This is a genomic window from Pseudofrankia coriaricola (genome assembly GCF_001854805.1).
Taxonomy (GTDB): Bacteria; Actinomycetota; Actinomycetes; order Frankiales; family Frankiaceae; genus Pseudofrankia.
The window spans coordinates 1-57,671 of the sequence record NZ_MBLO01000022.1 but is presented as its reverse complement, the minus strand read 5'-3'; the positions used below and the strand labels follow the sequence as shown (position 1 = coordinate 57,671).

Here is a 57,671-nt window from a genome sequence, read left to right as displayed (position 1 = left end):
CGCGCGATCAGGCGCGGCCGCGCTGGCCCGGTTCGTGCTCGCGCCGATGGGTCGGTATGCCGGTCCGGCGGTGAAGCGCAGGGCCGCGAGTTCGGCGAGGCTGTGGCGGAGGCGGAGTTGGTGGACGGCAGCTGCGTCGGGGTCGCGGTCGGTGGCGAGGCGTTCGGTCCGGGTACGGGCGAGCTGGTCGGCGAGTCGATCGAGCGGTCCGCCGGCCTCGGCGTCGGCGATCTGAGGTAGCCAGTTCTCGTCGTCGTCACGGTGGCGGAGCTCGTCGCGGCGTAGGACGTAGGCGTGTAGGTCGGTGCGGGCGCGCGAGAGCATGACGTAGAGCGCCGGGCGGGTGGTGTCGTCGGGGACGATGGCCCGGGCGGTCTCCAGGGTGGCGCCTTGGGCCTTGGCGGCGGTGATGGCGTAGGCGTGGCCGAGGCCGCCGTCGCGGCCGTCCTCGAACCGGTGCGTCAGGTACTCCCAGGGCACGCGCACGGTGCCTTTGCTCGGGAAGTACACCTCGAGTGTCTGCTCGTGGGCGGTGTCGGCGGGGTGGACGGCGGTGATGATGCCGACGGTGCCGGTGCGGATGTAGGCCGACGTTGGCCGGCCAGTGGGGATGAGGGTGTGGCCGGCCTGGGTGAGGGTGATGACCTCGTCGCCGGCTTGGAACTCCCGTCCCGCAGCGGTCAGAACTGGGCCGGTCAGGGTGCCGTCGGCGGCGAGGAGGACGCGGGCGTTGGTGTTGAGGGTGTCGACGTCGCGTTGCCGCTCGGCCATCATGCGCACCGTTGCCGGCCGGGCCGGCGCGGTTCTCGGACTCCGCCGGATGCGGCGGGCTCCCGTCGGCACGGGCCCCGTGTTCGAGGCGGCGGCGGTCGGCGCGGCTGGGCCGGGAGAGGCGGCGCGGATCGGTGCGCGTACCGGCGCGCTCATCTGGTTCGCGCCGCCTGCGCGGCGCGTGTCCGCGCCGTTCGCGCCGTTCGCGCCGTTCGCGCTGTCGGGTTCGGCGCGTTCCGGCGCGCCGCTCGCCGCGGCGTCGCCAGCCGCGGCAGCCAGGGTTTGGCGGCGTTCGGTGTACCAGTCGGTGACGGCGCGCTCGAGGAGGGCGTCGGCGGTGTCGGCGAGGGCGATGTGGCCGGTGTCGGCGAGTCGGGTCAGGGCGGCGCGGGTCGCCGGGGCGGTGTCGGCGCGCAGGGCGGCGAGCGCGGCGCGGATCGGTGTCATCTCGGCGCCAACCTGGCGGTGCACCGTCGTGAGTGTGGGGATGTCGGCGGTGTGGGTGGCCAGGTGGGTGAACCAGCCGCCGGCGTCGACGGAGCCGAGCTGGGCGGGATCGCCGAGCAGGATCACCACGGTGCCGGTGCGGGTGGCGTGGCGCAGGAGGCGTTCGGCGTGCCGGGTGGAGACCTGGGTCGCCTCATCGACGATCAGCACCGACCCCGGCAGCCACACGGCGGCCGGGTCGTCGACGTTGTCGAGCAGCGTCAGCCAGCTGGTGACAACCCGAGCGGGGACGCCGATCCTCTCGGCGAGCTCCTCGGCCTGCCGGCCACCATGCGCCGTGGCGAACACTCCGCGCCCGGCGGCGGTGACAAGGACGGTCAGGGCGCGCATGGCCTCGGTCTTGCCTGTCCCAGCCGGGCCGACGATGGGGCGGACCAGGTCGCCGCTGGCCAGCAGTCGGCGGATCAGCTCGATCTGCTCGGCGGACAGCGCCGGCCGTTCCTCAGGGGCGAGTGCCGTCGGGGCCGGGGCGACGAGGGCGGCCAGAGAGGAGTCGAGCCTCGCCGGGTCGACGAGCAGCCGGGGTGGGGCGCCGGCGGCGACCTGGCCCTGGCGGATCAGCGCGAACACGGTGTCCTCGGCGGCGAGCAGGCTTTCGACGGAGTAGAGGCACTCGGGTTGATGCCGGCGCCGGGTGCGCCCGGTGTCGTGCAGGACGACGACCCGCTGGTCGGCGAGGAACCGGTCGGCGAGCTGCTCGATGCCGTCCGCGCTGAGCCGGTCTCCGGCGAACGTGGCGACATGCTGGACGACGTCGCGGCGGGTGAACGTCGTGGCATGTTCGGTCAGCCCGACCGGCCCGGCCAGCCGGGTGAACAGCCCGCCGACCGTTTCCTCGTCGAAGACAGCGGGACGGGCCGGGGCAGGCCGTGCGGGGGCGAGGCCGCGGATCTGCTCGACCGTGAAGCCCGCAGCCGCCAGCCGTTCGGTCTGAAGCGCCTGGACCTGGGCGTCGGCGAGCACCCGCTTGGCGGGGCGGGAGCCGCGCTGCGCCGCGGCCTCGGTCGCGGCGGACGGTTCGAAACCGGCCGCGACCAGCTGGGCGAACTCCTCGACGACCTCGCCATGCCGCGTCGAGAACGCCGCCAACAGATCGGGCGGAAACGACGCGATCTCGGCAACCCCGTTACGCGCCGACTCCCACACGACCCCACGGCGCGCGGACAGCTCGTGGCGCAGCACCGCCGCGCCGACGTGGCCGGCGGTCTTGACCTCAGCGAGGAACAGCTCCCCGTCGAGCGCCCGCCACTCCCAGCACCCCTCCCCCGCCTGCGGCTCGCCGTCGGGCTCGGCGGGGACGACGACCGCGTTGATCACAATGTTGTGGACGTGCAGGTGCGCCTCGACGCTGCGCGAGACGTCGTGCAAATAGGACGCCACCGCCAGGCCCAACGCGTGACGGCTCTCGCCACACACGACCCCGAACGCGCCATGGCGTTCCAGATAGCCGATCGTCGCGTCCACCGCCGCGTCCAGCGCGGCGGCGACATCGGCGCGAAGCGCGTCGTCGCCGAACGCCCACAGCAGACTCACCGACTTCGGCGCCGCGCACACCACGTCGTAGCCGATCACGGTCGCCGGCGCGGTCCGCGCCGCGCACCACCGGTCCAACTCGCCCCGCCGGACCAGCCACCGCCCGTCCGGCCCTCGCACCCCGGCCAGCTGGTTCGCCGGTTGCTGGACGGTCCCCTCGCCGACCAGTGGCGCCGCCGGGCTGGCACGGTCATCAGCAGGCACGCCGACCGCGGCAGAGATATCGATCGTCGGTGGTGCGGTTGCTGCGGGAGTGGGACTGGTACGGCTGACCAGGCGGCGTAGATAGGTAGCGCCGACCCCGGCCAGCGCCGCCGCCTGCGCCAGCGTCAACAGATCATCAGGTCTGGGGTCGGTCGTCTGGGCCCCGCTGTCCGCAGGGGGGAGGCGGATCACCCGGCCCGCGGAACCCGTCGCCGCGAGCAACGGCCGGCCGGTGACCGCGTGCTCGCCGCGCAGCAGTCGTTCCAACGCCAGCCCGGACACTTCGCCCCGCAGCCCGACCAGCCCGGCCGCCGACCCGCGCGCCCGCCCCTGCGCGTGGCCCCGGCCGTAATACCGCGCCAACGGATCGGCCGCCTGCGGCTGCCCACCCTGGACGTAGTTCACGACCGCCCGCGCCGCCCTCGCGATTTGCCCGGTATCCCGGGCCCGGACCCGCAGCACTTTTGCCGTCGCGATCACCGACGACCTGCCCCACCAGGCCGGACCGGGTCAGCACCCTCCGGACGGCTGTCGACTTCCGCTGCCAGCTGTGGCCCGGTTCGCTGGACCGGGCCTGGATCGGGCCGCGCCATGTCGCCTCCCGCTCGCCAGGACGGCACCCGCGCGGCCCAGACCCGGGCGGCGCGGGATACCCGAAAGCCCCGACGCTGCCGCCCGCTGTCACCGCGAACGACATCGCAAGAGACACCGCGAACGGCATCGCGACGTAATCGCGCGGATGCACGCATCGCGCAGGACATCCCTGGAGACATCGCAGGCCCCAAGACGGCACAGGTAGGTCCCCATTGCGCCGGCAGCAATCAGCGAGCGGCCGGCCCAAGGCGGCGCGTCAGCCGGCGCGCGCCACGACCAGTTCGGTGGCGGTCTCGGCCGCATCGTCCTGCCCGTTGCTGACGGCGCCGTCGACGGCCGCGTCGGCGGTCGTGTCGAACGCCAACGGGCTGACCAGGCTGTGCGCCAAGCCTTGGCGACGCGCGTACGCACGAGCAGCGCTCGGCGACTCGAACGGCAGACACACCGCCAACGCCCGCGTGTGGCCGGGATCGGCGAAGCTCACCACCCCGAACAAGCATCCCTCGCTCCCGACGTCGGACACCGCGTCCTCCCCCGCTGCGGATCCGCATCCCTGCCTAACCGCAGGGAGGTCAGCCAACCGGTCGAGCAGGTCGGCAAGCAGCTCGACGACCACGCTCAAGTCCTCGGCAACCGCGGCCAGCGACCGCCATTCACCGTCACCGCCGGCCACCCGCCGCCCGGCCCGGGTACCGCCCGCGGCATCAGTGGCGCGTCCGTTCTCCCGGCGGTTCTCGGCCTGGCCGGACCGCCGCTTCCCGACGCCGATAGCACCTGGCCGACTGCCGGCGACGTCGGCGGGCTGCTCGCCGAGGAGAACCCTGAGCAGGTGGTCGCCCGGCCAGTCCAGTGCCCGGGACAGGGCGGCCAGGGTGTCGTCGCGGGCCCGACGACCACCGGCGCCCCGCTGAAGCATGCGGATCGTCGCTACCGAGATCCCCGACACCTCGGCCAGCCGATGTTGACTCATCCGGCAAGCCGCCATCCGCCTGTTGAGCGCCTCGGCAATCGAGGCCCAGCCCTCCCCGCCGGGCTCAGGATGCGCCTCGCCATCAGGCACGTCAGGGCCCAGATCTCGAACGGCCACGCCGGCCGGGGCCGGTGTCACGCGGCCACCGCCGCTGGCAGCGCATCGGCCGGGACAGCGCTGGACAGCAAGCTCGCGACCCGGAAGCGGTCTGTCAGCTCCCACACGACCCGCAGCTGAGCCGCCTGCGGGGTCACGACCGTCACCAGGTGCGGCAGCACGATCTCGCCGGACTGCCACGCACACCGCGGCCGAACCGCGCAGACCACGACCGGCACCGGGCCTGGCCAGCCCGCCTCCCGTACGTCGGCGAGCAGCCGGCCCACCGCCAGTGCCAACCTCGTCAACCCCGGCGAGACTAGCGGTGGGCACGCCACCAGCACCCGCTCGCCGCTCATCCCCGCCAACGACCGCGCCGCTGACTCGGCTGGGAACGGATGCGATGCCACGAACACCGGCTCCATCCTCGGAAGCCGGTCGCAGACCACCCCCGGTCGCGCCGGCAACGGGAACGGCTTCAGGTCCACCGTGGCCAGGCCACCGGGCCCGCCATCCACATCGATCATCACCTGCATCGGGGACCTCCCGTTCCCGTGCCAGCGAGCCTGGACGGGCCCGCCGCCGGGGTTCGATGCCGGCCGACGGCAGGCCCGCGCCGTCACCGTCGCCGCACCCGGTCCGCCGTTCCCAGTGACTCCTGCCCGCCAGCTGTCCGACGCCAGGTCGACCCCGGCGTCGTCGGGCGGACGGCGGCCCTCGGAGTGCCGTTTGAGGACGTCCGTATGCCGTCTCAGGGACGTCCGTACGCCGGCTTGGGGATGTTTCGACACGCCGCGCAGCGGCGCCGTGACAGGACGTCCGAACATCCCGATCCTGAAGATGTCCGATCCGCCCCATCCCGAGGAGGCGCGGCATGACCCAGCCGCCCGCCCCCAGAACCCGTCTCGCCCAGCTCCTGCGCGAACGGCACTGGACCGTCGACGACTTCGTCCGCGAGTTCAACCGCGCCGGCCGTCGCGCCGGCCCCGACCGCCGCGACCATGCGATCAGCCACCGCCAGGCCACCCGCTGGCTGTCCGGCCGTCTCCCTTCCCTGCCGCACCCCGCGTCATGCCGCGTCCTGGAGGCGATGTTCGGACTCGACGCCGCGAGCCTGTTGGGTTCACCTACCGCTACGCCGGACCGTGACCTATCGGGTAACCCAGGTGACGATGAGAACGTCCCGCCGGCACTGCTTGAAGAGGTGAGTCCGACGCGTCGCCGTGATGTGCTGTCCGCCGGCGTACTACTGACAAGCACCGCCGCCGTCGCCAGCCCAACTGAGCAGGCCGCGCGGATCTCCCGCGCGATCGCCGCCGCCACACCCGACCCGCTGACCCTGGTGCAGCTGCAGCACGGAATCCACGAGCTGACCACGCGCTACGCGCTTACCCCACACGCCGACCTCGTCGCTCCGATCGAACGCGCCTGGACCGACGCCGAAGCCCTTCTGGACACCCGTGTCACCGGCCCGACCCGCACCGACCTCGAGCTCGTCGCCGGCCAGTACGCCTACTACAGAGGTCAACTCGCCTTTGACATGGGCGACAACAAGACGGCACTCACTTTCCTCGTCCTCGCCGCCCAACACGCCCACGCCGTCGGCGACACTCTGCTCGCCGGCTCGGTCGCGGTGATGCGTTCCGCAGTGGCGTTCTTCGCTGGCGACTTCGCCGCCGCCGCGGCCCTCGCCCGCCGATCCCTGCCCGGCGCCCACCCTTACGTGGTGCCCACACTCGCCAGTTCCCTGGCCCGCGCGCTCGCCCAGACCGGTAACGCCGAGGGAGCCCTCAAAGCGCTGCGAACCATGCACGACAACATCTGGACAGGCCCGCTCCTCCCCGGCCCCGAACCCGGTGACGAGGAGACCTATGAGGCCTTCAGCGCCGTTACCCTTGGCTACGTCGGCAGGGGCGAAGACGCCGAGCATCACGGACTTCGCTCGCTCGCGCTGCTCGCCGGTACAGGCCGGTTCGTCCAGCAGGCCGGCACACAACTCGCACTCGCCCGCGCCTTCCTCCGCCGCCAGACACCCGACCCCGAGCAAACCGCCACAGCAGTCCGGGACGCCCTGCGCGCGGCAGCCGGCAACAATCACCCACGCACCGTGGATCGCGCCTCAGCGATCTACCGCCAACTGACCGCCAACCCGGATTGGTCTCGCCTCCCCGCCATCTGCGACCTCGCAGCCCAACTGCCTGCCAGCCCGCGCGCGTTGCCTCCGGCTTCGGTGCTCTGAGCCCATCGTTGGCGACAACGATCCGCTTCTCCGACAGAGCTACACCGACACGCTGATAGATGGAGCATCGCGCCACGCACCCGGAGGCCATCGGCGTGAGATCCGCAGGGCCGATGCATCGCGGACGGCATCGTGAGAAGCGGCGGCGACCCCGACACCAAGATCAGATGGAAGTCCGGACCAGCCATCGTCCGCGAGCATCGAGGATTTGCGTCACCCCGGTCGGCCAGAGGGTGCCGTTTGCCGGGTTCGTCCCTATCCGCCGACAGTTTGCCGGGTCGGTACATCGTCGGTGCAGGGAGGCACCATGTCAAAAACTTGGAAACCAGCGCACAGGCCGGCTAACATCACAGAGATTGGCTGAAGTATTTCAGTAGGTCGGGAAGACCGTACAGACGATCGCATCTGCCATCAGCCGCACTCGTCCAGCAATCTTGATGAGAGCGGGCGAACCTCGGTCGAATAATCCAGCGGGGAGGGAAATGGCCGCCGGACATACCGTAACACTCGCACTCAGATTTCCCGGGCTTGCAGATCTCCCTCCCAACCTCGGAGTTACCTCCGAGGAACTCGGAGTCACGCATTATTATTCAGCAGGAGAATTAGCCGATCCAACCCTCGGCATTGAGCGGATAATGCTGCTACGAATTCCAGAAGTCCTGGAGATTCTAGCTTTTATTGTATTCTCGGATAACGCCTTCCCTCAAGACGACCGGGTCGAACCAATCTATAATGCTCGCGCAGCAGTGCAAAAATTGATTGCCGACGGAACCCTGCCTTCCGTCACTAAGATTATCGACATCCCCTCGGTCCGATGGAAGGGTGACAGCGATCCAGACGTAGGTGGAGACAATCTATTCTGGACAAGGAAAGGCAAGTTTCCGCCAGTTCTTTGGTGGGACGCCTTTCGATACATGATCGGGCGACCTCCGTCCGGAGCGACGGAGTGGACCGGAATTACCAAGATCCTCACTCTTCCGCGGAACCGCATCTTATGGAGGCAGGCGACCGAGGTACATGGTCTTAGGCTTGAATATTCTGACGCACACGTAATTCTGCGCGCGAATAACGGGGACAAGGTATTTTCACACACAGATCCCCCCTCCGAATGGGTGCGAGACTTAAGGCGGCATTCGGAGTGCCTGGTCGTCACAGGCCGCAGCACCCGCCCCCGAGAGCCGGTGTCGCAGTGGCTTCGAAAAGGTGCCCAAGAGGAACGCGTTGTCGGAGGTCTAGTTCGTGCGGTTCCGTACGCAGTCCCGCCCGATGTCGGCGACATTGAGGGCTGCACATTCATACCATCAAAGAACTACCGGCCGTCGCTCCGACGCCAAATATACCTGGATAGCAATGTACTGATAGACGGCGAGAACTGGTTCTACCAAGATAATCTTCCCCTCAAGTCAAGTGTCAGACTCAAGAATACACTCTTGTCGATTGCGGGAGACGACATAATCCCTGGCGTCGCGATCGAAGAGACCTGCAGATCAAGACTTGCAGAATCACCTGATACCGAAAGGGTTCATCGGGCTGGTCATGCGTGGCGAGTTATCTCTTACTGGCCGCCAGAGCAAATTGAGGCAGAGTTCGCCGAGCATCAACCCGCCGCGACCAGGTACCCGCTCGGCGCCTACGAATCGCCGCGCGACTGGTCTGGAGGCACCCGGTCGGACCTCAGCCTGTTCACTCTTATGCAAGCTCCAGGCTATGCCATACTATTGAAACTCCGAATCCTTTTGGCGTCGAAGTTCTCGGGCCCACAGGACCGCCTTGCAAGATTCCGGAAGCTAGTTAGATGGATCGACACAGATCTTATGGTCGGAAGCCCCTTGGAATTCAAGGTCGCACTCAACGCTTTCTTTGGCTGTTCAGGCGAGCATGATTACGTCCAGCGTTTGCTGAAAATTGGCACATCGGATGCCGTCCACGCGACCTGGACCGCAATGTGGGACCTTACTTTTCTCCGATTCCTTGATTACGGCGCCAGCATCGATGAATTGAATTTCAATCCCTGCTTAATCACTAGAGATCGCGCCCTACTCCCACTCCGACAGACCTGCGAACCCGTCACTCGGCCAGATTCGGTCAGTGGTCCCATTGCACCGTATATGTTGAAGTTGGACATCAGTCCAAGATGGAAATCCATCGAGCCGCAGATCATGGAGATTCTTGAGGAACACGCCAGCAACCAGCGGGATCGCGTCACCTCGCGAAGGCAGAGTGTTGGTGACCATGATCCGACAATCAGAGGGCGAAGATTAGCACTTCAGCTGGAGAGTGAACTAGAAGGCCTGTGAACCTAATGTCCGATACTCGTCCCGGATCACGGCCGGCCACCACAGGATCGTCTCGAGCGTAGAGCTGGTGGAGAGTATACCCGCATAGATAGTCTATTGTTCAATATACGGATCAGTGTCGAGTCATCGGGCGATGTCAACGCGACCTCGACGGATTTGTTTGGCGGCGGCCGAGTGTCAACTGGCTCGGCGGTCGGCGAGCCGACGGGCGGCGGAGGCCATGTTCTGCTTCCAGGGTCGGGGATCCGTTTCGGCGATCTCCGTCCACATCTGGGCAAGTGCTCCGGTGAAGGCGGTGACGGCTCCTGAAGGCGCATCGTTCCAGCTGGGGAACTGGTGACGGCCCCAGGCGTCCGCAGCAGCGGCGGGATGGCCGGCGTCGATCAGTCGAACGAGAAGCACGGCGGGGTCGGCCCAGGCAGGGCCGATGGTGGGCCAAGCCCAGTCGAGGAGCAGGGTCCGGTCAGCGCTGATCAGGATGTTGTCGGGGGCGAAGTCGGTGTGGAGCAGGTGGGTGCCGTGCAGGTGGTGGCGCTGCGCCGGCCGCACGTAGGCGGACCAGCGTTGCTCGACGCTCTTCATCGTTGAAAGCTGTGGGCACGGGATGGCGGCAAGGTCGTTCAGGATCGCCGCAACCCGAGGTAAGTCCGCCGATCCCGGTGTGTAGTCGGCGTGGCGTCCGGGGGCGTGTTCGAAGCAGAGCAGGCTCCAGCCCGCGGTTTCGAGGTCCCACAGCAGCCGTGGGGCGAGGGTGCGCACGGACGGGTTGATGTCGCGTTCCCGCCGCTGGGCACCGATCTGCGGATGGTCCAGCGGGATGCCCTTGACGAAGACCCGGCCAGCGGCGGTGTGCAGTGTCGCGGCGATCGCGGAGTTCACTCCGCCGTCCGCGGAGGTGTGGCCGAGTACAGGCCCGATCTTGTCCTCGACCGCGGCCTGCATCTCGTCGGGCAGGTCGGCCCAGCCGATTCGCGTCATCGACACCGTTACTCGATCCCTCTCCGTTCGCATGGTTCGGCCCGCCCGGGCGGCGCGGGTGGGCGCCCGGGCGGGCCGGTTGATCGTCTAGTAGGGGTTGTTGTCGCCCGCGCTGCAGCTGCACATGTCCGACGCGGACAGTACGTCCAGGTCCTCGACGAGCTGCAGCTCGGTGCTGTCGTCGTCGACGGTGGCGGGACGTGGTCCGAGTTCGACCATCACGGCCGTCATGGTGTCACCTCCCTTCGGTGTGCTGGCAGTAGGCGGACGGGGATGCCGCCGCCTTGCGGTAGAGCGTCACGAGCGGCATGCAGGTACCGCAGGTGCCGCTGAGCGTGCAGCCCGAACATCCGCCCTGACGGGCCAGCAGGCCGTCGGCGATGCCGCCGAGACGAACCAGCCCGTCGACGCCTTCGGCCAGCAGGTCGACGTGCGGGTCCCGGCCGACCTTGCAGATCGACGCCTTGCCGTGCGGGTCGACGTGGAAGAACGTGTGGCCCGCGTTGCAGCCGGTGAAGGGCTTGCGTGTCCGCAGGTGGGCGCTGGACTGCGCGGGCAGTGTCTCGGCGCCGCCGTAGATCGTCGGGGAGATGTTCGTGTACTCATCGAACGGCAGTTGGTAGCCCTCCGCCAGAGCGCGCATCTCGTCGACCTCGTCGGCGTTGTGCCGGGCAACGATCAGGTTGAGGTGCAGAGGCAGACCGGCTTCGTGCGCGGCGGCGAGGCCTTGGCGGAACTTGCGGAAGGAGCCCGGGCGGCGGGTCAGGCCGTCGTAGCTCGCCTCGGTCGCACCGTAGACGCTGACCACGATCTCGTAGGGCCGCGCCGAGGTGAGCAGGTCGAGGATGGCGGGGTTCGCGAGCCTGGATCCGTTGGTGGAGATCGTGAGCATCATGCCCAGCTCGCTCGCGAGTCGGTAGACGTCCGGGAACAGCTTGTCGATCAGCGGTTCGCCGCCGGTCAGCTGCAGCCAGAGCACCCCCGCGTCCCGGAGCATGTGGAGCGCCCGTTCCCGGTCCGGCCAGGACAGGCCCTCGAACCTTTTCAGGCCGAGGTAGCAGTGCTCGCAGTCGTAGTTGCAGCCAAGGTTCAGCTCGTAGGACGCCCGGCCGAAACCGTATGCGGTCTCCCTGCGCACGAGCACCACGTCGCGGACGCGGCGGCCATCCAGGTCGACTTGCCAGGTCTGGCGCACGGTGGCCGCCAGCCAGTCCGGGCAGACCAGGCCGCCGGCGGACGCCTCCGCGAGTTCGGTGTACCGCTGCCGCGGAGCTTTGACGCCGCGCCGGGAAGCGGGGCGGACCAGAAGGTAGTTGCCCAGGAAGGGGCTCGCGATGACCTCGTGCATCCGGCTTCCTCCGTCTACGGCCACAACAGCACGATCCGACTGTGCCGCCTGTCGATCACGCGGCCGCCAGGTAGCTCGCTGTCCGGCGTGTTTCTCGGGTGCAGGGTGACGCGAGGACCGGGCCCGTCGCGGTGGACGTGATTCCAGTGGCGGACCTGCGCGGCGAACGCCTCCGCGAGCGTGGCGGCCTCCGGGCCGAAGCCATGGACTCCGAAACGGAACCAGTCGTCGTCGATCTTGTCTCCGCCGAGGTAGGCGAGGCTGGCGCCGTCGACCGCGGCGTGGCCCATGCCGACCGGTGGGGGAATCAGGCCGGGCGTCTTCTCTTTGTCGACGGCGAGGTGGCAGTAGCCATCGAACGCGGTCGCCAGCCACAACTGCAACGTCTCGAACGACACCCGATTCGGAAAGATCACCCCCGTGTCGACATCAACCCGGGGCGTGCCCAGAACACCTGCCAGCTGGTCGGGGCTGTCGGGCAGGTCGTCGTCGAAGACGAGCGTGATCCGTTCTCCGTCGAGCGCCAAGGTGGGTTTGTCGTGCGCGCCGATTCCACGCATCGACACGAACCCGGAGTACAGCACCGACGTGCTCTCCAACCAGTCGCCGCGGGACTCGAACGTGACGGTGCGGTTCAGCCCGCGCAGTCGCAGCGGCACGACCAGCCGCCCGCCCTCGACCAGCTGGTCGGTCCACGCTGGCGGTACATCCCAAGCCTGGGCGGTGACGAGGATGACGTCGTAGCGGGCCGACGTGGGCAGGCCGTCCTCGGCGTCGGCGAGCACGACCCGCACCTGGTCGTAGCCCGCAGCGGCCAGGCAGCGGCGGGCACGGTCGGTCACGTCGGGGTCGATGTCGACGGTCGTCACGTCGCCGGCCGGGCCGACGAGCTCGGCCATCAGAGCCGCGTTGTATCCGCCAGAGCCAATTTCCAGGCAGCGCATTCCCGGGCCGACGCGGGCTGACTCGAGCATCCGGGCCTGCAGCCAGGGCGCGGACACCGAACTGAGCGTCACCCCCTGCTTGTCCTGCTTCGTTCGCACGATGTGATCGGCGTACGCGGCCTCCAGCGAGACCTCCGGGGCGAACAGATGCCGCGGCACCGCTCGGAAAGCCGCCTCCACCACCGGCGTTGTGATCATCCCGTCCGCGATCAGTTTGTCAACCAACGCGGCGCGGGCCTCCGCCGCGCCTTGCTCGTCATCCAGAACACCGACGCTCTCAGCCATTCCAGCCATGCACGTCCTCCCTTCCAACGGCATCGTTCCGCCGGACATTGCCGAGAGGAAGGACTTCGCTGTCCGCCGCTGTCCGCGGACACCAACGGACACACGTCGCGATGGCTGGCCTGGGGCATCGCCGGGATGATGGCGGAGTGGAAACCTTCGGCGAGGCCCTGCGACGCTGGCGAGGCGAACTGCCAATCCGTGAACTGGCCCGCCGGGCACACTGCGGAAAATCCCACATCTGGGCCCTCGAAAGCGGCCGCAGCTCCCCCAGCCTGCGCATCGCCGCAGCGCTCGACAAAACGCTGAACGCCGGCGGCGAACTCGTCGAACTCGCGGGCAGACCCCCAGCCACCGACGCCACGGGCATCAGCACCTCGGTCGCCGGCCCCGCCCTGGCGACAGGGCCGGTCACCGCCCGATCCGTCGACCCGGCGGTGACCGACTACTTCGAAACGCAGCTCGAAGGGCATTACCGGGCCGACATGTTGCTCGGCCCGCGCGACCTCATCCGCATCGTCGCGACCCAGTTCGAACTCATCGACCGGCTGGCCCGCGCCACCACCGCGGACACCCACCGAGACCTCCTACGTATCGGCACCGCCTACGCCGCTCTCGTGGGCTGGCTCTACCAGGACGCCGGCGACCTCGCCGCGTCAGCCTTCTGGCGTGGCATCGCCCAGGAGTTCGCCCTGCGCTCCGGCGACTCGCACCTCACCGCCTACGCGCTCATCAACCACGCCTCGGTCCGCACCGACCTCGGCGACGGCGCCGGCGTACTCGACCTGTGCGACGCCGCCCTCGCCACAAGCGACGCCCTCGCGCCCAAGGTCCGACTCATGACCTTGCAGCAGCGGGCACACGGCGCCTCCCTACTCGGCGACCGCGCCACCGTCGACACCTCGCTCGACACCGCCGACACCCTCACCGACCGCCTCGACGACGACCTGCCCTGGGGCAACGCCTGCCACCGCACCCCCGGATACCTACAGATCCAACGTGCCACCTGCTACGGCCGCCTCGGCCTCGCCCACGAAGCCGTAGCCCTCTGGGACCACCTCCTCACCGACATCCCACCCACCGCCCGACGCGACCACGGCGTCTACCTCACCCGCCACGCCACCGCCTGCGCCCAGGCAGGCCAACCCGACAAGGCCCTGCACCTCGCCCGTCAGGTCGTCCCCATCGCCACCGAAACCGGATCCGCCCGGCTACGAAGGGAACTCGCCGCCCTCCGTCATGGCATGCGGCCATGGAAGGATGCCCGTGTCGCCACCGACCTCGCCGAGGTCCTCGCCGCAACGGAGGCGTGACCATTTCCGACGTGCCTACCCCGCTCACCGACGACGAGATCGCCATCCAGCTCGCCGACCACCCCGGCTGGACCCGGACCGGCGACGAGATCACCCGCACCTTCCGGCTCCGTTACCACGGCTCCGTCGCACTGATCGTCCACGTCGCCGACGTCGAACGCCTCATCGGCCACCACGCCGACATCGACCTACGCTGGGACACCATCCGCTTCGCCATCACCACCCACGACGCCGGCCACCGCCTCACCGCCGCCGACTTCGACCTCGCCACCCGCATCGACGCCATCGCCGCCGCCCACGACGCCACACCCGTCTAACACCCAGGGTGCGGTAGAGCTCGCCCACGGCCGCACCGCCAACCGAGCAGCCGGCATCCACCGCTATCTCAGCGCCGACCCAGACAGGGCACGACTGCCAGCCGTCCGCGACCTCGGCGAACAGCTCCGCCCCGCCCGCGGGGCACTCGACACCGGAGCCGTCTTTTAGGACGTGTGAGCCGGGCGCCGATGACCTCGGCGCCGATGGATCGTCTGGTTCGCCGTTTTACTGCGGCGCGTGGACAACGAAGTAGCCGTTGCAGACCTGGTCGGGGTCATCCGCCGACCTCCGCGCCCTCACGCTCTGATCTGACTCAGCGTCTCCTGCCCGGCGACTAACGCCTCGGGCTTGTCCGGGAACTTGACGGACGATTCAAGCCCATCCCAGGCCAGCACCCCCGGCCGAACCTCCCCAGGCGTCCGGGAGTCGCCGAGCACGTTGTGCTACCTGCGTTGCGTCGCGCAGGACCGGGCCTCGCCCTGGCCTCAGCCGGTGAGGAGGGTGATGGTGCGGCCCGCGGGGCTGTTGATGGTGGACAGGCCGGTGCGGGTGTCGATCGAGGGGGCGCCGCTGCGCTGGTCGAAGATCGCGAGGACGCCGGTGTCGAGCCGGAGGCGGTCCAGGTAACGGTCGAGCTGGCGCAGCGCGGCTGGCTGGGGGTTGGCGCGGTTGGTACGCCACACCTTGATCTCAAAGCCCTCGCGCTGGACGTGGCAGACGCCGTCGGGGGTGGTGTAGGGCCAGCGCAGGTGCAGATCGACCCGGCCGGTGCCGATCGCGTACTCACGATCGATCGTGCCGGTCCCGTTGACCGCCCGCTGCAGATAGCCCTGCAGGACGAGCTGCGCGGCGGCCTCCGCGTAGTGGCCGGTGCTGGTGAGCTGCTCGCCGTTCTGGATCCACCAGTCGGTGAACTTCCAGCACGACGGGCAGGTCGAAGCTCCCGCCGGGCCGCACGAAGGTACGTGGGTCGGTGGCGACGCTGTCCTGATAGTTACTCGACAGCACCCGGACAATGACCTCTCGATAGATCGGGTTAGCCGGCCGGACCGGGACGTCCGGGGCGATCAGTCCCAGGTCACGGACATAGGCCGTGTCGTCGTCATACGGGTCCAGAACGAGTGGCTCACCCGAGCCGTGCGCACGTTGACACCGACACGCCGAGCAGCCCCCGCACGCGGCACGCCCGCAGCCCGCAGCCGGTCGTACTCCGCCCTGCCGGGATGGCCCGCCTGACGGGGCGAGACCGAACGCACGCCCGCCCTCCGCGCCCAGCCCAACGCGGTATTCCGGTTCACACCGATCCGGTCAGCCGCCACCGTGACACTGCCGACCTCCTCAAGCAACTCCAGGAACCACTCCCGAAGCACCCCCCACTCCGAACCCGAAAACGCCACGGTCCTCGCAACCCCCAGAAGCCCGAGCGTTGCGAGGACCACTAGAAGGCACCCCGCCACGCCCCGGGGCCCAGCCTCGCTTCGCTCGGCACCCCGGGCGCGTCGGGACCGCCACCCACCCGTGGGCGTCGGCGCGTCGGCGATTGTGAGGCCGGACCTCAGCCCGATCCGGTTGACCTCGCCAGTTCTACCTCTGACCGAGCCGTATCCAGCTGACCTAACACCAGCGGGCTGTACGGGGAGCCCTGGATGGACGAGGCACAGTGCGTACGTCCTAGACGTCTGCGGTCTCTTGCGCCATGATCGTGGCAGCCGGCTTCCGCCGGCCACGACCTCTTGCTGGACGATTGATCGTGACGGCCTCGCAGCGCCTGGCACTTTCGACCGAAAGGAAATTTCCGAGAAATCGTCTAGCTGCGAAGAATGATCATGTGACGGGGGCTCATGAGTTGAACGTAGAATTCATAATGGGCGGCCTTTCTGGCGTCGCCCTGGCCATTTCTTTGCGTGATGTTCTGTCGATTTGGCTGCGGATTGCGAGGTCATCTGATGACCGTGTCGACGCTGGGTCTCCGGGCCAGGAAGAAAGGCTTGATCTAGAGAACCCGGCCCAGGCGGAACGCTTCATCATGGACTTCGTTCGCAGGCGCTCGGCAGCCATGAAGCGGGGCGCGGAGTGACCGAAGCAAACGCCTCGGAGACTCGCCGGCCTCGGAAGCGCACGGAAAATCATCCCCCAGTTCAGGCCTCACTCAATGCGGGTCTTGGGGGCGTCGGTGGTGGAACGGGTATGGTAGCGATTGCTCAGACGGTAGGCACCCACACGGTCCTTGGTCAAGTCTTGATGTACGTCGCTCCAACGGTATCGGTAGTTGCAGGCACCATGCTCTTCCAGCTAAAGACGCAGGCCGAATGGTATTCGGAGAGATGGCAAGTCAAGCGGGCACGGAAGACGCTAGAAAAGCAGCTAGGTTACCCCCACACGTCTGACGACCATAAACTGAAGATCCGGAAAATGCTTGAAGATCTGGATCACGCAGCTGCGACCGCCGAACTTTCACGTGTAAAGCTGGCGGGGCAGGCTGTCTCAAGATGAAAACGCCGATCAAGTGAACTGTGAACGCCTTGCCAAGATAGCGCAGGGGAAAGGTGGGATAGAATCTCGTTGCCGGACGCCCGCAGCGACATTATTCTGGGTGTTCTACGGAAACCTGGCGTTCCTGGATTAAGTCGGTGGGCGATTGACGCGCCGGGTCTCTGCCCCGGACCCCGGCCCTTCCACCAGAGGAGGGGGAGGGACGGTGTGAGTCCGCGTGTCTCCTCCGTCGCGCAGCCCCCCGGAGGGTTGCCCCAGGAACCCCGGCCGTGCAAGACCCGCACCCGAACGATTGGCACAGTCATCGACGGCGGGTCTTGCACAGCCGAGAACCCTGGGGCAAAGCAGAGCTTGCCTGCCCGCCGGAGGAGCCCCGCTCAGCCCGGGGTATGGGGGTAGGCCCCGCAGGGCTTGGAACACAGGAGCGGCCGATAATCCGGGAGGATTGCCGGGCCGCCGCAGGTCTTGGACGTGCTATCCGTGGTTGGTGCAGGAGCAGCGCCGGGGGCGCCGTTCGCGGAGCAGGTCCGCCAAGTGCATCACTTCCTCCGGAGCCATCCGCCCGGCAGCCGTGATTGCTGTGCGACCCGGGTCACCATCCGCATTGTAGTTCGCCATTTTACTGCGGCGCATGTACGACGAAGTAGGCGTTGAGGTCCACCAGCCCCGGCGCCTCCGGCAGCCGCGACAACGCCGGAACCATATAATGGCGATCCGGCAAACACGGTCCCGCCGTATTAAAGCGACGCGCCAGCGATCCCCCTCCACGGCCAGTACCCAGTCCTGCTCACATCACCCTACGCGTGATCGACGATCTAGCTGGCTAGCCAGGAGACGTCAGCCAGTCACGCACTCGGCACGCTCACAGCCGCCGACGGCGGTGCCGGTGCCGTGCGACGGCGTGGCCCAGCCAGCCAGGTACACCCCTGGCGAATCCGCCTTGATCACCGCAGCTTCATGAGCGGGCACGCGCCGACCGCTTTCGGAAGGCCTACGCGTTCTTGGTGGCCGTGTAGATGTTGTACCGCCACGCGTCCTGGTGTTTCCACATCTCCACGCCGCTCATCGCGTTGACGGCCTTCTCCGTCTTGCCCAGTCGCCGCGCGGTGGCGTAGGGAACGCGGCCGAGGACCGCGAACGCGCGCAGCATCGGCAGCATGCGGGCGGTCACGTCCTCCACCGGCTCGACCTTGAACGAGGCCGAGGCGAGCAGGTTTTCGAGGTCGCCGTGGTTGAGACGGTGCCAGGCTGGCATCGCGCCGAGCTCGCACACGGCATCGAACGCCGCCCGCGCGGCCGGCGCCAACCGCTCCGCCGGCGTCCGCGAGTACTCGAACATCACGAGCCGCCCACCTGGGCGCAGAACCCGATGGAACTCGGCCAGCACCCACTCGGGATCGGCGGCATGCACGAACGTCTCCATCGTGTAGACCCCGTCGAACACCCCGTCCTCGAACTGGGAGAGATCGTGGTAGTCGCCCTCGACGAACCGGGTGCTACCGGTAAGTCCAGCTCGCTCACTTCGGCGCCAGGCCTCATCGAGGTTGAAAACGAGAATGTCTATCCCGGTGACATCCAGGCCGAAATCGGCCGCCAGCGTGCGCGCGACCTCGCCCATGCCGCAGCCCGCGTCGAGCACCCGAGAGCCAGCGTCGAGACCGAGACGACGTCCGAGCTGATGCTCCATCCGGCGCATCGCCGGCGAGAACCGCCACCCGGAGTCCCCGGCCTCGTACCAGCCGAAGTGCTTCGTCCCCCGCAGCAGATACAGGTAACCCAGCCGTGACTCCGTGCGGTCGTAGTACCGGCAAACCGCCCCGATGTTCATGTCACCCGCCGGGATTCCGCGTTCCACACCAGGCAGACTACCGGGTTAGACAGTCTGCCGGCTAAGACAGCCTGATGGCTCCGACATCCAAGTGTGCGAGAGGGCACCTCGCTGACAGGCTGCGCGCCACGGTCACCGAGGCGCCGCTCCAACCGCAGGACGAACCTGTCCGGCCTGGCCCGGCCGCCCACACCGCCGACCGCGCTCTCACCAGCAGCAGTCGCCTGCTCCGCGTCCGGGCCCGCGCGGCCCGACCCGCCGCTGGCGTCCCTCCCGACCACCAAACGAGTCCGGCCGGATCGGCGATGCCCGTGCGGATTGCCTCGGCGATGACCCAGTTCAGCACGATGTGGCCGACGATGACGTCCACGGTGGCATCCGCGAAGACAGTTTTTCGCAGCCGTTCTGACCACCGGGCAGCGACACAGTCACCCTCCCAGCCGTCGTCCGCTCGCACGGGTCGGGGCGGGGAAACGGGGAACTCCGGATCCGCGTGGGACGCGGCGCTGGAGCCGATCCCGCCAGCGGTGCTTACCCGAGCCCTGCACCCCGTGGCGCAGGGCCGACTCGCGTGGCATCGCGATCCTGTGGCGGACCCGCGTGTGGAGTGCGGCCGTAGCAGCGGTCGAGGGGAAAATGTCCACCATGGCCGAAGATTTGGCGGTGGAGGAGCGTGCTCGCCGGCGAGCCGAGGCCGCGCACTGGCGTGCGAAGGCCGCAGCGGCGCGGGCGCGTGCCCGCGCGCTCTCGTGGGAGTCCGACCCTGAGCTGCGTACTCAGGTGAAGGCGATCCTGGCGCTCTCGCCCCTCGAGCGGGTGCTGGGTCTGCAGGCCGAGGCAGAGGTGTTCGCCAGGGCGATCCTGATCCGGGACCGCCCCGGTGACCCAGCCGGGCCTCGCGGAGGTACGGGTTCGCGGGCTACGACCTGACGATCCGCCTCAGGGTAGGAGGCTCAGTGTCCGGTTTGCCTTGACGATGGCGAAGTGGCGTCGGTCGACGGTGGCGACCTCGTCGATGCCGAGGCGTTCGGCGCAGGCGATGACGGAGGCGTCGACGGTGCCGAGTGGGAGGTTCTGGTACCGGCTGACAAGGTCTGCGATACGGAGCCAGTCGGTGGAGTGGACGGGCTCGATGTCGAAGGCGCCGGACGCGAGGTCGCCGAGGAATCGCAGTTCGGCGCGGGTGCCGAGACGGGAACTGAGCAGGTAGACGACCTCAGTGAGGACGAGGGTCGGGACGATCAGCGGGCCGGGATGTGTCTCCAGCAGGTCGGCGCACGCCTCGTGATGCTGGTCGTCGGCGTCGACGTAGGCATAGAGCGGGCCAGCGTCGACGACGAGGGCTACGACGTCACCTCGTTGGCGAGGATCTCCTCGATCCGCTCAGAGATGTCGTGCTGCCCGCTGCGCCCCGCGCCGCGGGCGCCCAGGACCCGCCGGCCGCCGCGCGCTTCGCCGCGCTCGATAAGTTCCGCCAGACCTGCCGGCACGATCGCCGCCAGCCGCCGGCCATGATCGGTCAGGTAGACGACCTGGCCCGACTCGGCGGCCTCGCGGGCCACGAGGGTCAGTTGCTCGCCCTCGGGCAGCGGCATCTCGGTCATGACAACATCGTAACGCCGTCAGCCCACCACGCCCGAGCGGCGACCGCGGCGCGGAGCGGGCAGGAGGTCAGTCGTAGTGAGCCAGTGATCAGACGGCGTGGCAGAGCTCGGCGAACGCTGCGGCAACTCGGCGCCTGAGCTTGACCACTCAACTGCCTTGGCCCCCACCAACCAGGGCCATGGATTGCATGCCGCTCATAGCGCCAGCTGGCCGGGCAACGTCGCGCTGGTGGCTTCGGCATAGTCGGCGTCGGCGTCGGCGTCGGCGTCGGCGAAATGTTCCGCGCGGCTCCGGTCGAGCCTGGCCGCGAGCTGATCGAGCTGATCGAGCGGGTCGTCGGGTCCGGGGCCGGGGGTCGCGGACAGCCAGGTCTCGTCGTCGTCGGCCTGGTCGATCTCGTCGCGGCGGAGCAGGTAGGCGGCCAGATCCCTGCAGGCGCGCGACAGCATGACGTACAGCCCAGCCCTGCTGGTTGGGAAGGCTGGCGCACAGTAAGGGCCGGCCGAGAGCGTCGCTGTGTACGGTCAGCTGTCGGTGGACTCGAAGGTTCCGGCGAGGGCGGCCAACTCGTCAACGGTGAGGCGCTGGGATGCGGCGGCACGGCCGTGGGCGTCGATGAGGACGCCTTCGGCGCGCAGGACGTCGAGGGGGTCGTCGGTCTTGCCGGGATCCGGCCAGCGGAAGCTGGGAGCGACCGTTCCCTCGGCCTGTAGGACGCCGTGGGCGTTCGGTGCCGAGTAGCTGGCGAGCCTGTTGCCGACAGGGACGGGATGGCTGCCGATGAGCGCGGCGACGTCACCGTAGGTTGTCCACCGGCCGGCGGGTATGGCAGCGAGCGCCTGGTTCATAACCTCCCGGAGCGCGTTCACCGGTTCGGTCGCACCGGCTGATTGGGCCGGGCCACAGCTCGCAGGACCGCGGGGCCAGCGTTGTAGCCCGTTCCTGAATCCGGCTGCCCCCTCAGCTGGATTGTGCGGCGATCTCTTTGCTCATCGCCACGCCACTGTCCGTGAGCATGTCCCGCTCGGCCGAGTCAACGGGACGTAAAGTCGCAGCCCCCACGAGACACTAGGTCAGGCGGTCTCGGAGGAGGTCGGCCAGGCGGTCACATTCGGCTTCGGGCAGCTCGGCGCCCCTCATCGGTGACGCCGCCGGCGCCTACAGATTGATTTTCTTCAGCATGGCGAGGAGTTCATGAACGCGTTGGGACTCGGCGGGGGTAAGCGGTCTGGCGCGGAAGTGCGCGACGGCGTTGCGCACGTTGCGGACCTCGTCGACGATCTTGACGAACAGTGCGCGGTTAATGTGGTCCCAGCCCAGCTTCTGCCAGTTGTCCTCGTCGGAGAGCAGTTTCACGTACTCCCCGAACATCAGCTGGGACACGGACTCCTTGTTCTTGCCGCAGGATTTCTTCAGCATGGGCGTGCCATCGAACACGGGGGCTAGGAACGCGCGCAGGCGGCGTTCGATTTCGCCGATAACGAAGAACGGTTCCGCAACCACGCCGAACCTGGTGGCCACGTCGGCCGTGGTGACGATCCCCACGACCTTCAGCTGCCGGTTTCGGACGATGGCGTAGTCGTCCATGGCGATCTTCGGTAGCACCGCGAGCAGGTTGTCGTGGTCTCGGATCTCCGCACAGCTTCGCTCCATCGCGTTCGCGACAGTCCGCTCCTTCGAGCTCTGGTACAGCCGGAAGAGCGACTCCCAGGTCACCACCCCGTGCAGATAGGAGTCGCCCTCCAGCACTGGGATCTGCGAGAACTGGTGCTGCCACATGAGCGTGGTGACCTCGTTGATCTGGGCGCTGGGCGGCACTGAGGTCACCCCGCCGCGCGCGGACGGCAGGTCATCGACGCGCATGGCTGCCGCGGGCAGTTGCTGATCCGCCTGGTCGCCGCTGTCAGGCTGCTGGTCGTTCGCCGCGCTCCCGGCCGGCGGCGCCGTGCCGCCGTTCGCCGCCCGGCCCGCCGATGCCTGCTGCCTTCCGGGCTGCCCCTGGCCATTCGCCGCGCCGGTGCCAGAACCGGTCGGCCCCTTCTTCTGCCCCGCCCCGGGCGGCGACGGAGCCGTCGTGCCGTTCGCCGGCGCGGCGGCGCCGGACGCACCCGGGCCGGCCAGTGGCGGCTGCTGGATGGAGACGATCTTCACTATCGTGCTTGACGGCTCGGTGTCGAACGCCGGCCTGGTCGTCAGGCCCGCGCGCGCCAGGTCCGCGCGGATCCGGGCAACCAGGTCGGGGCTGCGAGCGCCCTGGCCCCACCTGCCGACCAGTTGCCTGATGGTCAGCTCGGTGCCGGCGAGCGCGGCCAGGTCGTTGTCGTCCATGCCCTTGCCCGCCTTCAGCCAGCCGCGCCCGGCGAGGACCCGGCCGGCGGCTCCGCCGTCGCGGTCGCCGGCCCTGCAACATCCTGAGCGGCCAGCTTGCCCATCGCCTCCTCGATCAGCCCGAGCAACTGCTCGGAGCGGTCTTGGTAGAAGGCCTCGAAGTCGGCGGCCCGCAGGGTTTTCGGGTCGATCAGGTGCGACTCGACCCGGTCGTCGACCCACACCCCACGCATCTCGGGGTCACGGTCAAGAACCTCTAGATAGGCGGCCGGGGAGCGCGTGACGACTGTGCGGTAGGTGTGCGCGGATAGAGGGGTCTTGTTCACCACGCTGGTCATACGCTCGTCCTTGATCGACGAGCGCTCGAACCAGCCCTTCGGGAACACCTGCCGGAAGTCGACCGCATCCTCGACCAGGGTCTCCGCCGTGATCAGCTCGCCGGACCGCCAGTCATAGCAGGACCGCGCGAGCAGCCGCGCGAACACGCCCTTGTACGCGGCGCTGAGCCGGGAGGTCATCGTGCGCAGCCGCTGCGCCGAGAAGCTTGCCTCCAGGACCGTGTCCGGCTCGCCGCCACCATCGACCCACGCGGTCACCTGCTCGACGTCCTTGGCGATCCTGCTCTCCGTCGTGCCGCCGTAAAGTTCGCCGAACACGCCGCACCAGTACCACTGAACGATCTTGCGCTGTGCCTCCGGAGTGTCGGCGCGTTCGCCGAGGATGGCCCGGATGGCGGCCAGCGGCGCGAGCTGGGTCCGGTAGGGAAGGTCCTCGGGGCGGAAGACGTGCTGCGTGCGCAGGAACTCGCCGGCCCAGGCGAGCGCACCGGTCACGGTTTGCGCGTGCTCGCGGTAGGCGTTGAGCGGGAGCGCGAGCAGGTCCTTGCGCTTGCAGCCAACGGCGGGCGGGGCCTGCCTGCTGTGCGGGTTGCGCGCGAGGAAATCCTGGCGCCGCCGGTAGCTGACGATGAGCGCCAGCGCCTGGAGGAAGTCCAGGCTCTCGAGCGCTTTCAGGACCGGGCAGGCATCCCCCAGCTCGCCGGAGATCCGCGCCCAGTCGGCCCGCAGGCTGAACTCGGCGCCGGACTCCTCCTTGTACGCTCGGTTGCCCGCGTAGGTGGCGGTCAGCAGCTCGAAGACGTTGAGGACGACGCCGCCCGTGTTGACCTTCTCGAAGACCGCGCAGACGGCCTCGTTGCGGGTCTGCTTGGGCAGCTTGACCAGCGGCACGCTAAACCGGTTCACGGGTTGTAGGACCTGCTCTTGGAAGGCCGGCCAGAGGTCCAGGCCGTCCGGCGTCGACTGGACGAACATCGTCTGCCAGGCGAAGGTTTCCTTTACGTTGAAGACCAGGTTGAGCGGGAAGAACCCGCGCTCGCACTCCTTCTCCCGGCTGCTGAGGTCAAGCGTGATCCCGCGGTTGAAGTCGGTGCGCAGCACGCGGTCCGGCGGCACGGACAGGATGGCCTCGTCGCGTTCCCCCGCCGGGTCGACCGCCCCGCGGATGTCGATGTAGTAGAAGCGCGAGATCTCCTTGCCGCGGACGTCCGAGGTGCGGACCGGCTGGCGCGACAGCAGCGCCTGGTAGAGCGACGTCAGACGCTGCTGGCCGTCGAGCAGTAGCTGGGCCGGGTCGGCGTCGGCGGGCACGGCGGTCCCGGCCAGCGGCCGGGCCTTGAACTGCGCCTCGCCGCCGGTCTCGAGCGTCATCACGACGCCGAGCGGGTACTCGAGCGTGACAGTGGCGAGCAGCGAGCGGATCCGCTCGTCGTCCCACTTCCACTCGCGCTGGAAGTCTGGCAGCTGGATCTCGCCCGACTCCACCGTTCTGAGCAGCTTCCCCAGAGGGGCCCCGTCCAGCTGCATCGCAAGCCTCCTGTCCGAACAGCCGCGGACCGGCTAGGACTGCCCACACTCCGCGACAGTGCACGAACTGTACCCAGTGGCCGCGAACACGGACAGGTGCCGTCCACAGCATGCCGATTTCGTGGCGCGCCAATGGCGCGCGCCGTCGGGCGACCGCCGTGGCGGCAATCCACGCCGCTGGCGGCAGGCACGTCCGGGTGATGGCCCCATGAACGCTCCGTGCCGCTGTCCACGAACCCGGCGCCGACCTGAGTACCGGGGACCAATCCACGCGGTGAACCACGGCTCTGGGCGACGCAGCATGGCGTCCCGGCAGGCCGGACTGACGAGCCGCTCCGTGGCGCATCGACTCCGCGAGCACGAGACGTTGCAACCTTGCCGTCACGTTGTGCTGCACACATGCACTCATGTCGCACCATCGGCGCCCATCAGCCCCACCTAGGCATGTATCCGGGCCATATGGAAGACTCCATTCCTCCAGCTAGGTGAGTGGTTGCTACGCGACGTAGCCAAGGGGGGCGCGGGTGGAGTCGCTGCTGCCCGCGGACCCGAGCATGATCGGCGGGTACCGGCTCGTGGCACGGCTGGGCGCTGGCGGGATGGGGCGGGTATACCTCGCCCGGTCGGCGACTGGGGAAGACGTGGCACTCAAGGTGATCAAGCCTGAGTTGCTCGGAGGGGACGATATCCGGCGGCGGTTCGCCGAGGAGATCCAGACGCTGCGGCTGGTCTACGGGGCGCGCAATGCGCGGTTCGAGGCCGACGGGATGAACGACGATCCGCCGTGGCTGGCCTTCGAGTACGTGCCTGGTCGGACTCTGCGCGAGCACGTCGAGCAGGACGGCCCACTGGCGGGTGCGCTGGTCGCGGTCCTTGGGATGACGTTGACCGATGCGCTCGACAAGCTTCACCGCGTTGGGCTGCTGCACCGTGACCTCAAACCGCAGAATGTCATGCTGGGCCCGGACGGTCCGAAGGTGATCGACTTCGGGCTCGCGGTCCTTGAGGGCCAGGCGGGGCAGAACACGGCGTCCGGGGCCATCGTCGGTACCCCGGCCTACCTGCCGCCAGAGCAGGCAACAGGTGGCAGTGCCATCGCGGCGGCGGCCGATGTATACGCGCTCGGCGCGACGCTGGTCTACGCGGCGACCGCGCACACCCTCTACCAGCCCCGTGGCATTCCCGCTCTTATCAGGGCGATCACCGACCCTGTCGTCGAGCCGGATCTCTCGGGTGTGCCAGGAGAGCTGACCGGTCTGCTCGCCGGCATGGTCGCCTACGACCCGGCGCGACGCCCCACCGTCCGGGACGCGCAGCGCAGCCTGCTCGCCGTCGTCGAGGCAGCCGGATCGATCAGCGAGATGCGTCGACAACTCGTCGCCGCGACGTACGTCGCGCCGATACCAGCGACGCCGGATGTCTCGGCCGCGGACGGCGTGACCGCCGGACCGGGCGAGGACGACGACGTGCCCGGCCCGGTACGCGGCGTCGCCATCGATGCGGCGCCCGAACCGACCGGTTCCGACGCCTCGCTATCGCTTGGCATCCCGGCCCAGGGCCGCGGGCCGGACACCGCCGGGGACGGCTCGCCACCGCGGCCAGCGGTGGAGGCGGAGGCGGCGGAGGCGGAGGCGGAGGCGGAGGCGGCGCTGTTCGACCCGGAGACGACCACGGTCATCGGCCCGCCTCTCCTCCCGCCAGGCCCGCTGCCCGCGCTGGCGGAGCGGTCGAGGACCACGGCGCCTTCGCCGGCCCGGACGTCGCGCCCCTTGCAGATCGGCTGGCTTGTGGACGAGCTGCGCGTCGCCTATGCGCGGGACGCGCCCTTGTGACGGGCGCTCCCGCGCGCAGCGAGGTGACGCCTCGCGTGAACAGTTCGACGGCTCGGTCCGGACGGCTCGCCGCCGCGGCAGAACCGCAGCTTTCCCGAGAGAGGTAGTTCGTGGTCACAGCACCTCCGTCGTCGTTGGCGCCGCCCGCCCCGGGGGCGCGGGTACTCATCCGGGACGAGGAATGGCTCGTCCGTGGGGTGACACGAACCCAGCACGATGGCTACCTGGTGCGCGTCGTCGGCGCCTCCGAGTTCGTCCGTGGGCTGGAGGCGTCCTTCTTCGACGGCCCGGGCCTGGACACGATCGTGACGCTGCGGCCGGAGGACACCCAGCTCGTCCGGGACGGCTCGACGAAGTTCCGCCGCAGCCGGCTGTACCTGGAGGCGGTGCTGCGGCGTACCCCGCTGCCGCGCGCGGAGCGGCGCCTCACGCTCACCGAAGGGTTCCTGCTGGACAAGCTCGAATACCAGTGGCGGCCCGCCCAGCTGGCCCTGGCGGGCTTGCAGCCGCGGATCCTGATCGCCGATGTCGTCGGCCTCGGGAAGACGCTGGAGATCGGGCTGCTGCTCGGCGAGCTGATCCGCCGTGGCCGGGGCGAGCGGCTGCTGGTGGTCACTCCGCAACATGTTCTCGAGCAGTTCCAGCACGAGCTGTGGACGCGGTTCTCGATCCCGCTGGTGCGGCTCGACTCGGTCGGCATCGAACGAATCCAGCGGGAGATCCCGGCGGGCCGCAACCCGTTCACCTACTTCAAGCGGGTCATCGTCTCGATCGACACGTTGAAGAATGTCGGCATGTACGGCCACCACCTGGAGGAGACCCGGTGGGACGCGGTCGTCATCGACGAGTCGCACAACCTGATCGGCGCGAACAGCCTGCGTAACCGGCTCGCGCGGACGCTCGCCGCGCAGACCGAGGCCCTGATCCTCGCGAGCGCGACCCCGCACAACGGCAACAAGCGGTCGTTCGGCGAGCTGCTCCGGATGCTCGACCCGGCGGCGATCGCGAACCTCAACACCTACCAGGCCGAGGACATCGAGCACCTCTACATCCGGCGGACGAAGCGCTCGTCGGAGGTCCGGGACAAGGTCCTCGACCGGTGGGCCGACCGCGGCGACTCCCTGCGCCTGGAACGTCCGGCCAGCGCGGAGGAGGAGCGGGTCTTCGCGGAGCTGACGGCGCAATGGGTCCAGGCGCCCGAGCCCACGGCCACGGCCACGGCGGCGCCGAAGGCGAAAGGCGGCGGCGGGCGGCAGCTTTTCGCGTACACGCTCGCCAAGGCGTTTCTCTCGTCGCACCACGCACTGCTGGAGACGATCGACAGCCGACTGAAGTCCCCCACGCACAGGCAGGCCGAGAACCGGGCCGACGAGCAGGCCAGGCTTCAGGAGCTGCATCGGCTGGCGGCCGCGATATCCGATGACGACTCGACGAAGCTCGCCGAGCTGCTCGAACAGTTGCGCAAGGCCGGGGTCGGCCCACGCTCCGATGCCCGCGTCGTCATCTTCTCGGAACGGCTGGCGACCCTGCGCTGGCTCGCCAGGGTCGTGCCCGCGCGGCTCGGCCTGCCGCTGGCGCAGCTGCCGACGAACCGCCGGCTCAGCGACGCGGCGTTCGACCTGGAGTTCAACCGGCGGGAGAACGGCGGCGCCGCCCGGCTCCTGCACGGCAAGCTGACGGACGCCGACCAGCAGCGCGTCGTCGAGGAGTTCTCCCTCGACGGCAGCCCGGTGCGGCTGCTTTTCACCGGTGACGTCGCCTCCGAGGGCGTGAACCTGCACCGGGCCTGCCACCGGCTGATCCATTTCGACGTGCCGTGGAGCCTCATCCGCATCGAGCAGCGCAACGGCCGGATCGACCGCTACGGCCAGCGCCACGCCCCCGAGTTCGCCGCCCTGCTGCTGCGGTCGGCGACGCCGCGTGCCCTGGACGACCGGGCCGTCGCGGCGAAGCTGCTCGCCGCCGAGGAGGAGGCCTACGTCGCCCTCGGGACCGCCGAGGAGGTCACCGGCCTGCACCTGGCGGAGCGTGAGGAGCGCCGCCTGATGCAGGATCTCCTCGCCGGGCGCACGGTCGAGGAGTCCCTCGCCGCCGGCTCCGCGCGCCGCGCCGTGCCGACCGGCTCCGCGACCGGCCCGGCGACCGGCGGCAACGACCCGCTCGGCCTCCAGGCTGACGACGACCAGTCCGAGGATCAGCCCGACGAGGTGGACGAGGCCGCCCAGGAGGCGACCTATGACCTTCTCGGTGCCCATCTGAACCCGGACGCCGAGGCGCACGCCAGCGACCCGGAGCCGGAGACGGTCAAGCCTCCTCAGCTCTTCACCACGCTCGCGGCGTTCGTCGACGAGGCATTCAACGAGGTCTACGACGAGCAGGCCGAACAGGCCGTCGGCCTGAGGCGCGACGGCGCCTTCAGGTCGTTCGACGCGCCGGAGGACCTGGAGGCGCGGCTCTCCGACCTGCCCCGGAGCTATCTGGCCCGGCTGCGCGATCAGCACGGGAACCTGAAGCTACGCCTGACGTTCGACAAGACCGAGGCGGGCGAGGCACTGGCCGCGTCCCGCCGCGGTCGCGAGACGCTCTGGCCCGATAAGGGCTTCATCACCGATATCCACCCGGTCGTCGACTGGCTGGTCGACAAGGTGCTGGTCCGGCTCGACCGGCAGCAGGCCCCGGTGCTGACCGTGCCTGTCGACGAGCCGGAGTTCCTCGTCCAGGGCGTGTACTGCAACGAATTCGGCCAGCCGACGGTGGTCGAGTGGATGGCGGTCCGTGGCCGGCCCGGCCCGGACCGCATCCGCCCGATGGAGACGGCACTGGCCGCGGCCAAGGTCGGCCCGGACATGACCAACACCCAGGCCGCCGTCGACCTCGCCCCGCTCGAGGCCCTGGTCCCGGACGTGGTCGCCGCCGCGAGGGCACACCTCGAGGCCCGGCGGGCCGACTGGAACGCGCAGGTCGCCGAGCCGCTCAACGGGTACCTGTCCCGCCTGGACCGGTGGGTGCAGACCAGCCTGCCCCTCGACCTCGAACAGCAGGGAGCCGAGCGGCGGGACGACGGGCCGGCCGCCCGCCAGCTGACGAAACGCGAACAGCGGGTGCGCGACACCGAGAAGCGGCAGCGCGACCTGGTCGAACGCCTGCGCACCACCGGCGAGCCGCTGCTGCGGGTCCTCGCTGTCCTTGCCCCGGCCGTCCCCGCCCAGATCCCGACGGGAGCGTCCCGATGAGCTTCGACGCGCTGACGAACCGCGGCGAGTACCTCTCGCCGTACTTCCTCGACGAGGTCCTCCCCGGCGAGATCCGCAAGTCGGTCGCCGCGCGCTGGGCCGAGCGGGAGAAGGCCGCCGTGGTTCCGGCCGTCACGGCCACGCTCGTCGAACCCGAGGCCGACCCCGGCTATGGCACCACGACCACCGACGGTGACGCGGCCGCCGGCTCGACCCCCAGTAGTGAAGGCAAGGTCGTCGTCGCGGAGGCCGCCGCTATCGACCATCGGTTCGTCCTTGCCGGCGACGGCGGCCAGGCCGCCGAGGAGACGACCGTCGCGGTCGAGGTCGCGGTCACGCCGCGAGCCGGGCTGCGCGGCCTGCGGCAGACCTACTACGACCGCAAGAGCGGCCTGGTCGGGCTCAACGGCAACAGCGACAACGCCGAACGTGCCCAGCAGTTGCACCGGCTGCACGACCACATCCTCGGCGCGCTCTGCTTCCAGCCTGACCGGCACACCCGCACCGTCGTACTCGCCGGCGTCGAAGTCGCCGTGCCGCTCGCCGCCGCGGTCGACGGGGTGTGGGCGGTCGAGTGCGGCTGGGCCACCGAGATCGACGCCGCGGTCGATCCGGCCGGGGCCGGTCGCCTGCTGGACCCCGTCGACCTGGGCCCACGTGAGCGGGTCACCCACGGGATGCGCCTCGTCTCGCACCTGTTCGCCACCGACGAGCCGCCCCGCTTCGTGCTGCTGCTCGCCGGCGCGGTCGTCATCCTCGCCGACCGGCGGACCTGGGGCGAGGCGCGCTTCCTCGCCGCGAACCTCGACGTGGCGTTCGGTCGCAACGACACGAAGCCCGGCGGCGAACTGGACGTGATCGCGGCGCTGTTCGGCGCCGACGCGCTGTGCCCGCCGGAGGCCGGCGGTGCCGAGCCGCTCGCCGACCTGATCGCGGGCTCGCAGAAGCAGGCCGTCGGCGTGACCGCCGAACTGCGCAATGGGCTGCGAGAGTCCGTCGAGCTGATCGCGAACGAGGTCCTCGCCCGGCTCGCCGAGGCCGGCATCCGCCCCGAGCAGATCGACGACCTGGAGTCCCTCGGCACCCGGCTGACAAGGGAAGCGCTGCGCTACCTCTACCGGATCCTTGTCCTCCTCTACGCCGAGGCCCGCCCCGAGCTACACGTCCTCCCGGTCGACCATCCCGAGTACGTCGACGGGTACAGCCTGGCCCGACTCGGCGACCTGGTCTCCCGCCGGCTGCCCCCCGGCCCAGCCTCGCGTCATGGCACTCACCTGTTCGACTCGCTGGACCTGCTGTTCCGCGTCGTCAACGACGGCTACCGCGCACACGGCGCGACGCCCCCAGACGGTCACACGCACGCCGATACCGACACCGATGCCGCAGCCACCGAAGGAGGACCCACGTCCGACAGGGCGGCGGCCGAGGAGGCAAAGGCCGACGCCGAGGCGCGGCGGCGCGCCGGCCGGGCGGCGCCGAAAGTCAGCGAGGGGGAGGGCATCCGGTTCGAGCCGCTGCGCTCCGACCTGTTCGCCCCCGACGCCATCACGCTGATCGGCCAGTCGCTGCCCTGGCCCGACGACGAGGACGAGGACACTGCTGGCGGGCCGCGGCCGCCGATCGACACCCGGCTGCGCAACGCCGTCCTCTACCGGGTCCTGCGCCGCCTCATGATCACCAAGGGTGGCCGGAAGATCAAGGGGGGTGGGCGCAAGCGGGCAGGGTTCATCTCCTACGCCCAACTCGGGATCAACCAGCTGGGCGCGGTCTACGAGGGGCTGATGTCCTACTCCGGCTTCATCGCCGGCGAGGACCTCTACGAGGTCGCGAAGGGCGGCGACCCGAAGGACGGCTCCTGGACGGTGCCCGCCTCCAAGGCCCACGACTACCCGGCCGAGGTGTTCGTCCACACAGTCGACGACGACGGTCACCGCACTGACGAACGCCGGCGGTACCCGGCCGGCTCGTTCGTCTACCGGCTCTCCGGGCGCGACCGGCAGACGTCGGCCTCCTACTACACCCCGCAGTCGCTCACCGAGGTCACCGTCCAGCTCGCACTGAAATACCGGATCGAGGAAGCCGGCCCGGATTTCAAGGCCCGCGACATGCTCGACTGGACGATCTGCGAGCCGGCCCTCGGCTCCGGCGCGTTCCTCAACGAGGCCATCAACCAGGTCGCCGCCGAGTACCTGCGCCGGCGCCAGGAGGAGAAGAAGGAAACACTCGACCCGGAGAGCTACACCGTCGAGCTGCAGAAGGCCAAGGCCTACATCGCCCTGCACAACAGCTACGGCGTCGACCTGAACGCCACCGCCATCGAGCTCGCCGACGTCTCCCTCTGGCTGAACGTTATGCACGCCGGCCTGCAGGCACCGTGGTTCGGCCTGCACCTACGCCGCGGCAACTCCCTCGTCGGCGCCGGCCGCCGCTACTACCTGCCCGCCACGCTGGCCGACCGCTCGTGGCTAAACACCGCGCCCGTCGACCACCCGTTCCGCGACGGCGAGCTGCCCGCCGGGGCCATCCACCACTTCCTGCTGCCCGCCACCGGCTGGGGCGCGGTCGCCGCCGAGAAGGAAGCCAAGGAACTCGCGCCCGTAGACGCGAAGAAACTCGCCGCATGGCGCCGCGCCATCACAAAGGCGCCAACAACGAAGGGCAAGAAGAGCGCACCCAGCCAGGCGGACCAGCTGGCCGCGCTCGCCCGGCGCGTCGAGTACCTGTGGAGCCTCGTCCAGCAGCGCCTGGAGATCTCCGAACGCGAGATCCGCCGCCAGATCAACGTCTGGGGCGCCGACGACCTCCCCGAGGTCCGCGAGCTGGTCTCCCGCCAGAAGATCAAGGACGACCTGGAGGCGCCCGGCACGCCGTACTGGCGGCTGAAGAAGCTGATGGACGCCTGGTGCGCCCTCTGGTTCTGGCCCGTCGACGGGGCCGCGCTGCTGGACGGCACCGCTCCCGACTACGGCCGCGCCCCGCTCACCGTCACCAGCGCCGCCCCCGAGCCGGCGGCTGAGCGCCGCCCCGCGGCCGACGACGACGCGACCAGGGTCGTGACGTGGGAAGAGCTGTCGATCTTCGGCGAGGAGGCCGGCCTGACGCTCGCCCCGCCCGCCGCCGCGAACGGCCGGTCCGCGTCGTCCGGCGGGAAGGCGACGAAGCGCCCGGAACGGTTCCGCGGCGCCGTCCCGTTGGCGAGCCTCGACGACTGGATCCGCTTCGCCACCGCCCTGGTCGGCCGGGGCGACGTCGCCCAGGATTCCCTGGTCAGCCAGTTCACGTCCCTCGACGCCCTCGAGGACTACGAGGACGGCCTGGCCGCGTGGATGGGCCAGGAGGACTGGACCCGCCTCCCGGAACTCTTCCCCTGGCTGGAAACCGTCGACCAGATCGCCAAACGCCAGGGCTTCTTCCACTGGGAAGTCGAGTTCGCCCAGGTCTTCAAGCACGGTGGCTTCGACCTCCAGGTAGGAAATCCTCCCTGGGTCCGTCCACGCTGGGAGGAAGGCGCGGTCCTCGCCGAGCATGACCCGTGGTTCATGCTGGACGACCAGCCGCCCGTCGAGATTTGGAAGTCACGAAAGTCGACACGGCTTTCGGTGTCCTCCACGCGGGCGTACCTGCTGGACGAGTTGGCTTCCAACACGGGTCTGGTCGCCTTGCTCAGCTCCCCGATCACCTACGACCTCCTGGTGGGCTCGCAGCCGAACCTTTACCGCGCCTTCATGATCCAGGTTTTCCGGCACTCTGGAATCAACGGAACCAGTGGAATGATCCACCCGGACACACATTTGACCGGAACACAGGAACGTCGACTGCGCGCGGCGACCTACCGGCGCCTCCGGCTGCATTCTCACTTCCATAACCGCCGACTCATCTTCAGCGATATCGACTGGAATAAGCAATTCGGCGTTCACATCTACGGCCAGCCCAGGGACGTTTCATTCACCCATCTTAGCTGGCTATACGATCCTTCGGTACTGACGGGATCGCTAAGTCATGAAGGCGCAGGAGAGGCGCCCGGAATGAAGCATCACGGGCATTGGGATGTTCGCCCACACAAGAAGCGCGTAGTACTCGTCGATAGAGAAGTGTTGGCGAACTGGAGCCGACTGGGGGAAGAGCCGGATGCAGACCCTCTCGGCAGTCGCCTCCTCTTCCCGCTAAATACGGATGAGCAGAGAGCAATCGAGGCGCTAGCACGCTGGCCGCGCCGAGTTGGAACAGGAAATCCGTGGATAAGTCGAGGCTACGACGAGTCCGGCGCGAAGAATGATGGAATCATACGAGCCAATTTCCAGGCCCCCCGCAGCTGGGGCGAGGTAATCATTCGCGGGCCCCAGATCAACGTCTCTACGCCAATCGCGAAGCAGCCGCCAAAGACCGGCGCTGGTGACTATCCGGTTCCGATAACGGCGCTCTCGGCGGACTCCATACCGACAACGGACTACATTCGTGGCTGCCCCCGAGAAAAGTTCCTGTCGGCTCAAGATACGTGGGCCGGGCATCCGTATACGGACTACTACAGAGTTTTCTGGCGCCGCCGCATCGCCGCGAATACCGAGCGATCGCTCTACGCGGCGCTACTTCCGCCCGGCCCCGCGCACATTGACGCGGTCCATTCGCTTGGGTACGCCTCCGCCCGTGACACCGCGCTGGCCGTAGGCTTTTGGAGCAGTCTCCCACTCGACTACGTTATCCGTATTTCCGGACGTGGCGACCTTAGGCAATCCGACGCGCGCTCACTGCCAGCCGGATCATCCGGTCACCCGCTAGCCTCATCGCTCCTACTGCGGACCCTCCGCCTCAACTGTCTGACTGATGCGTACTCATCGCTCTGGGCAGAGCTATACGACGATCTATGGAGATCGTCAGAGGAATGGGCCGTCCCGTGGCCACGAATCTCGGCGCTCGGCAGCGTTACTTCGGCATGGGCCGAGGAAGCGCCATTGAGAACAGAATACTCCCGGCGAGCCGCCCTTGTCGAGATCGACGCCATCGTGGCCACGTGGCTTGGGATAACCGCCGATGCGCTTGTAGCTCTCTATCGCTCACGCTTCCCACAGCTTGTCGACTACGAGGCTGAAACCTGGTTCGACTCGAACGGACGCAAAATCGGATCATATTACAACAACTTTGGACACGGTCAGAAAAAAGCGGACTGGATTGAGCTGCAGGCGCACTTGGAGGACCCGAAACGCAGGCTCCCGCCCGCCGGCTACGTCGCCCCCTTCTACAAGGCCGACCGGGAGGTCGAGATGCGGGCCGCGCACGCTGTCTTCTCGGCTCGGCTGCAGGCCGCCCGGGACGCTGGCTGGCGGGAGTCCGAGGAACCTGTAGCCACGGAGGCCGTCGGATGAGGCCGACGATCGCGGCCGAGGGACTGCGGCGGTCGTTGACGCAGTACCTGACGACAACGTTCGCGCTCACCGACTCGGGGGAGCAGGCGGCGCTGGCGGCGTTTCTCGACGATCCGGAGTACGGGATCTACCGCGGCCCCTACATCCGGGTCCGGATGCCGTTCCGCGATGCCGAGGACGGCTGGCGGGAGCATGTCGACTGGGCTCCGGGCAAGGGGTGGACGCCGCGGGCGCACCAGGCGGCGGCGTTCGCCCGGCTGTCGACGAAGCACGGCCCGGCCGAGCCGACCGTACTCACGACGGGCACCGGCTCGGGCAAGACCGAGGCGTTCCTGGTGCCGATACTCGATCACTGCCGTCGCGAGGCCGCTGCGAGCCGTCGGGGTGTGAAGGCGCTGCTGCTCTACCCGATGAATGCGCTGGCCTCCGACCAGACGGCCCGTCTGAACGCCTACCTGGAGCACGAAGACCTGGCCGCCGTCACGGCCGGCCTCTACATCGGGGACACTCCTGCAGAGGGCTACCGCCGGGTGCTAACCGACCGTGCAGCGATCCGCCGCGCCCCGCCCGACATTCTGATCACGAACTACAAGATGCTCGACCAGCTGCTGCACCGCCCGCAGGATGTGCCGCTCTGGCAGGACAGCGGCCTGGCATACGTCGTGCTCGACGAGTTCCACACCTATGACGGCGCGCAGGGCACCGACGTCGCGATGCTGCTGCGCCGCCTCGGCGCGGTCACCGGCGTGGCCCGGCCCGGCCGGCCGCTCGGCCCGGTCTGCCCGGTGGCGACTTCGGCGACACTCGGCTCGGGCGCGATCGCGGACGACACGGCGCTGGCGATCCGTGCCGTCGCCGAGGAGATCTTCGGAACGCCGTTCGACGAGACCTCGGTGATCGGTGAGGACCGGCTCTCCCCGGCCGAGGTGCTCCAGGAACCAGACCTGTCGCTCCCCGACCCGGATCCGGCCGCTCTCGCCGCGTTGCCTTTGGACGGTCCCGCGCTCGGCCTCGCCGGCCCCACCGAGGACGAGGTCGTTCGCGCCCGCCAGTTGCAGGCGATGCGCCCGCTGGCCGTCGCCGTGCTCGGCCCGGCGGCGGCCGAGGGGCCGCTGACGCCGACGCTGCTGGGCGCGCTGCTGCGCCGGCACAAGCTGACCCGCGCCGTGCTGCGCCTGCTCGGCGACCTGCCGCGGACCGCCGGCGAGGCGTTGGAAGGTTTCCCCCGCGAGGACCTGCGTGCCTGGGGTGTGGCCCTGACCAGCCAGCCGGAGGTCGCGGCGGCGGCGCTGGCCCGGTTCGTCGCGCTGCTGTCGGCGGCCCGCGACCCGGATAACCCAGACCGGCCGCTCGTCGCGGTGGAGACCCACCTGTGGGTGCGGGCCGTCTCCCGGCTGCTGCGCGCGGTCGCTGCGGGGCCTGCGTTCGCGTGGGACGGCGAGCAGCGTCCAGCGCCGACGCCGGCGTTGGATCTCGCGACGACGGCTGCGATGGACGACGGCGACGCCCCGACGGTCCCGGCCGCATCCGGCGACGCGGCGGCGTCGGCCGTACCGGTGGTCGCGGACAGTGGGCAGCCGCTGCTGCCGGCGGTGTACTGCCGGCACTGTGGCCGGTCCGGCTGGGCGGCACTGTCGCCGGAGCGCAACCCGTACGAGCTCGTCGCCGACCCGACCAAGATCTACCGGGCTGGGGTGGGCCGGGAGAAGAAGCGGGTCCGGGCGCTGATCCAGGCGACCGGGCAGGAGCGCGCCGCGCCGGCCGAGAACCCGGTGATGATCCTCGACGCCTCGGGCACCGCGCTACATGTCTACGACCCCTCGGCCGCGCAGGCGGGGGTTGCGGTGCTGTGCGCGTTCGCCGATGAGGCCGGCGCGGAGGCGGACCGCTGCCCGGCCTGTGGCCTGGAGCAGGGCATCCGCTACCTGGGCGCCGGGCTCGCGTCCCTGGCATCCGTCTCGATCAGCCAGCTGTTCACCGGCGGTGAGCTGCCGACGCGGAAGTCCCGGCACACACTGCTGTTCAACGACTCGGTGCAGGACGCGGCCCACCGGGCCGGGTTCGTCGCGGCCCGGGCGTTCACGTTCTCGCTGCGGGCGTTGCTCGCCGCCCAGCTGACGGACGGGCAGCCGGTCGCGCTCAACGACCTGATCGCGGACCTGATCGCCGATGCCGCCGACCCGGAGACGCTGGCAGCCCTGGTCCCGCCCGAACTGCACGACGTCGAAGGCGTTGACGCGCTGCTGTCGGGCCGGGAACGGGGCCGGCGCGCCACCTGGCGGCTGCTGGCCGACCGGCTCGGTTTCGCCACCGTTCTCGAGTTCGGCCTACGGTCCCGCAATGGCCGCACGCTGGAACTGACCCGCTCGGTCGCGGCCGAGGTCGACCTGCGCGATGCGGCGCGGATCCGCGGCCTGGCCCGTGACACCCTGCTGCGCTCCCAGGTCCAGCCGCTGTTGCCCGATGAGCTGACGGACGCGCGTTACGACGCTTATCTGCGGGGCCTGCTGGAGCGGCTGCGGATCCGCGGCGCCGTCTATCACCACTGGTTGGACAAGTACCTGGCCGAGGGGGGCCGGCGATTCCGGATCTGGGGTGGCCGGCCGAACGGCATGCCCGCGTTCCCCCGCGGCCTGGGGGCGCCGGCGTTCCTCATGACGGCGCCCCGGCCACGCACCCAATTTGACGTGCTGGCCAGCACCGGCAACTGGTACCAGGACTGGACGGCCCGTACGCTCGGGCTGAGCCGCGACCACGCGTCGGACTATCTGCGCGCACTGCTCCCCCTCCTCGCTGAGGAGGGCACGGTCGCCCAGCGGGTCATCGTCCGTCCGCTCGGCAACTCCCGCCAGCCCCGCCGGGGCGCCACGCCGACATCGGGGATCACGGTCTACGGCCTGCAGCCGGGCCACCTCAGCGTCGTCAGCCTCGACGACGAGCAGGCGCGGGCGGCGGGGGTCCGCTGCGATGCCTGCGCGTGGACGCAGACCGTTCCACCAGTGCGGCTTCATACATGGGTCGGCCAGCCGTGTCACCGCTACCGCTGCTCCGGGACGCTGCGGCACGCCGTGCTGCCGCGGACCGCCGATGACTACTACCGGCGGCTCTACCGGGAGAGCGGCGCGTTCCGGGTCGTCACCGACGAGCACACCGGCCTGCTCACCCGGGAGCAGCGCGAGACCGTGGAGCGGAAGTTCCGCGACGGCACCCACTACACCGACCCGAACGTGCTCTCCTGCACGCCGACGCTCGAACTGGGCATCGACATCGGCGAGCTGGAGGCCGTGCTGCTCGCGTCGCTGCCCGCCGGGCCGGCGAACTACGTCCAACGCGCCGGCCGCGCGGGCCGGGCAAGCGGCAACGCGTTCGTGCTGACGCTGCTGGGCCGGGGTGAGCGGGAGCAGTACTACCTGACGGAGCCCCGCGACATGATCGCCGGGGAGATCGCGCCACCAGGCACGTACCTGTCGGCCATCGAGATCCTGCGCCGCCAGTACTTCGCCCACCTGGTCGACCTCGCCGCCCGCGACCGGCTGCCCGGGGCTCGCTCGCTGCCGCGCCGGGCGGGGGCGCTGTTCGGGCTCGACGGCTGGCTCGCGGACTTCACCCTCGCCGCGCTGAAAATCGGCGCGGCTGAGGTCGAGAACTTCCTCGGCCTGTTCGGCGTCACCGACGACAGTCCCGCCGAGAACGCGCCTGCCGACAGCGCCGACAACAGTGCCGCCACCGGCGACGAAACCACCTGGGCTGAGAACACAGCCGGTGGGGGCGGCGCGCGGCTAAGCGCGACGGCCGCCGCCGAGCTGCGCGAGTTCGCCGTCGGCGGCCTGCGGGACACGATCGATGCGGCCGTGGCGGCGTGGGAGCAGCGGATCGCGAGCCTGCGCGGCCGGCTCGACGTCATCGACCAGGCCCGCGCCGGTCTGCTGCAGTCCGACGACGACCAGCGCCGCGACTACCGGGCCCTGTCCGCGCAGCGGGGCGCGCTCGCCCGCCTCGCCGGCGAGATCACCGGGCGATCGGCGCACGGCACCCTCGTCGACCTGGGTCTGCTGCCGAACTACGCACTGTTCGACGGCGCGACGACGCTGGAGGCCACCCTCACCTGGGAGGAGCAGAGCGCCGACGGCGAGCGCCGGTACGTCAGCGAGGTCCGCGAGTACGACCGCCCTGTCCGCCAGGCACTGACCGAGATCGCTCCTGGTAACACGTACTACGTCCGCGGCTACGCCCACCGCGTCACCGGCCTCGACATCGGCCCGCGGACGAAGCCCGCCTGGGAGACGTGGCGCATCTGCCCCGCCTGCGGCTTCGTGCGCACCCCCCAGCCAGACCTGGCCGTCGGCTCGTCGGGCGGGTCGCAGGACTCCTATGGCCACCTCGTCGACAGCACCGGGCCGTGCGACCGCTGCCGGCAGACCGGCATCGGCGACTCCGGCTCGAAGTTCACCGTGCTCCGCCCGACCCGGGTCACCGCGATCGACCGGCGCGACGACGTCCGAATCCGCGACGAGGTTGACGACCGCGAGGGCCGTTTCTACACGACGCTGACCACCGTCGACGTCGATCCGGCGCGGATCTTCCGCTCCTGGCGGCACACTGGCGCGACGTTCGGCGTCGACTATGCCCGTCCCGCCATCGTCCGTACGTTCAACCTCGGCGCGACCCGGCCCGACCGGAACCCGACTGACCTCTTCGCCGGCGAGACGGTGTCGCTCAACCCGTTCCAGGTGTGCGTCGACTGCGGCGGTACCGCCGTGGACGGCCCGCCCGCGACCACGGCCAGCGGCGCTGGCTTCGGCCAGAACGCCGAAGGCCCGGGGACCATGAACGGCGAACGGTCGGAGTCCGGCGACGGGCTACGCGGCCATGAGCACCACCGGCTCTACTGCCGACACCGCCGTACTCCGACGTCGGCACGCCACCAGCCGCTGCTGCTCGCGGACGAGCTGCGCACCGAGGCTATTCGCATCCTGGTGCCTGCCCTCACCCAGTCGATCACGACCCGGCGGGCGTCCTTCGCGGCGGCGCTGCGGCTCGGGATCGCCCGCGCGTACCGGGGCAGCCCCGACCACCTGCGGCTCACGTCCGCGGTCATGCCCGACGCCGCGACCGGAACGACCCGCCAGTTCCTCGTCCTCTATGACAGCCAGCCGGGCGGCACTGGCTACCTGCACCGGCTCGCTAACCCGGACAGCTTCCACCGGGTCCTGACCGCGGCCCTCGACGCGATCGAGAACTGCCCCTGCGCCGACGCCGGTCGGTCGGGCTGCCCGCGCTGCCTGCTGCGCTACGCCCGCCGCGACGAGTTCGCCCAGATCCAGCGGGCCGAGGCCGTCGCCGTCCTGCGCGAGCTGCTCGACGAGTGGGAGGTCACGGACAGCGCCCCCGCCGACCAAGCGTCGATGATCCACCTGGTGGAAAGCGAGCTGGAAGCCCGGTTCCTCGACGGGCTACGGGCCTGGGCAGCCCGCGCAGACACCCCTGGGACGCTGAGCGCGAGCACGATCATCGCGGGCGGCGTCCGGGCCGCCGAACTTCGGATCACCGGGCCCGACGGCGGGATCGCGCACTGGCGGATGCGGCTGCAACACACCATCGCCGGCACCCGGCCCGACGTGCATTTCGCCCGGCTCGACGGCCCTCCCATGGAGGCCGCCATCTACCTTGACGGCTTCCGCTACCACGCCTCCGCCGAGCACAACCGGCTCGCCGACGACGCCGACAAACGCTCCCGGCTGCGCGCCCACGGGGTGCGGGTCTTCCAGCTCACCTGGAACGACGTCGACGAGTGGCGCACCAGGACGCCGGGCACGCCCTCCCCGGCGCGCGCGCCCTACCAGGGCCGGGCCCAGCAGCTGGCGCACGGCATCTACCGGCAGCTCACGGCCTCGCGACCGGCCGACGAACTGGACCGGTACGTCTGGGTCAACCCGGTCGACCAGCTCCTCGCCTTCCTCGCGGACCCGGACAGCGACCGGTGGCGGAAGCGAGCCGAGGCGACGGTCGCCGGTCTGCTCCAAACCACGGGCGTCACCCGGACACCGGTCAATGCGCCCGGTGTTCCCGCGGCCGTCGTCGCCGGGCTGCGCGGGAGGCAGGCGCCACGTTCCACCGGAGCGATCACCGTGGTGCGGGCGCAGGATGACGTCGGCTGCCCGGTGCTCGCCCTGATCGACGACCGCGCCGGCGCGGCGAACCGGGTGTTCTCCGCACTGGTCGTCATCGATGACCGGGACGAGGCTGTCGGCTCGGCGAACGAACAAGCCGATGGAGCGGGGGGCCACGAACCCGATGGCCAGGCCGAGGGTGGGCTAGACGGGGCCGGGATCGCGTCGGCCCACGGCCGGCGGTGGGCGTCGTGGCTGGCCTGGACGAACCTGGTTCAGTTCCTCGCTGACGGCGCCGGCGACGCCGTCCAGCTCACCGTCACCGGCCTCGACGACTTCGATCCGACCCTGCTCGCCGCCGCCGAGGGTGCCGGTTTCGACGACGCACAGGCGGCGCGGGCACTCGACCAGGAGACCTCCACCTGGCTCGGTCGCCCGACGACACCCGCGCGGCCCGCACGCTCCGCGAGCGGGCCAGGCACGCTCACCGACCCCGCGTGGCGGGAAGTGCTTGCCCTGGTCGACCCCGACGAACCTGGGCTTGTCGAACTCGTCCAGGCCCTGGCCGGACACGCCATGGATGCTGCCGGCGCCGTTCCGGTGCCCGAGGTCGGATTCGAGCTGGGCGCGAGTGCCTGGCAGGCGGAGCTGGCCTGGCCGGACGCGCGGATCGGTGTCGTTCTCGCCCCTGTCGACGAGTCCGACCAGGAGGCCGTCAACCGGGACCAGGCCTACCGGGAGGCCGGCTGGGACGTCCGACCAGCGACCGGCTGGACCGCCACGGATCTGGCCGCCCGGATCCATCGCGATGTCGGCCGTCGGCCCGTCCCGTCGAACGACCCACGGAACAGCATCGTCAATACCGTCGGCGAAGCGGACTTGGCCGAGGATCAGGAGAGCACACGGTGAGTACCCAGGTCCGAGTCACCCTGCGGATCCTCGACCGGGCCGACAAGGAGATCCTCGAACTGCCGCGGGTCGTGAAGGGTGCGGTGTACGAGTTCCAGTCGAAGTTCCGTGCCGATCCGAACCACCCGTCACTTCGGTTCAAGCAGCTCAAGGGCGGCTCGCGCCTTTATTCGGCCCGCGTCGGCCAGGACCACCGGGCGCTGCTGCTGCACGTCGGCGGTGGCGACTATCTCCTGGTCTCGGTCAAGGACCGCAAGGAGGTCTACGACGACCTCGACCGCTACGCCTACGAGATCAACCGGGTGACCGGCGGCATCGAGGTCGTCGACCTGGCCGCCGTCGGCAACAGCATCGTCGGCCGCGTCCTCGGCAAAGCCGAACCCCAACCCGGGACGTCGCCCAGGTCCACCCCGGCCGACCCGGTCATCCCGGAACAGGGTGCAAGCCTTTTCCCCGACGTCGACGACGCCACGCTGCTGCAACTCGGCGTCGCGGAGCCGTTGCTCCCGTCGATCCGGAAGCTCACCACCGAGGACCAGCTGCTCCAGTTCGTCGACTGCGTGCCGCAACTGACGTCCGACGTCCTCATGGCGCTCTACGACGGCAAGACCGCCGACGAGGTCATGGAGATCGTCACCACACCGGTCACCGCGCCGGAACCCGTCGACACCACCGACTACGCGGCTGCCGTTGTCCGGCCGTCGACGCCGGTGACGAGCGACGACGAGGCGCTGCGCGCGATCCTCGCCGAGTCTTTCGCCCGGTGGCAGGTCTTCCTGCATCCGACCCAGCGCAAGCTCGCGGACAACACCTACAACGGACCGGCGCGGATCAGCGGTGGACCGGGAACCGGCAAGACGATCGTCGCCCTGCACCGGGCTCTGCACCTGGCGATCGACCTGCCGGAAGGAACGACCGGCAAGTCGATTCTCCTCACCACGTTCAACCGGAACCTCGCCGCCGATCTGCGCACCCGGCTGCTGGAGCTGGCCGGCGCCGGGCACACCGCGCGCGTCGACATCGTCAACATCGACAGTCTCGCCGCCCGGGTCGTGTCCGAGGCCGATGACTCCAGGCGGAGCACCATCGGCCAGGACGCCGAGATCCGCGAGTGGAAGGCGATGCTCCTCGAACTCGGCGAGACCCGCTTCAGCGCCGAGTTCCTCGCCGCCGAATGGTCCCAGGTCATCCTCGGCCAGGTGCTGCGCTCCCGCGCCGACTACTTCCGGGCGCGGCGCCCAGGCCGCGGCCGGCAGCTCACCCGCCAGGACCGCGACGTGGTCTGGCAGCTGACCGAGCGGTTCACCAAGCGGCTGGCCGACCAGAACGTGTGGACCTGGCAGCAGGTCGCCGAGCGCGCGGCCGAGCTGGAGATCGCCCGCGCCGACCGGGCCGCGGCGGCTGCCGCCGACGGCATGGCGGAGCAGTCCGGTCCCGGAACGCGTCACCGCTACCGCCATGTGATCGTCGATGAGGCCCAGGATCTCAGCCCGGCGCACTGGAAGCTGCTGCGCGCCATGGTCGCGCCCGGCATCAACGACATGTTCCTCGTCGGCGACACCCACCAGCGGATCTACGACAACGTCGTCAGCCTCGGCAGCCTGGGCGTGAACATCCGGGGCCGCTCCCACAAGCTGACACTCAGCTATCGGACCACCCGCCAGATCCTGAAGTTCGCCCTTCAGCTCCTGCATGGCGAAAGCTACGACAACCTCGACGACGGCGCCGAGGACCTCGCCGGTTACCGCAGCCTGCTCAGCGGCGACGAGCCTGAGCGTCTCCGCCACGACACCTGGGCCGAGGAACAGCACACAATCAGCGCCCAGGTCCGGGCATGGCTCGGCGACGCCCAACCCGGCACCATCACCCAGTCCGGCGGCCGGATCGCCGTCTGCGTCCCCACCCGTGCCCTGGCGGCCGACGTACTCGCCACCCTGGCAGCCGACGGCGTCGAAGCCGTCGAGATCGGACCCGACGGTCCGACCACCGGCGCGGACACGAACGCCGTCCACGTCGGCACGATGCACCGCTTCAAGGGCCTCGAGTACCGACAACTGATCATCGCCGCCGCCAGCCAGGGCTACATCCCCCGCGGCTTCCTCGACCGCATCCAGGACACCGACCCCCACCGCTACGACCGCGAACGCAAGAAGGACCGATCCCTGCTCTTCGTAGCCGCCACCCGCGCCCGCGATGCCCTGGTCATCACCTACCACGGCGCCCCAAGCCCGTTCCTCCCTTTGCAGCTCTGATCCGGGTCACCGGGCGAGCTGATCCAGACGATCACGCGCGTCACCGTGCCGCGACCGGACGCACATTCCGGGTCCGGAAGAATCATGACCGTCTTCCGGCTGCCCTCCTGGCGGCCCGTCTTGGGGCCGCGACTCCCATGACCTGCTTGGCCATCTCGGCCCATGCGGGCTGGTCGACTCCGCCGCGGTCGTCGGTCCAAACGAGGACACCGCGCGAACCGTCGGCGTCGGGCTCGTCATAGGGACGGAACCCGTTGGCTACGTACCATGCTTTCTTCCTAGCCCAGTCGGCGACGTACCTGGGGTTGCGCATCATTCCCAGGTGCTCCCAGATGATCTCGTCGCCCGAGGCCGTTTCGATGGTGAAGTCGGGGTACTTGGTGACTCCGTCGATGGTCAGGGGCTGCTCGTAGGACCACCGATCCGGAACAATCTCGTCCAGTATCGAGGCGATAATGACCTCATTCTTGCTGCGCACGAGTACGTCGCCCGGGGCCACGTGGATTAGGTTGCCATCGAATCGGCGCATGTCGTCGCCGATGGTGAGCTCGCGCGGCGCCGGTCTGCGGAAAAGGTCGGTCATGCGGCGCGCGGTCTCCGACAGCGCCGGTGACGCCAGCGCGAAGAGGTCGTCCACCGTGCCCTCGTGCAGGATCACGACCTTCTTCGTCTGCCGAGTCAGCGCAGTGTAGAGCAGCTCTCGACTCACAGCCACGCGCGCCGGCAGTACCAAGAAGGTGACCTCAAACTCAGAGCCCTGCGACTTGTGGACAGTCACCGCCCAGGCGAGTTCCAGCCACGGGTCCTCCGACGACGATGGCCTGTAGCCATAGGTCGCTCCGATCTGTGAGGAAAATTCGACGTTGGCGTAGGTGGGCGACGTGCTTGCCCGGCTGACCACTACGCCGATCTCGCCGTTCGCGACGTAGTCGAGGCCGACACCGTCGGGCCAGGCCTTGGCCCGGCTGTTGTTGCGGGTCTGCATGACCTTGTCGCCGAGCACGATCTGTTCGGGTCCAAGCGGCTTCGGGGGCCGATGACCGTACCGTCTCTGTGCCCACTCCAGGTCGCCGGCCCGATACTTCTGTTTGAGCAGCCGGTTGAGCTCCACGGTCCCGAAGACACGCGAACGCGTTGGCGACAAAATCTGCCATTCCTCGCAGCGGTCGCCCGCTCCTTTGAGGCCGAGAGGCCAATTGACCCATTTCCCGTCCGGCGAGATCCGTCCACCGTAGGTGAGCTTGAAGGCGCTCTCCGGCTCCGGGGTATCCGTGAGGCCAAGCTCCTCCTCGATCGCCGCCATGAGGGTCGCGACGACACCAGCATCGCCCCACTGCCGGTAGGTCAGGGTGTCCGACGGCTTCCCGAGGCGGAGCTGCTGCCAGATCTCGTCGGCCGCTCCGGGAAGGTCCTCACCGCCGAACCAGCGCGCAAGCGCCAAGTCGTGCCGCTCGCCGTCCTCGCTCTTCTGACGTCGGAACACGGTGAGCTCCACATACCCTGGCGCGCTCCTGACCGGACCGGTGAACTCATCGGGCTTCAACCATTCGACGATGTCGACGAAGGGACGACCGGCACCGATTGGCGGCAACTGCCGATGATCACCAACCAGGATGAGACGTTTCACGCCCTGCAGCGCGCTCAGCGTCGAGGCCAGCATCTCCTCGGTAAGCATCGACGCCTCGTCAATCACGACCAGGCCGAAACGGGAGCGCTTTGACTTTTCCACGGGCAGGTACCGCCCGGTATCAGGGTCGTAGCCACGCTTCTTGACCAGGAAGCTCGCGAGTGTCTGTGCTTTGTGGCCGACTTTGGTCTGCAGCTGGACCCGCGCCTTGCCGGTGGGCGCGAGCAGAAGGACTCCGTCCTGAGCGATCTCCGGGCGTGCGACCAGCGTCTTGAGTAGGGACGTCTTGCCGGTGCCCGCTGGGCCGACCAGGACTGAGAGCCGCGCGGCGAAGAGTTCGCCGAGCCCGGCCGCCTTCTCCACGCGAGCCAACTCTTCCTCAGCGTCCGAAGAATCGGCTGTGCCGAAGGCGGTGTCGATGGACGTACGAGGGTCGAAGGGCACGTCGAAGCGGGGGGCCAGGCGGCGTTCCCGCATGTGCTCGGAAATATCCAGGCCGGCGTCGTAGAGGTGCTGCAGTTTGTACGCGGGCAGGTCGCCCTCGAGCTCGGCCGCCACCAGCGCCGTCGACCGCTCGTAGTCGGCAAGTTGCGCCGGATCGAGCTTGTGCGCCACGAGCAGCGGGTGGGAAATCGGGCATGCCCGGGTCAGCGGGATGTTCGAGGCAGCGGCCAGCATCTGCGGCTCGCTCGCGAGCGTGTCGCCCTCCTCGGCGAGTCGTTCCAGGACCTCGACCATCAGCGCTTCGAGACGTCGCGCGTCTCCGGGATCGTCGAGGCCAATCAAGGTGTCGACCAAGTTGACCCATGGGACATGCCTGGCAGGGAAGCATGCCTGGTCGACGGTGGCCAGCGCGATCGAGTGAGGCGACCGGTATGTGCAGGTGGCGGCGCAGTATGGGTTGTCCACGAGGTCCGCGGCGGTGACCTGCCAGGTGGAGCGCCCGTTCATCAGATCGGCGACCTGCTCCCGGTTGACGTCCATTGCGGAGAGGATCTTCAGCGCGGTCCGCTCGTCGGACTCGAAGCCCCGCCAGGTGAGCTTGATGGACGCTGGCAGACGGAGCTCCGCGCCGAGGGGGTCGCGCTGGTCGAGCGCCCGCTCGACCAAGCCCCAAGGGTCTCGGATCCAGTCGGGCTCGGCGACCAGCCGCCGCACGACCCGGTGAGCGGACTCAACACCGAGGTGTCCGAGCACCGCCGCGAGGCCCGGAGCCGGGCCGCGCAGCTGCCACAGGCGCTCGATCTGCTGATCGGCCCATGCAATGGCGGCGGGAGGCACGGCAACGCCAAGCGCGGCCATGCCGTCGGCGGCCGCGCGGAGCGAGTTGAGCGCGGCGATCGCGGTGTCGTTGGAGACATGCTCGGTGACGTAGGAGAACTCCACGGCTGCGTCCTCGGGCGCCCATGCCAAGGCGCCACTCACGTCCTCCCCGGCCTCCAGCAGCGGGATCAGCTCCTGATAAGGCAGCAGGATCCCGTTTTTCTGGTCCGGGCGAAGGCTGTGACTGACGAGCGTCTCCCACATCGCGGAGTCAAAGGGCTGTCGGCCCGACTGGTTCCACATCGGCGGGGAGGCCACGGCCGTCACCGTGGCGGCACCAACGAGCAACCGCCGCGCCGATTCCTCCTGCAAGGGCGAGTGCTTGAGGTAGATCAGGACCAGGCTCTCGCCGGCGACGACATCCTCGAAGAAGCGGTCCATCAGTGCACGCTGATTGCGCCCGTCCATCACCCACCCGGGCGTGAACCTCAGCAGTTTGTTGACGGCGTCCTCACGCTCGGACCGATACTCGCCGGTCTCCTCCCAGAGTTCGGCCTCGACGGTCTCGCGGCTCAGCCAGCGGAACGGCACCGCCTCGAACGCGTACGGCGGCACCGAGACCTTGGTCGGCTCGAGGTGTCCACTGAGCGCCCTGTTGAACCGGTACGGGTGCTCCTTCTCCAAGACGTACCCGTGGGCGGACATAAAGGTGCCGCGCTCCGACAGGCACGGCAGCTGGTCGTACCGAGGTAGTTCGGTGAAGGACCTGCCAGCGACGTCCGTCTCCCAGTCATCCCGCCGCCTGCCGCCGATGTTCTTGAGCAACAGGCATGAGCTGTTGTCGAGCGGACTGTGGCAGACCTTGTCGTCCCAGAGCCGGTCGCGCCACGGTACACGCATGGAGATGTGCTGGACGGTGGTCAAGGCTGCTTTCTCCGATCAATTCACCGACTACTTCAACCCGGAGAGTCAGTGACGACTGAGGCCGAATCCCAAACTCGAGGCCGTCGAGGCAGGACGCTCCCGCCCTTGGCCCGCAGGGTGAAGAACTCGTGACAAAATACAGCGGGATGGCTCGTCCGTCACATGACGACCAAGCGCACGCTGGCGAACGCTCGCATCTTCGCCATGAGCGACTCCAGACGCTGCGCCGAGGGCATCGAAGGGCTCGTCTTGATCTGTGCCAGCGTGGCAGGACCCGACTTCCAGGTCTCCCGGCTGAACGTCCGCGTCAGGGCGGAGGCATGTTCCTCAGCTACGGTGTGCCGCTGGCGGTAGTAGGCAACCCGGGTGGCGGGCTCACCTGGCGGCTCGTCGAGACCTTCCAGACTCACGGCCGAATCTCCGTCGACGACGAGGGTTACGACGTCACCTCGTTGGCGAGGATCTCCTCGATCCGCTCGGAGATGTCATGCCGACCGCTGCGCCCCACACCGCGGGCGCCCAGGACCCGCCGGCCACCGCGCGCTTCGCCGCGCTCGATAAGTTCCGCCAGACTCGCTGGCACGATCGCCGCCAACCGCCGGCCATGGTCGGTCAGGTAGACGACCTGGCCCGACTCGGCGACCTCGCGAGCCACAAGAGCCAGCCGCTCACCCTCGGACAGCGGCATCTCGATCATGACAACATCGTAACGCCGTCAGCCCCCGCGCCCGAGCGGTGACCGCGGCGCGAAGCGGGCCGAAGGCTAGCGGTAGCGAGCCAGCGCGGGAATCGGTGGCGGGCTCTTCAACGTGCGCAGCGGTGACTCGATGTGTGTCGCGGCGATGGGCAGATCAGGTGAGTCACTGTCGCCTATAGTGTTCGGATTGTGACCAACCGGGGGGAGATGGGTGGTGACGTCCTCGCGATCGACGAGGGGCTCGCTCGTCGGTTGAAGGCTCTGGCCTGTACGGGGCCGATCCATGACCTCGACGCGCGGAAGTCCCGGCTGGACTTCGCGGAGGCTTCGGTCTACGCGATGGCGGAGATCGCGTTCCAGATCCTCGACCAAGTGGCCATCGCGATGGACTTCGACCGTGGGGCGGGGCCGGAGCAGGTGATCGCCCGGGTTCGGCCGTTCGTCGCGGCGCAGGCTCCCGACCGAACGACAGCCGAACACGAGCAGGTGGCCCGGTGGGTTCTCGACAATCTGATCAATGTCGGCAGCGTCGACCGTGGGTTCCAGGTCTTCTACGGCACGATGGCCGACGGTCGGTATCGGCGGCTCACGTTCTCGTTCAAGCTCTTGGTCGAACTGGTTGGTGCCGACGGTGAGGTGTACCTGCGCGCGTCCGACGAGGCAATCAACGTCCTGATCGGTGCCCTGGACACCGACGTCGAGTCCGCGCAGATCGCCGCCGAGATCAAGCTCCAGAACTTGATCAACCGGGGCAAGTTGGCGGATGCCCAGGCCGCCGCGCTACAGGCCAGGTACACGACCATCCAGTACGCCGAGCAACTGCGCCGGCGTCTGGATGCGACCCGGCGCGACGTCCGCTCGGTCGACTGGGAGCAGGAGATGCCCGAGCTGATCGCGACGGCGCTGGCCCATGTGGAGGCTCGTTACAGGCAGGAGACCGCGATCCTGGCGACGATCCGTTCGGTCCGGAACGAGGCGGTCGAACCGGAGCGCAAACGCAAGGCGGCGACGGTCGTCGAGATCGTCGAGATCGTCGAGGAGTGCATGCGGCGGCACACCCAGCTGCAGACGCGGCTGCTGGACGCGGGGGGCCTCTTCCGGACAGAGCAGGACCGCCAGCAGTTCTCCGGCCCGCCGCTGCGTGCGACGGTGGACCTGTTCGGCCAGCTGCTGGCGCCGACGCTCGACCTGCCCGTCGCGGACGCCGAGAAGCCGACTGGCGAGTTCTTCCGCGCGGGGACGGGGCTGAGGCTGCCCGTCGTGCCGCGGCTACTCGACATGGTCGAGCTGCTGCTACGTCCCGCGCCCGACCGGACGGACCTCGGCGAGAGCCTTCCGGAGCCTGAGCTGGAGCCGTTGCCCGACCCGGAGGTATTCACCGCCGAGCAGTGGAGGTGGGCGGAAGAGCTGCTGGACGTGTCTGAGGTGCCGCGCAGGCTGTCTGGCCTGCTCGCCGACGCACGGGCGGCGGAGGCCGAGCTACCCAGGCTGGTGATGCTGCTGGCGCTGCACGCGGTGTCGCCGGAGGTCGGCACCGCCCGCAGGCAGGGCGATGACCGGATTCTGATCGCGGTCGACGACGGGACCCGGCTCGACGACGAGGGGTTCGGCGGGGCCGACCTGCTGGTGGGTGTCGCTCGGATCTCAGGCCACGACGCTGCCCACGCGGACAGCGGCCTGGCCTCGGAGGGCGCGGCGTGAGCGAGAACCCAACCATCACGGACATCGCTGACGCGGCCCAACTGGTCGCTTTCGGCATGCGGCCGCGACTCGTGCCGGCCCGCGACCGTTCCTACGCGGACCTGGTGCGCCGGCACGCGACGGATGAGATGTTCGCCGCCGCCACGGCGGCGGTCGTCTCAGGGCTGGGCCTGGTCATCCTGGGCTGCTCGGACCGTACGGGCCTGGTGCTGGCGGCGACCGATGAGTCGCTGTTCGAGCTGAAGATGGAGGACTACTCACGCCGCGCCGTGGTCCGGGACCGTCGGGAACGGGTGCTGCACGGTCTCATCCATCTGGCTGTCGCCGCGGTCGCGTTTCCGCGGCCCGCGGACCTGGCTGACGACACCTATGTCGGCCGGCTCAGCGTCGAACAGGTCGACGCGGTTGTTCGTGAGTCGTGCCGGATGCTCGACGAGCGGGCCGCCGCGGCGGAGGAGAACCTCGACCCGCCGGAGGAGGCGCCGGAGCTGGAGCGGACCTGGCGGGTCTATTCCCGGCGAACGGAGGTCGGCGGCACGCGGGACTCGACGCGTGCCATGGTCACGAAGGCGATGAAGTTCCTCGCGGAGCAGGGCTTCCTGATCCAGGTCGGCGGCGATGGTGGGAGCACGTACCGGACAACGCCGCGCTACCAGGTGCAGGTGCGTGAGCTCGCCGCCGGTGCCGCGTTCGACGAGCTCCTCCAGCTCGGGGTCGTCGTCGTAACGGACGGCACCGGCAGCCTGCACACCATCCGCGGCGACCTGCTGGGCTGAGCCGGAACATAGGGGGTTTGAGGGTGTTCGAGCTGGCGCGGGTGCGGCTGGTTTCCGTCGGGCCGAAGGGTGCCCGTTACCAGGACGTCACCCTTGACCTGCGCAACGTCGGCGCCCCGGTGTCGAGGCCAGCAGCGCAGCCGTCCATGTTCGATCTGGATGGTGAGACGCCAGCCCATACCGATGTGCCGCGCAGGCCGAGCCCCGCCACGGTGTTGTTCCTGGAGAACGGCGGCGGGAAGTCCGTGCTGATCAAACTGATCTTCTCGGTGATGCTGCCCGGCCGGCGCCAGATAGTCGGGACGACGAATACCCGCGTGCTCGAGAACTTCGTGCTCGCTCGGGACGTCGCGCACGTCGTCCTCGAATGGCGACACGTACGGACCGGCCAGGCGGTCGTCGTCGGCAAGGTCAGCGCCTGGAAGGGCGAAACCGTCTCCAGTGACCCGAGCCGGTTCGCGGAGGCCTGGTATTCCTTCCATCCGAGCCCGACACTCGCCCTCGACACGCTTCCGGTTGTCGAAGGAGACAAACCGGTACGACTCCCGGGCTTCAAAGACCGCCTCAATGAGGCCCACCGGGCGGATCCAGGCCTGAGATTGGGCTGGGAGACCGACCAGAAGGATTGGACCGACCATCTAGCCAGTCTTGGGCTCGATCCGGAGCTGTTCCGCTACCAACGGCGGATGAACGCCGGCGAAGGTGAGGCCGCCGATGCCTTCACGTTCCGCTCAGACGAAGCCTTCGTCGACTGGCTGCTGACAGCGGTGACCAAGGAGGAGGAACCCCGCGGCCTGGCGGAACTCGTAGACCGGTACGCGGCGCGGCTCTCCCAGCGCGGGGGCCTGACCGCCGAGCGCGACTTCGTCGTCGGCGCACTGGCGCACCTTGAGCCGCTGGTGGCCACCGCCGGTGCGGCCGAGACCGCGAGGGCCGGGCTCGAGGAAAGCCGGGCCCGGGCAGGCCGGTTCGCGATGTCCATCGAGTCCCGCCACGCGCACGAGAAGGAACGCCTGAGAATCCTGGAAGAGCGGCTCGAAACGGCCCGGACCGTCGAGCGCGACGCGGACAGCCGGGTCCGCCGGCTGAACCGGATCACCGCCGAGCTCCGCCGGACGCTGGCCGGGCTGCGACTCGCCGCAGCCGTGGCCGAGCAGAAACGGCTCACCACGCTGCTGGCCCAGCGTCAGGAGCGGGTCGAGGCCTGGCGGCAGACCGAGAAGATCCTGGCCCTGAACACGGCCCGGGAGAAAGCGGTGGCGATCCGCCGGGTCGTGGCCGAAAGCGAAGACAGCGCCGCGCCAGCGCTCGCCGCCCGCGACGCCGCAGCCCGCGGGCTGGCACGCGGGCTGCTCGCCGTCGCCGATGCCGCCATGGCCGAGGCTAAACGCCACGATGCCACGGCCACGACGCTCGACGAGGAGGCCAAGGCGGCCGACGACGCGAGGAGCGACGCTGACAAGGAAGGCGAGCAGGAGAAGGCCCGCGCCCAGAGCGCGGCCGCCCAGGTGGCTGCGGTGACGGCGGCAGTACGGGCCGCGGTCGCAGACGGCCTACTCACCTCCCCCGACGAGGACGTCGCCGCCCGTGCCGAGGCCCGCGCCCATGCGGCCGACGAAGCAAAGGCACGGGTCGGGTCCACCGAGGCCGAACGGGACAGGCTGGACGGCGACCTGGCGACATGCAACGACCAGTTGCTGGCCGCCGAGGGCGCATTCACCCGGGCCAGGACCGACGCGGCCGAAGCGGCGCGGCGCGCGGAGTTCGCGGAAACATCCGCGGCGGACCTGATGGAGGACGAGCGGCTCGCAGCCCTGCTCGGCGTCGACCGCATCGAACTCGACACCGACACACCGTCACTCCTCGTCCGCCTCGAAGAGGCGATCAAGAGCGCCGAGAACGAGGCTGACAACCTACGAAGTGAGAGCCTGCGCGACCAGCGGCTCCTGGACACGCTCGGCTCCGGTGGGCTCCTGCCACCCGCCGACGAGATCGGCAAGGCGCTCGCCCTGCTCAAAGCCGCGGGCATCACGGCCTGGCCCGGCTGGAAATACCTGGCAGCGGTCCCGCCGGATCGGCGGGAGAACGTCCTGAGATCCCATCCGAGCCTCGTCGGCGGCATCGTCCTCAACGACGGCGCCGATCTCGACGCGGCTGAACGGATCCTCACCGAGGCGCGCCTGTGGCCGCGCTCGGTCGTCGCGGTCGGCACGACGATCGCCATCACGAACGAGTCCGCCGCGCCGCCGGCGGGCATCGGGTTCCTCGTCCCGCCGAACCCTGCCCTGTTCGACGCCGACCAGGCCGAGGCCGAACGCGCCGCTCTGTCCCGCCAGCAGGAGCAGCGCAAGGCGCGTCACGACGAACTGACCGCTCAGCTCACTACTGACCAGGAGCTGAGCCGTCGGCTGACCGCCTGGCGAGACGGCTACCCGCCGGGCACCCTCGCCGACCTGCGGGCCGTGCGCACCACCACGGCCACGGTGATGGCCGAGGCGAAGACGGCCGTCGACGGCGTCCGCGCCGCCCGGGCGGAGGCCAATGAGGCGCTCGCCTTGGCCCGGCAAAGCTTGCCAGGCCTACGGCAAGCCGAGGACGAGACGCGCCGCTCCGCCGAGCTGCTCGCTGCCCTCGCCGCTCGCACCGCCACCGTGCCCGGATTCGAAGCGACCGTCCGCGCCGCCAACGTGGCGGTCGCCACCCACGAGAGGCAGGCCGAGATACAGCGGGACACCGCCGTGCGGCTGCGCCGCGAGGCGGGCGAGGCGCGCCGGGCGGCCGACGACCAGCGCCGCGTCGCCGCGACCAGCCGCGGCGATATCGGCGAGATCCTCGGAGCGATCGGATACGAGTCCGAGCCGACCCCGACTCTGCCCGTTTCCGCACTTCGGGAGGCATACAAGGCAGCGAAGGAGGCCTACGAGCGGGTCTCAGTCGGAGACGACCTCCGAAGTGACCTGCGGGCCGCGGAGCGGGCGGAGGCGGCGGCACTGACTGCCGTCAACGGCATCCGCCCGGAGTCTGCACGGGCGCTGGCGGTCGCTCTGCTCGCCAGTCCCGACGGCGCCGACGCGCCGGCCCGTGAAGCCGCGGCCGAGCGGTGCGGGCGGGAGCTGCGGACCGCCGACGAAGAGCACACGGAGCAGGCTTCTCGAGTCGGTGAGCTGCGTAGCGAGCACCGCAGGTTGCCCCCGCAGGAGGTGACACTCGAACCGCCCTATACCCGCCCGACCACGATCACCGACGCGGAGACACTCGTCGCACGCGCCGAGCAGGAGTGGGAGGACGCCCGCACCCTCCATGAGACGGCGCGGACCCAATTGGGGACAGTGGACCGTGAGGCCGGGGAGGCTCGGGGTCTCGTGGGCAGGTTCGACGCACACCGGTCCGCGCTCGCGATCGTCATGCCGGCCGTTCCCGACGCCACCGTCGTCATGTTCGCCGGGAACGTCGAAGAGGCTGGCAGACGCCGCGCGGACGTCCTGCACGAAGTCGAGGAACGAACCGGACACCTCGACGAGGCCGACAAAGCTGTCAGGAAGGCAGCGGACGCACTCGCGTACACCGTCACGACGAGGTTCGCGACAGTCACGAACCCGGTACGCCACCAGATCATCAGCGTCGGCCGGGACGACCTCCCCCAGCACGCCGCGGCCTGGGAGGCGGCGCTGCGGCCCCGGCTGGCCACGCTGGAGATCGACCTCGGCCACATCGACCGGCACCGCGGCGCGATCCTCGTCCAGCTCCGCGGTCTGGTCGAGCACGCCCTCGGAACGTTGCGCCTGGCCCGCCGGCTGTCCGAGCTACCCGACGGGCTCGGCGACTGGTCGGGCGAGCAGTTCCTCCGGATCACCTTCGAGACCGCGGAACCCCGGCTGCTCGAGGAACGCCTTGGCGCGGTCGTGGACGACGTGACGGAATCCGCCGCGGCACCGGGCGGAAAGGACAAGAAACCGATCCGTCGCGACGGGATGAGCCTGCTGCTGCGGGGAGTCCGGGCGGCGATGCATAAGGGTGTCAAGGTCGAGATCCTCAAACCCGACGCTGTGCTGCGCGCGGAACGGGTGCGGGTCGCCGAAATCGGCGACGTGTTCTCCGGAGGCCAGCTGCTCACAGCCGCGATCATCCTGTACTGCACCATGGCGGCACTGCGGTCCAACGACCGCGGCTACGCCGACCGCCGGCACGCGGGAGTGCTCTTCCTGGACAACCCGATCGGCCGTGCCTCGGCCGGCTATCTGCTGGAGCTCCAGCTCGCCGTCGCCGACGCCCTGGGCGTCCAGCTGATCTACACCACCGGTCTGTTCGACCTGAACGCGCTCAGCGTCTTCCCACTGATCATCAGGCTCCGCAACGACGCCGACCTGCGCGCCGGACTCAAATACCTCACTGTCGACGAACTCATGACGCGCTCCCTTGCCGGCCTCGGCGAGCCCGACGGCGGCGGGACCCTGACCAGCACACGGGTCTACACCCGCCCGGCCCCGGCGGGCACGTCGGCGGGCCGACCCGCGTGAGCGCCGACGACGTGTCGTTGGCACCGCTCAGCCCGCGCGCGACTCGGCTCGCGGCAACTCTCGCTTCTCGCACCACTCGACGCGTGAGCCTTGACGATCTGTGGAGGCTGCTGGACGAGGCCGACCCGGCGCTCGGGATGAGCGTGCATAGGCGGGCCGTGCTCCGAGAGACCCTCGACGAGCTCGCCCGCCACGAGATCGTCGTCATGCCCAGCCCACGGTCCTACGACCGGCTGGCAATCCCCGAGCTACCACGGTTCGTGACCCTCCCGAAACCGGACCTGGCACCCGCCCCACGGCACGACCCCGTCTGGCACCCGCACCTGAACTGGGTACCCGGCACACCGCTGACCCCCACGCAGCGGGCCGACCTGGAAAAGATCAACGAATGGCTGTACGCCCGCCGTGGGGTCGTTTCTGTCCCGCTGCGCGAACGCTCCCTGGAGATCTTTGGCGATGAGAAGCGGCTTGGCCGCCTCCTGACCAGCCAGTTGTTCGCCGACGGCCGCCTCGCCCTCGAGCTGCTGGCGACTTACCGGGTCGTTGTCCGGTTCACCAGCGAACAGGTCGGACCCGGTGACCTGTTGCTCATCGCTGAGAACAGCGACACCTTCGACTCACTCGTTCGTGTGCTGGTAGAGCGCGCAGGCCACCGGGTCGGACGGGTTGGCTGGGGCGCGGGCGGCGCGTTCGAGGCTTCGGTCCTGTCCGTCGGTAGGTTGGACCCGCCGGTGGTCGAGATCGCCTATTTCGGAGATCTCGACGAGAAAGGCCTGCGCATCCCGGCGAACGCGGCGGCCGTGGCCGTTCGGGAGCGGCTCCCTCCGGTAAGGCCCGCGCACGGGCTCTATGACGCCTTGCTGCGCCGCATGCGTCCCGGCCGCGCCCCGAAGGTTGTCACCGCGGCCACGGCAGCGGAACTGGCCATCTGGCTCGGACCGTCGCACCGCACGGCCGTCGAGGATCTCCTGACGAGCGGCAGACGCGCGGCCCAGGAAGCTGTAAATCGCGACTACTTGGCCGCCCATGACGACTGGCTCTATGACCTGAGCTGACCCAGACCGGCCATACCAGATGATCTTGATTGGTGGTGTGCGAGGGGCGTCATGTCGTCGATCTGCCGAACCGGGCCGGCGATACAGCAGTGGCCGGCTTCGGGGCCGAAGCCGATCTCGATGGCGTGGCGCCTCGGGCCTCCCAAACGCCCGCATTACATACAGGTGTGTGGCCAGGCTTAGCGACCGGCAGCGTGAAATTCTCGAGTGGATCGGGGACGGCACGCCTGAGCGTGCGTGGCCTGATTTCAGCCACCGTGTGACCGCCAGGGCGTTGGCGTCCCGCGGCTTGGTCCAGGTCCGTGGCCATGGAGCGGCATGGACCGCGACGATCACCGAGGCTGGAAGGTTGTTGCTTGCCGGTGGTACGACGGCCGGGACGCCGGAGGTCAGGACATCGCCGTCCCGTCCAACTACGGACAGGACGACGGCCGCGCCCGTTCCGGCGCCGTTGACAGGCGATCCGGAAATCTCCGGGACGACCGTGATGGACCGGGTGCTCAAGGCCGGCGGAGTGCTGCGGATCGAGAACCCGCCCGCGGCGGTCCGGGCGGCCTACCGGCGCGCGCTCGCGTCGATTCCCCTGGACGAGGTCCCTGAGGGAAAGCGGCTCATCTACCGGGGCCGCGATCGGAGCCACCTGGTGATCGAGCTGATCGACAAGCCGGATCCCGGCCCGCCACCTCCTGCACCTATCCCGATCCCGCACACCGCCGACCTGGGCCTCCCGCTGTTGGCGCACCTGGCCGCGCACCCACAGCTCCTGGACGTCTCCGAGAAGACGCGGGACCGGGCGCTGCGCCTAGTCGCTGGTTGGTCAGGTTGGGGCGACCAGTGGGTGGGAGTGGCTCACGTGGTCAAGTAGCGCTGCCAGTTCTGGTGGGGGTGGGGCGGTCGACCAG

General features: G+C 69.3%; 33 protein-coding genes and 1 pseudogene (1 of these 34 running past the window's edge). 16 read left to right on the top strand and 18 right to left on the bottom strand.

Annotation, left to right across the window (positions count from 1 at the left end; translation table 11 throughout):
• The 3 genes from mobF to BCD48_RS04025 all read right to left on the bottom strand — a co-directional run.
• On the bottom strand, positions 1-3,495 hold the 5' portion of the coding sequence (mobF, locus tag BCD48_RS04040) for a MobF family relaxase (protein WP_083418143.1). It extends 1,182 nt beyond the left edge of the window; the window shows 3,495 of its 4,677 coding nt (coding positions 1-3,495); it begins with the start codon at positions 3,493-3,495; its stop codon lies beyond the left edge, outside the window.
• Between the two features lie 370 nt (positions 3,496-3,865).
• On the bottom strand, positions 3,866-4,579 hold the full coding sequence (locus BCD48_RS55395) for a helix-turn-helix domain-containing protein (RefSeq protein WP_071046866.1): 714 nt from the start codon (positions 4,577-4,579) through the stop codon (positions 3,866-3,868).
• Between the two features lie 134 nt (positions 4,580-4,713).
• Complete coding sequence (locus BCD48_RS04025; RefSeq protein ID WP_071046865.1) at positions 4,714-5,211, bottom strand: hypothetical protein; 498 nt, start codon at positions 5,209-5,211, stop codon at positions 4,714-4,716.
• A 338-nt stretch (positions 5,212-5,549) separates the two neighbouring features.
• Here BCD48_RS04025 and BCD48_RS04020 point away from each other — a divergent pair, with 338 nt between their 5' ends.
• Both BCD48_RS04020 and BCD48_RS50480 read left to right on the top strand, forming a co-directional pair.
• Positions 5,550-6,914, top strand: coding sequence for an NsdA family TPR-like regulatory protein (locus BCD48_RS04020; protein ID WP_083418142.1), 1,365 nt, complete (start codon positions 5,550-5,552; stop codon positions 6,912-6,914).
• Positions 6,915-7,396: 482 nt separating this feature from the next.
• Positions 7,397-9,211 (top strand): hypothetical protein, encoded by a 1,815-nt coding sequence (locus BCD48_RS50480; protein ID WP_131803763.1) that lies wholly within the window; start codon positions 7,397-7,399, stop codon positions 9,209-9,211.
• Between the two features lie 177 nt (positions 9,212-9,388).
• Here BCD48_RS50480 and BCD48_RS04015 read toward each other — a convergent pair whose 3' ends face one another.
• The 4 genes from BCD48_RS04015 to fxlM all read right to left on the bottom strand — a co-directional run bounded on the left by BCD48_RS04015 (position 9,389) and on the right by fxlM (position 12,775).
• Positions 9,389-10,189 carry a phosphotransferase gene (locus BCD48_RS04015; protein ID WP_241841496.1) on the bottom strand — a complete coding sequence of 267 codons (801 nt, stop codon included), beginning with the start codon at positions 10,187-10,189 and terminating at the stop codon, positions 9,389-9,391.
• 87 nt (positions 10,190-10,276) lie between these two features.
• Positions 10,277-10,420 (bottom strand): hypothetical protein, encoded by a 144-nt coding sequence (locus BCD48_RS51940; protein WP_198543067.1) that lies wholly within the window; start codon positions 10,418-10,420, stop codon positions 10,277-10,279.
• Between the two features lie 4 nt (positions 10,421-10,424).
• The gene (locus BCD48_RS04010; RefSeq protein WP_071046863.1) at positions 10,425-11,537 is read right to left on the bottom strand and encodes a radical SAM protein; all 1,113 of its coding nucleotides are present in this window, start codon (positions 11,535-11,537) and stop codon (positions 10,425-10,427) included.
• 14 nt (positions 11,538-11,551) lie between these two features.
• The gene (fxlM, locus tag BCD48_RS04005; protein WP_241841492.1) at positions 11,552-12,775 is read right to left on the bottom strand and encodes a methyltransferase, FxLD system; all 1,224 of its coding nucleotides are present in this window, start codon (positions 12,773-12,775) and stop codon (positions 11,552-11,554) included.
• 137 nt (positions 12,776-12,912) lie between these two features.
• Between fxlM and BCD48_RS04000 the strand changes: the two genes are divergently transcribed.
• Positions 12,913-14,076 carry an NsdA family TPR-like regulatory protein gene (locus BCD48_RS04000; protein ID WP_198543066.1) on the top strand — a complete coding sequence of 388 codons (1,164 nt, stop codon included), beginning with the start codon at positions 12,913-12,915 and terminating at the stop codon, positions 14,074-14,076.
• Positions 14,077-14,078: 2 nt separating this feature from the next.
• Entirely contained in the window at positions 14,079-14,393 is a 315-nt protein-coding gene (locus BCD48_RS03995; protein ID WP_071046877.1) for a 4a-hydroxytetrahydrobiopterin dehydratase, read from the top strand.
• Between the two features lie 486 nt (positions 14,394-14,879).
• Here the strand turns inward: BCD48_RS03995 and BCD48_RS03990 are convergent, their stop codons facing one another.
• Positions 14,880-15,410 (bottom strand): hypothetical protein, encoded by a 531-nt coding sequence (locus BCD48_RS03990; protein WP_071046861.1) that lies wholly within the window; start codon positions 15,408-15,410, stop codon positions 14,880-14,882.
• 734 nt (positions 15,411-16,144) lie between these two features.
• Between BCD48_RS03990 and BCD48_RS03980 the strand changes: the two genes are divergently transcribed.
• Positions 16,145-16,471 carry a hypothetical protein gene (locus BCD48_RS03980; protein WP_131803761.1) on the top strand — a complete coding sequence of 109 codons (327 nt, stop codon included), beginning with the start codon at positions 16,145-16,147 and terminating at the stop codon, positions 16,469-16,471.
• Between the two features lie 1,407 nt (positions 16,472-17,878).
• On the opposite strand, the gene BCD48_RS03975 is transcribed toward BCD48_RS03980, so the two are convergent.
• A complete protein-coding gene (locus BCD48_RS03975; protein ID WP_071046858.1) occupies positions 17,879-18,715 on the bottom strand; it encodes a class I SAM-dependent methyltransferase in 837 nt (278 codons plus the stop codon).
• Between the two features lie 645 nt (positions 18,716-19,360).
• Here BCD48_RS03975 and BCD48_RS03970 point away from each other — a divergent pair.
• Positions 19,361-19,645 carry a hypothetical protein gene (locus BCD48_RS03970; protein ID WP_131803759.1) on the top strand — a complete coding sequence of 95 codons (285 nt, stop codon included), beginning with the start codon at positions 19,361-19,363 and terminating at the stop codon, positions 19,643-19,645.
• Between the two features lie 9 nt (positions 19,646-19,654).
• Here BCD48_RS03970 and BCD48_RS45390 read toward each other — a convergent pair.
• The 6 genes and pseudogenes from BCD48_RS45390 to BCD48_RS03945 all read right to left on the bottom strand — a co-directional run.
• A pseudogene (locus tag BCD48_RS45390) lies at positions 19,655-20,041 on the bottom strand (type II toxin-antitoxin system VapC family toxin); the annotation flags it as partial.
• Positions 20,042-20,058: 17 nt separating this feature from the next.
• Positions 20,059-20,319, bottom strand: a complete 261-nt coding sequence (locus tag BCD48_RS03965; RefSeq protein WP_071046856.1) for a hypothetical protein — start codon at positions 20,317-20,319, stop codon at positions 20,059-20,061.
• Positions 20,320-20,514: 195 nt separating this feature from the next.
• A complete protein-coding gene (locus tag BCD48_RS03960) occupies positions 20,515-20,769 on the bottom strand; it encodes a hypothetical protein (protein ID WP_071046855.1) in 255 nt (84 codons plus the stop codon).
• 75 nt (positions 20,770-20,844) lie between these two features.
• Positions 20,845-21,189, bottom strand: coding sequence for an MGMT family protein (locus BCD48_RS03955; protein ID WP_198543065.1), 345 nt, complete (start codon positions 21,187-21,189; stop codon positions 20,845-20,847).
• Positions 21,190-21,478: 289 nt separating this feature from the next.
• The gene (locus BCD48_RS45385; RefSeq protein WP_131803757.1) at positions 21,479-22,471 is read right to left on the bottom strand and encodes a CBS domain-containing protein; all 993 of its coding nucleotides are present in this window, start codon (positions 22,469-22,471) and stop codon (positions 21,479-21,481) included.
• Positions 22,472-22,662: 191 nt separating this feature from the next.
• Positions 22,663-24,513, bottom strand: coding sequence for a DUF262 domain-containing protein (locus BCD48_RS03945; RefSeq protein ID WP_071046852.1), 1,851 nt, complete (start codon positions 24,511-24,513; stop codon positions 22,663-22,665).
• A gap of 524 nt (positions 24,514-25,037) precedes the next feature.
• On the opposite strand from BCD48_RS03945, the gene BCD48_RS03940 reads away from it, so the two are divergent.
• The 5 genes from BCD48_RS03940 (at position 25,038) to BCD48_RS03920 (ending at position 44,209) form a co-directional block, all read left to right on the top strand.
• Complete coding sequence (locus BCD48_RS03940; RefSeq protein WP_071046851.1) at positions 25,038-26,345, top strand: serine/threonine-protein kinase; 1,308 nt, start codon at positions 25,038-25,040, stop codon at positions 26,343-26,345.
• Between the two features lie 110 nt (positions 26,346-26,455).
• Entirely contained in the window at positions 26,456-29,578 is a 3,123-nt protein-coding gene (locus tag BCD48_RS03935) for an SNF2-related protein (protein WP_071046850.1), read from the top strand.
• Complete coding sequence (locus BCD48_RS03930; RefSeq protein WP_071046849.1) at positions 29,575-34,938, top strand: Eco57I restriction-modification methylase domain-containing protein; 5,364 nt, start codon at positions 29,575-29,577, stop codon at positions 34,936-34,938. The genes BCD48_RS03935 and BCD48_RS03930 overlap by 4 nt, the downstream gene beginning before the upstream one ends.
• Positions 34,935-41,957: a DEAD/DEAH box helicase gene (locus BCD48_RS03925; protein ID WP_071046848.1), complete on the top strand. Its 7,023-nt coding sequence runs from the start codon at positions 34,935-34,937 to the stop codon at positions 41,955-41,957. Before BCD48_RS03930 ends, BCD48_RS03925 begins: the two co-directional genes overlap by 4 nt.
• A complete protein-coding gene (locus tag BCD48_RS03920; protein ID WP_071046847.1) occupies positions 41,954-44,209 on the top strand; it encodes a UvrD-helicase domain-containing protein in 2,256 nt (751 codons plus the stop codon). The genes BCD48_RS03925 and BCD48_RS03920 overlap by 4 nt, the downstream gene beginning before the upstream one ends.
• A gap of 82 nt (positions 44,210-44,291) precedes the next feature.
• On the opposite strand, the gene BCD48_RS03915 is transcribed toward BCD48_RS03920, so the two are convergent.
• The 3 genes from BCD48_RS03915 to BCD48_RS03905 all read right to left on the bottom strand — a co-directional run bounded on the left by BCD48_RS03915 (position 44,292) and on the right by BCD48_RS03905 (position 48,720).
• Positions 44,292-48,023: an AAA family ATPase gene (locus BCD48_RS03915; RefSeq protein WP_083418136.1), complete on the bottom strand. Its 3,732-nt coding sequence runs from the start codon at positions 48,021-48,023 to the stop codon at positions 44,292-44,294.
• Positions 48,024-48,181: 158 nt separating this feature from the next.
• Positions 48,182-48,433 carry a hypothetical protein gene (locus tag BCD48_RS03910; RefSeq protein WP_071046846.1) on the bottom strand — a complete coding sequence of 84 codons (252 nt, stop codon included), beginning with the start codon at positions 48,431-48,433 and terminating at the stop codon, positions 48,182-48,184.
• A 26-nt stretch (positions 48,434-48,459) separates the two neighbouring features.
• Complete coding sequence (locus BCD48_RS03905) at positions 48,460-48,720, bottom strand: hypothetical protein (protein ID WP_071046845.1); 261 nt, start codon at positions 48,718-48,720, stop codon at positions 48,460-48,462.
• A gap of 189 nt (positions 48,721-48,909) precedes the next feature.
• On the opposite strand from BCD48_RS03905, the gene BCD48_RS03900 reads away from it, so the two are divergent.
• The 5 genes from BCD48_RS03900 to BCD48_RS03880 all read left to right on the top strand — a co-directional run bounded on the left by BCD48_RS03900 (position 48,910) and on the right by BCD48_RS03880 (position 57,634).
• Entirely contained in the window at positions 48,910-50,421 is a 1,512-nt protein-coding gene (locus BCD48_RS03900) for a hypothetical protein (protein WP_241841491.1), read from the top strand.
• The gene (locus BCD48_RS03895) at positions 50,418-51,197 is read left to right on the top strand and encodes a hypothetical protein (RefSeq protein ID WP_071046844.1); all 780 of its coding nucleotides are present in this window, start codon (positions 50,418-50,420) and stop codon (positions 51,195-51,197) included. Before BCD48_RS03900 ends, BCD48_RS03895 begins: the two co-directional genes overlap by 4 nt.
• 23 nt (positions 51,198-51,220) lie before the next feature.
• The gene (locus tag BCD48_RS52890; protein WP_071046843.1) at positions 51,221-55,714 is read left to right on the top strand and encodes a hypothetical protein; all 4,494 of its coding nucleotides are present in this window, start codon (positions 51,221-51,223) and stop codon (positions 55,712-55,714) included.
• Positions 55,715-55,797: 83 nt separating this feature from the next.
• Positions 55,798-56,769 carry a Wadjet anti-phage system protein JetD domain-containing protein gene (locus tag BCD48_RS03885; RefSeq protein WP_083418135.1) on the top strand — a complete coding sequence of 324 codons (972 nt, stop codon included), beginning with the start codon at positions 55,798-55,800 and terminating at the stop codon, positions 56,767-56,769.
• A gap of 487 nt (positions 56,770-57,256) precedes the next feature.
• Complete coding sequence (locus tag BCD48_RS03880; RefSeq protein ID WP_071046842.1) at positions 57,257-57,634, top strand: hypothetical protein; 378 nt, start codon at positions 57,257-57,259, stop codon at positions 57,632-57,634.
• Positions 57,635-57,671: the final 37 nt, after the last annotated feature.

What these genes read in the sequence shown, in the direction of transcription:
- BCD48_RS55395 (WP_071046866.1), bottom strand. Translation starts at nt 4,579, where the DNA reads ATGAGTCAACATCGGCTGGCCGAGGTGTCGGGGATCTCGGTAGCGACG.
- BCD48_RS04025 (WP_071046865.1), bottom strand. Translation starts at nt 5,211, where the DNA reads ATGCAGGTGATGATCGATGTGGATGGCGGGCCCGGTGGCCTGGCCACG.
- BCD48_RS04020 (WP_083418142.1), top strand. Translation starts at nt 5,550, where the DNA reads ATGACCCAGCCGCCCGCCCCCAGAACCCGTCTCGCCCAGCTCCTGCGC.
- BCD48_RS50480 (WP_131803763.1), top strand. Translation starts at nt 7,397, where the DNA reads ATGGCCGCCGGACATACCGTAACACTCGCACTCAGATTTCCCGGGCTT.
- BCD48_RS04015 (WP_241841496.1), bottom strand. Translation starts at nt 10,189, where the DNA reads ATGACGCGAATCGGCTGGGCCGACCTGCCCGACGAGATGCAGGCCGCG.
- BCD48_RS51940 (WP_198543067.1), bottom strand. Translation starts at nt 10,420, where the DNA reads ATGACGGCCGTGATGGTCGAACTCGGACCACGTCCCGCCACCGTCGAC.
- BCD48_RS04010 (WP_071046863.1), bottom strand. Translation starts at nt 11,537, where the DNA reads ATGCACGAGGTCATCGCGAGCCCCTTCCTGGGCAACTACCTTCTGGTC.
- fxlM (WP_241841492.1), bottom strand. Translation starts at nt 12,775, where the DNA reads ATGGCTGGAATGGCTGAGAGCGTCGGTGTTCTGGATGACGAGCAAGGC.
- BCD48_RS03975 (WP_071046858.1), bottom strand. Translation starts at nt 18,715, where the DNA reads ATGAACATCGGGGCGGTTTGCCGGTACTACGACCGCACGGAGTCACGG.
- BCD48_RS03970 (WP_131803759.1), top strand. Translation starts at nt 19,361, where the DNA reads ATGGCCGAAGATTTGGCGGTGGAGGAGCGTGCTCGCCGGCGAGCCGAG.
- BCD48_RS03965 (WP_071046856.1), bottom strand. Translation starts at nt 20,319, where the DNA reads ATGACCGAGATGCCGCTGCCCGAGGGCGAGCAACTGACCCTCGTGGCC.
- BCD48_RS03960 (WP_071046855.1), bottom strand. Translation starts at nt 20,769, where the DNA reads ATGCTGTCGCGCGCCTGCAGGGATCTGGCCGCCTACCTGCTCCGCCGC.
- BCD48_RS03945 (WP_071046852.1), bottom strand. Translation starts at nt 24,513, where the DNA reads ATGCAGCTGGACGGGGCCCCTCTGGGGAAGCTGCTCAGAACGGTGGAG.
- BCD48_RS03930 (WP_071046849.1), top strand. Translation starts at nt 29,575, where the DNA reads ATGAGCTTCGACGCGCTGACGAACCGCGGCGAGTACCTCTCGCCGTAC.
- BCD48_RS03925 (WP_071046848.1), top strand. Translation starts at nt 34,935, where the DNA reads ATGAGGCCGACGATCGCGGCCGAGGGACTGCGGCGGTCGTTGACGCAG.
- BCD48_RS03905 (WP_071046845.1), bottom strand. Translation starts at nt 48,720, where the DNA reads ATGATCGAGATGCCGCTGTCCGAGGGTGAGCGGCTGGCTCTTGTGGCT.
- BCD48_RS03880 (WP_071046842.1), top strand. Translation starts at nt 57,257, where the DNA reads ATGGACCGGGTGCTCAAGGCCGGCGGAGTGCTGCGGATCGAGAACCCG.